General features: G+C 51.4%; 58 protein-coding genes, 2 tRNA genes and 2 pseudogenes (1 of these 62 only partly in view). 32 read left to right on the top strand and 30 right to left on the bottom strand.

All coding sequences use genetic code 11. From position 1 onward, the window contains the following. The 5 genes from ACTHTA_RS05530 to ACTHTA_RS05510 form a co-directional block, all read right to left on the bottom strand. A protein-coding gene (locus ACTHTA_RS05530; protein WP_308888314.1) for an iron-containing alcohol dehydrogenase crosses the window boundary here: on the bottom strand, positions 1-550 show its 5' portion. 680 nt of this gene lie to the left of the window's left edge; only the first 550 of its 1,230 coding nucleotides appear in the window; its start codon is at positions 548-550; its stop codon lies off the left edge, out of view. A 32-nt stretch (positions 551-582) separates the two neighbouring features. Next, positions 583-1,209: a hypothetical protein gene (locus tag ACTHTA_RS05525; RefSeq protein WP_308888313.1), complete on the bottom strand. Its 627-nt coding sequence runs from the start codon at positions 1,207-1,209 to the stop codon at positions 583-585. Then, the gene (locus ACTHTA_RS05520) at positions 1,136-1,393 is read right to left on the bottom strand and encodes a hypothetical protein (RefSeq protein ID WP_308888312.1); all 258 of its coding nucleotides are present in this window, start codon (positions 1,391-1,393) and stop codon (positions 1,136-1,138) included. The genes ACTHTA_RS05525 and ACTHTA_RS05520 overlap by 74 nt, the downstream gene beginning before the upstream one ends. Next, positions 1,372-1,959, bottom strand: coding sequence for a hypothetical protein (locus tag ACTHTA_RS05515; RefSeq protein WP_440364055.1), 588 nt, complete (start codon positions 1,957-1,959; stop codon positions 1,372-1,374). The genes ACTHTA_RS05520 and ACTHTA_RS05515 overlap by 22 nt, the downstream gene beginning before the upstream one ends. A gap of 317 nt (positions 1,960-2,276) precedes the next feature. Further along, complete coding sequence (locus tag ACTHTA_RS05510; protein ID WP_440364054.1) at positions 2,277-3,596, bottom strand: MFS transporter; 1,320 nt, start codon at positions 3,594-3,596, stop codon at positions 2,277-2,279. Between the two features lie 363 nt (positions 3,597-3,959). On the opposite strand from ACTHTA_RS05510, the gene ACTHTA_RS05505 reads away from it, so the two are divergent. Both ACTHTA_RS05505 and ACTHTA_RS05500 read left to right on the top strand, forming a co-directional pair. Next, complete coding sequence (locus ACTHTA_RS05505) at positions 3,960-5,333, top strand: Na+/H+ antiporter family protein (protein ID WP_313970985.1); 1,374 nt, start codon at positions 3,960-3,962, stop codon at positions 5,331-5,333. Between the two features lies 1 nt (position 5,334). Further along, positions 5,335-5,562 carry a SlyX family protein gene (locus tag ACTHTA_RS05500; protein WP_313970984.1) on the top strand — a complete coding sequence of 76 codons (228 nt, stop codon included), beginning with the start codon at positions 5,335-5,337 and terminating at the stop codon, positions 5,560-5,562. A 101-nt stretch (positions 5,563-5,663) separates the two neighbouring features. Here ACTHTA_RS05500 and lysA read toward each other — a convergent pair whose 3' ends face one another. Further along, positions 5,664-6,884 carry a diaminopimelate decarboxylase gene (gene lysA / locus ACTHTA_RS05495; protein WP_313970983.1) on the bottom strand — a complete coding sequence of 407 codons (1,221 nt, stop codon included), beginning with the start codon at positions 6,882-6,884 and terminating at the stop codon, positions 5,664-5,666. A 16-nt stretch (positions 6,885-6,900) separates the two neighbouring features. Beyond that, positions 6,901-7,092, bottom strand: coding sequence for an LPS translocon maturation chaperone LptM (gene lptM, locus ACTHTA_RS05490; RefSeq protein WP_430225491.1), 192 nt, complete (start codon positions 7,090-7,092; stop codon positions 6,901-6,903). A gap of 50 nt (positions 7,093-7,142) precedes the next feature. On the opposite strand from lptM, the gene cyaY reads away from it, so the two are divergent. The 3 genes from cyaY to ACTHTA_RS05475 all read left to right on the top strand — a co-directional run bounded on the left by cyaY (position 7,143) and on the right by ACTHTA_RS05475 (position 9,608). Further along, positions 7,143-7,466 carry an iron donor protein CyaY gene (gene cyaY / locus ACTHTA_RS05485; protein WP_036472792.1) on the top strand — a complete coding sequence of 108 codons (324 nt, stop codon included), beginning with the start codon at positions 7,143-7,145 and terminating at the stop codon, positions 7,464-7,466. A gap of 54 nt (positions 7,467-7,520) precedes the next feature. After that, on the top strand, positions 7,521-8,027 hold the full coding sequence (gene luxS, locus ACTHTA_RS05480) for an S-ribosylhomocysteine lyase (protein WP_308888306.1): 507 nt from the start codon (positions 7,521-7,523) through the stop codon (positions 8,025-8,027). 183 nt (positions 8,028-8,210) lie between these two features. Continuing rightward, positions 8,211-9,608 carry a hypothetical protein gene (locus tag ACTHTA_RS05475; protein ID WP_313970981.1) on the top strand — a complete coding sequence of 466 codons (1,398 nt, stop codon included), beginning with the start codon at positions 8,211-8,213 and terminating at the stop codon, positions 9,606-9,608. A 99-nt stretch (positions 9,609-9,707) separates the two neighbouring features. Here ACTHTA_RS05475 and ACTHTA_RS05470 read toward each other — a convergent pair whose 3' ends face one another. From ACTHTA_RS05470 to ACTHTA_RS05455, 4 genes are all read right to left on the bottom strand, one after another. Next, positions 9,708-10,397, bottom strand: a complete 690-nt coding sequence (locus ACTHTA_RS05470) for a hypothetical protein (protein WP_308888304.1) — start codon at positions 10,395-10,397, stop codon at positions 9,708-9,710. Continuing rightward, the gene (locus ACTHTA_RS05465) at positions 10,379-11,437 is read right to left on the bottom strand and encodes a beta-ketoacyl synthase N-terminal-like domain-containing protein (protein WP_308888320.1); all 1,059 of its coding nucleotides are present in this window, start codon (positions 11,435-11,437) and stop codon (positions 10,379-10,381) included. Before ACTHTA_RS05465 ends, ACTHTA_RS05470 begins: the two co-directional genes overlap by 19 nt. After that, complete coding sequence (locus tag ACTHTA_RS05460) at positions 11,434-11,724, bottom strand: acyl carrier protein (protein ID WP_003748215.1); 291 nt, start codon at positions 11,722-11,724, stop codon at positions 11,434-11,436. Before ACTHTA_RS05460 ends, ACTHTA_RS05465 begins: the two co-directional genes overlap by 4 nt. Before the next feature lie 81 nt (positions 11,725-11,805). Beyond that, positions 11,806-12,531, bottom strand: a complete 726-nt coding sequence (locus ACTHTA_RS05455) for a 16S rRNA (uracil(1498)-N(3))-methyltransferase (protein WP_308888303.1) — start codon at positions 12,529-12,531, stop codon at positions 11,806-11,808. Positions 12,532-12,698: 167 nt separating this feature from the next. Between ACTHTA_RS05455 and ACTHTA_RS05450 the strand changes: the two genes are divergently transcribed. After that, positions 12,699-13,487: an inositol monophosphatase family protein gene (locus ACTHTA_RS05450; protein WP_003684681.1), complete on the top strand. Its 789-nt coding sequence runs from the start codon at positions 12,699-12,701 to the stop codon at positions 13,485-13,487. A gap of 266 nt (positions 13,488-13,753) precedes the next feature. Here the strand turns inward: ACTHTA_RS05450 and ACTHTA_RS05445 are convergent, their stop codons facing one another. After that, positions 13,754-14,221, bottom strand: a complete 468-nt coding sequence (locus tag ACTHTA_RS05445) for a YchJ family protein (protein ID WP_313970980.1) — start codon at positions 14,219-14,221, stop codon at positions 13,754-13,756. A 210-nt stretch (positions 14,222-14,431) separates the two neighbouring features. On the opposite strand from ACTHTA_RS05445, the gene ACTHTA_RS05440 reads away from it, so the two are divergent. From ACTHTA_RS05440 to ACTHTA_RS05420, 5 genes are all read left to right on the top strand, one after another. Beyond that, on the top strand, positions 14,432-15,280 hold the full coding sequence (locus tag ACTHTA_RS05440; RefSeq protein WP_440364069.1) for an RnfABCDGE type electron transport complex subunit B: 849 nt from the start codon (positions 14,432-14,434) through the stop codon (positions 15,278-15,280). A gap of 71 nt (positions 15,281-15,351) precedes the next feature. Then, positions 15,352-16,350, top strand: a complete 999-nt coding sequence (locus ACTHTA_RS05435; protein WP_308888100.1) for a BtrH N-terminal domain-containing protein — start codon at positions 15,352-15,354, stop codon at positions 16,348-16,350. 80 nt (positions 16,351-16,430) lie between these two features. After that, the gene (locus ACTHTA_RS05430) at positions 16,431-17,174 is read left to right on the top strand and encodes an SH3 domain-containing protein (RefSeq protein ID WP_003684618.1); all 744 of its coding nucleotides are present in this window, start codon (positions 16,431-16,433) and stop codon (positions 17,172-17,174) included. 28 nt (positions 17,175-17,202) lie between these two features. Beyond that, the gene (locus ACTHTA_RS05425) at positions 17,203-18,117 is read left to right on the top strand and encodes an ABC transporter ATP-binding protein (RefSeq protein WP_440364053.1); all 915 of its coding nucleotides are present in this window, start codon (positions 17,203-17,205) and stop codon (positions 18,115-18,117) included. Beyond that, entirely contained in the window at positions 18,114-19,367 is a 1,254-nt protein-coding gene (locus tag ACTHTA_RS05420; protein ID WP_308888103.1) for an ABC transporter permease, read from the top strand. The genes ACTHTA_RS05425 and ACTHTA_RS05420 overlap by 4 nt, the downstream gene beginning before the upstream one ends. 180 nt (positions 19,368-19,547) lie before the next feature. Here ACTHTA_RS05420 and ACTHTA_RS05415 read toward each other — a convergent pair. The 4 genes from ACTHTA_RS05415 to ACTHTA_RS05400 all read right to left on the bottom strand — a co-directional run bounded on the left by ACTHTA_RS05415 (position 19,548) and on the right by ACTHTA_RS05400 (position 24,250). Beyond that, positions 19,548-19,623, bottom strand: a tRNA-Lys gene (locus ACTHTA_RS05415). A 58-nt stretch (positions 19,624-19,681) separates the two neighbouring features. Beyond that, positions 19,682-20,761 carry an iron-sulfur cluster carrier protein ApbC gene (gene apbC, locus ACTHTA_RS05410; protein WP_283121341.1) on the bottom strand — a complete coding sequence of 360 codons (1,080 nt, stop codon included), beginning with the start codon at positions 20,759-20,761 and terminating at the stop codon, positions 19,682-19,684. 162 nt (positions 20,762-20,923) lie between these two features. Continuing rightward, positions 20,924-22,987, bottom strand: a complete 2,064-nt coding sequence (gene glyS, locus ACTHTA_RS05405; protein WP_308888104.1) for a glycine--tRNA ligase subunit beta — start codon at positions 22,985-22,987, stop codon at positions 20,924-20,926. Positions 22,988-23,155: 168 nt separating this feature from the next. Then, on the bottom strand, positions 23,156-24,250 hold the full coding sequence (locus ACTHTA_RS05400) for an FAD-dependent oxidoreductase (RefSeq protein ID WP_440364052.1): 1,095 nt from the start codon (positions 24,248-24,250) through the stop codon (positions 23,156-23,158). A 303-nt stretch (positions 24,251-24,553) separates the two neighbouring features. On the opposite strand from ACTHTA_RS05400, the gene ACTHTA_RS05395 reads away from it, so the two are divergent. Beyond that, positions 24,554-25,981, top strand: a complete 1,428-nt coding sequence (locus tag ACTHTA_RS05395) for a TIGR00341 family protein (RefSeq protein ID WP_049351622.1) — start codon at positions 24,554-24,556, stop codon at positions 25,979-25,981. 38 nt (positions 25,982-26,019) lie between these two features. On the opposite strand, the pseudogene ACTHTA_RS05390 reads toward ACTHTA_RS05395, so the two are convergent. After that, positions 26,020-26,184 (bottom strand): annotated as a pseudogene (locus ACTHTA_RS05390) (IS1595 family transposase); the annotation flags it as partial. Here ACTHTA_RS05390 and ACTHTA_RS05385 point away from each other — a divergent pair. After that, positions 26,149-26,310, top strand: a complete 162-nt coding sequence (locus tag ACTHTA_RS05385) for a hypothetical protein (protein ID WP_049351628.1) — start codon at positions 26,149-26,151, stop codon at positions 26,308-26,310. The pseudogene ACTHTA_RS05390 and the gene ACTHTA_RS05385 overlap by 36 nt on opposite strands. A 106-nt stretch (positions 26,311-26,416) precedes the next feature. Here ACTHTA_RS05385 and glnE read toward each other — a convergent pair whose 3' ends face one another. Then, the gene (gene glnE, locus ACTHTA_RS05380; RefSeq protein WP_440364051.1) at positions 26,417-29,101 is read right to left on the bottom strand and encodes a bifunctional [glutamate--ammonia ligase]-adenylyl-L-tyrosine phosphorylase/[glutamate--ammonia-ligase] adenylyltransferase; all 2,685 of its coding nucleotides are present in this window, start codon (positions 29,099-29,101) and stop codon (positions 26,417-26,419) included. A 129-nt stretch (positions 29,102-29,230) separates the two neighbouring features. On the opposite strand from glnE, the gene ACTHTA_RS05375 reads away from it, so the two are divergent. The 3 genes from ACTHTA_RS05375 (at position 29,231) to coaD (ending at position 30,976) form a co-directional block, all read left to right on the top strand. After that, positions 29,231-29,506: an oxidative damage protection protein gene (locus ACTHTA_RS05375; protein ID WP_003682648.1), complete on the top strand. Its 276-nt coding sequence runs from the start codon at positions 29,231-29,233 to the stop codon at positions 29,504-29,506. Between the two features lie 164 nt (positions 29,507-29,670). Next, positions 29,671-30,357, top strand: a complete 687-nt coding sequence (locus ACTHTA_RS05370; protein WP_308888110.1) for a Bax inhibitor-1 family protein — start codon at positions 29,671-29,673, stop codon at positions 30,355-30,357. 106 nt (positions 30,358-30,463) lie between these two features. Beyond that, the gene (gene coaD, locus ACTHTA_RS05365) at positions 30,464-30,976 is read left to right on the top strand and encodes a pantetheine-phosphate adenylyltransferase (protein ID WP_250578985.1); all 513 of its coding nucleotides are present in this window, start codon (positions 30,464-30,466) and stop codon (positions 30,974-30,976) included. 47 nt (positions 30,977-31,023) lie between these two features. Here the strand turns inward: coaD and ACTHTA_RS05360 are convergent, their stop codons facing one another. Continuing rightward, positions 31,024-31,584: a hypothetical protein gene (locus tag ACTHTA_RS05360; protein WP_049351626.1), complete on the bottom strand. Its 561-nt coding sequence runs from the start codon at positions 31,582-31,584 to the stop codon at positions 31,024-31,026. 204 nt (positions 31,585-31,788) lie between these two features. Here ACTHTA_RS05360 and ACTHTA_RS05355 point away from each other — a divergent pair. The 11 genes from ACTHTA_RS05355 to ACTHTA_RS05305 all read left to right on the top strand — a co-directional run bounded on the left by ACTHTA_RS05355 (position 31,789) and on the right by ACTHTA_RS05305 (position 38,196). Next, a tRNA-Phe gene (locus ACTHTA_RS05355) sits at positions 31,789-31,864 on the top strand. A gap of 9 nt (positions 31,865-31,873) precedes the next feature. Further along, positions 31,874-32,071 (top strand): hypothetical protein, encoded by a 198-nt coding sequence (locus tag ACTHTA_RS05350; protein WP_295861124.1) that lies wholly within the window; start codon positions 31,874-31,876, stop codon positions 32,069-32,071. A 102-nt stretch (positions 32,072-32,173) separates the two neighbouring features. Further along, the gene (locus ACTHTA_RS05345) at positions 32,174-33,082 is read left to right on the top strand and encodes a dialkylrecorsinol condensing enzyme (RefSeq protein ID WP_308888113.1); all 909 of its coding nucleotides are present in this window, start codon (positions 32,174-32,176) and stop codon (positions 33,080-33,082) included. A 37-nt stretch (positions 33,083-33,119) separates the two neighbouring features. Beyond that, a complete protein-coding gene (locus ACTHTA_RS05340) occupies positions 33,120-33,539 on the top strand; it encodes a nuclear transport factor 2 family protein (protein WP_049351226.1) in 420 nt (139 codons plus the stop codon). Between the two features lie 114 nt (positions 33,540-33,653). After that, entirely contained in the window at positions 33,654-33,899 is a 246-nt protein-coding gene (locus ACTHTA_RS05335; RefSeq protein WP_308888115.1) for a GNAT family N-acetyltransferase, read from the top strand. A gap of 19 nt (positions 33,900-33,918) precedes the next feature. Next, positions 33,919-35,085 carry a beta-ketoacyl-ACP synthase III gene (locus ACTHTA_RS05330; protein WP_070749770.1) on the top strand — a complete coding sequence of 389 codons (1,167 nt, stop codon included), beginning with the start codon at positions 33,919-33,921 and terminating at the stop codon, positions 35,083-35,085. Continuing rightward, on the top strand, positions 35,086-35,481 hold the full coding sequence (locus ACTHTA_RS05325) for a hypothetical protein (RefSeq protein WP_049332227.1): 396 nt from the start codon (positions 35,086-35,088) through the stop codon (positions 35,479-35,481). Positions 35,482-35,489: 8 nt separating this feature from the next. Beyond that, positions 35,490-36,164: a glutathione S-transferase family protein gene (locus ACTHTA_RS05320; protein WP_308888117.1), complete on the top strand. Its 675-nt coding sequence runs from the start codon at positions 35,490-35,492 to the stop codon at positions 36,162-36,164. A 162-nt stretch (positions 36,165-36,326) separates the two neighbouring features. Next, a complete protein-coding gene (gene tsaB / locus ACTHTA_RS05315) occupies positions 36,327-37,001 on the top strand; it encodes a tRNA (adenosine(37)-N6)-threonylcarbamoyltransferase complex dimerization subunit type 1 TsaB (RefSeq protein ID WP_440364516.1) in 675 nt (224 codons plus the stop codon). Further along, positions 36,998-37,441, top strand: a complete 444-nt coding sequence (gene rimI, locus ACTHTA_RS05310; protein ID WP_137041225.1) for a ribosomal protein S18-alanine N-acetyltransferase — start codon at positions 36,998-37,000, stop codon at positions 37,439-37,441. The genes tsaB and rimI overlap by 4 nt, the downstream gene beginning before the upstream one ends. Next, positions 37,435-38,196 carry a uracil-DNA glycosylase family protein gene (locus tag ACTHTA_RS05305; RefSeq protein WP_137041226.1) on the top strand — a complete coding sequence of 254 codons (762 nt, stop codon included), beginning with the start codon at positions 37,435-37,437 and terminating at the stop codon, positions 38,194-38,196. The genes rimI and ACTHTA_RS05305 overlap by 7 nt, the downstream gene beginning before the upstream one ends. Positions 38,197-38,266: 70 nt before the next feature. Here the strand turns inward: ACTHTA_RS05305 and ACTHTA_RS05300 are convergent, their stop codons facing one another. The 4 genes from ACTHTA_RS05300 to thiE are packed head-to-tail and all read right to left on the bottom strand — an operon-like array spanning position 38,267 to position 40,316. Next, the gene (locus ACTHTA_RS05300; protein WP_049332237.1) at positions 38,267-39,055 is read right to left on the bottom strand and encodes a thiazole synthase; all 789 of its coding nucleotides are present in this window, start codon (positions 39,053-39,055) and stop codon (positions 38,267-38,269) included. A 54-nt stretch (positions 39,056-39,109) separates the two neighbouring features. Further along, positions 39,110-39,403 carry a YciI family protein gene (locus ACTHTA_RS05295; protein ID WP_049332239.1) on the bottom strand — a complete coding sequence of 98 codons (294 nt, stop codon included), beginning with the start codon at positions 39,401-39,403 and terminating at the stop codon, positions 39,110-39,112. 58 nt (positions 39,404-39,461) lie between these two features. After that, positions 39,462-39,656: a sulfur carrier protein ThiS gene (gene thiS / locus ACTHTA_RS05290; protein ID WP_049351218.1), complete on the bottom strand. Its 195-nt coding sequence runs from the start codon at positions 39,654-39,656 to the stop codon at positions 39,462-39,464. Positions 39,657-39,698: 42 nt separating this feature from the next. After that, on the bottom strand, positions 39,699-40,316 hold the full coding sequence (gene thiE / locus ACTHTA_RS05285) for a thiamine phosphate synthase (protein ID WP_049329750.1): 618 nt from the start codon (positions 40,314-40,316) through the stop codon (positions 39,699-39,701). Positions 40,317-40,523: 207 nt separating this feature from the next. Here thiE and ACTHTA_RS05280 point away from each other — a divergent pair, with 207 nt between their 5' ends. Next, the gene (locus ACTHTA_RS05280; RefSeq protein ID WP_004518967.1) at positions 40,524-40,907 is read left to right on the top strand and encodes a hypothetical protein; all 384 of its coding nucleotides are present in this window, start codon (positions 40,524-40,526) and stop codon (positions 40,905-40,907) included. Positions 40,908-40,927: 20 nt separating this feature from the next. Here the strand turns inward: ACTHTA_RS05280 and ACTHTA_RS05275 are convergent. After that, positions 40,928-41,457, bottom strand: a pseudogene (locus ACTHTA_RS05275) (IS1595 family transposase); the annotation flags it as partial. Between the two features lie 218 nt (positions 41,458-41,675). Here ACTHTA_RS05275 and ACTHTA_RS05270 point away from each other — a divergent pair. Further along, positions 41,676-41,942 (top strand): SemiSWEET family transporter, encoded by a 267-nt coding sequence (locus tag ACTHTA_RS05270; protein WP_004518970.1) that lies wholly within the window; start codon positions 41,676-41,678, stop codon positions 41,940-41,942. A 149-nt stretch (positions 41,943-42,091) separates the two neighbouring features. On the opposite strand, the gene mgtE is transcribed toward ACTHTA_RS05270, so the two are convergent. The 3 genes from mgtE to ACTHTA_RS05255 all read right to left on the bottom strand — a co-directional run bounded on the left by mgtE (position 42,092) and on the right by ACTHTA_RS05255 (position 45,424). Beyond that, positions 42,092-43,564: a magnesium transporter gene (gene mgtE, locus ACTHTA_RS05265; protein WP_440375735.1), complete on the bottom strand. Its 1,473-nt coding sequence runs from the start codon at positions 43,562-43,564 to the stop codon at positions 42,092-42,094. Between the two features lie 232 nt (positions 43,565-43,796). Next, positions 43,797-43,889 (bottom strand): methionine/alanine import family NSS transporter small subunit, encoded by a 93-nt coding sequence (locus tag ACTHTA_RS05260; RefSeq protein ID WP_036472778.1) that lies wholly within the window; start codon positions 43,887-43,889, stop codon positions 43,797-43,799. Beyond that, entirely contained in the window at positions 43,889-45,424 is a 1,536-nt protein-coding gene (locus ACTHTA_RS05255) for a sodium-dependent transporter (protein ID WP_440364488.1), read from the bottom strand. The genes ACTHTA_RS05260 and ACTHTA_RS05255 overlap by 1 nt, the downstream gene beginning before the upstream one ends. Positions 45,425-46,199: 775 nt before the next feature. On the opposite strand from ACTHTA_RS05255, the gene gap reads away from it, so the two are divergent. Then, on the top strand, positions 46,200-47,228 hold the full coding sequence (gene gap, locus ACTHTA_RS05250; RefSeq protein ID WP_003682614.1) for a type I glyceraldehyde-3-phosphate dehydrogenase: 1,029 nt from the start codon (positions 46,200-46,202) through the stop codon (positions 47,226-47,228). A 100-nt stretch (positions 47,229-47,328) separates the two neighbouring features. Continuing rightward, positions 47,329-49,536: a DNA helicase II gene (uvrD, locus tag ACTHTA_RS05245; RefSeq protein ID WP_440364487.1), complete on the top strand. Its 2,208-nt coding sequence runs from the start codon at positions 47,329-47,331 to the stop codon at positions 49,534-49,536. A 226-nt stretch (positions 49,537-49,762) separates the two neighbouring features. Here the strand turns inward: uvrD and ACTHTA_RS05240 are convergent, their stop codons facing one another. Continuing rightward, a complete protein-coding gene (locus ACTHTA_RS05240; protein WP_308888130.1) occupies positions 49,763-51,274 on the bottom strand; it encodes a Fic family protein in 1,512 nt (503 codons plus the stop codon). Between the two features lie 978 nt (positions 51,275-52,252). Between ACTHTA_RS05240 and ACTHTA_RS05235 the strand changes: the two genes are divergently transcribed. Then, entirely contained in the window at positions 52,253-52,579 is a 327-nt protein-coding gene (locus ACTHTA_RS05235) for a hypothetical protein (RefSeq protein WP_308888131.1), read from the top strand. 463 nt (positions 52,580-53,042) lie between these two features. On the opposite strand, the gene ACTHTA_RS05230 is transcribed toward ACTHTA_RS05235, so the two are convergent. Both ACTHTA_RS05230 and uvrB read right to left on the bottom strand, forming a co-directional pair. After that, positions 53,043-53,738, bottom strand: coding sequence for a hypothetical protein (locus tag ACTHTA_RS05230; protein ID WP_440364486.1), 696 nt, complete (start codon positions 53,736-53,738; stop codon positions 53,043-53,045). Continuing rightward, complete coding sequence (uvrB, locus tag ACTHTA_RS05225; RefSeq protein WP_308888134.1) at positions 53,739-55,766, bottom strand: excinuclease ABC subunit UvrB; 2,028 nt, start codon at positions 55,764-55,766, stop codon at positions 53,739-53,741. Between the last annotated feature and the right edge of the window lie 286 nt (positions 55,767-56,052).

Raw genomic sequence — 56,052 nt, 5'->3', positions numbered from 1 at the left:
CGGGATCGACGACGGCGATGGTCGGGGTCAGCGAGTAGTCGGCGATGGGGTATTTTTTGTCGCCGTCGCTGATGACGGTAAACGGCGTGACTTCGGAGCCGGTGCCCGATGTGGTGGGGATGCCGATGAATTTGGCTTTGCGGCCCAATTCGGGGAAGCGGAAGGCGCGTTTGCGGATGTCCATGAATTTCTGGACGAGGTCTTCAAAGTCGACTTGGGACTGTTCGTAGAAGAGCCACATGGCTTTTGCCGCGTCCATCGGCGAGCCGCCGCCCAGCGCGATGATGGTGTCGGACTGGAAGCTGCGCATCAAATCGGTGCCTTTATAGATGGTTTGGACGCTCGGATCGGCCTCGATGTCGGTGAAAAGCTGGATAGTTACTTTGTTTTTACGTTGGTAGAGCTGGTGGGTCACTTTATCGACGAAGCCCAAATCGACCATCGAACGGTCGGTCACAATCATGACTTTTTCACAGTCTTTCATGTCTTGCAGATATTGGATGGAATCGCGCTCGAAATAGATTTTGGCGGGTACTTTGAACCATTGCATGTTGTTTCTCCGACGGCCTACTTTTTTGATGTTTAACAGGTTGACTGCGCTGACATTGCCCAGACGGAGTTTTTGCCGTAAGAGCCGCAGCCCAAGGTCAGGGAAGGCAGGAAGGCGTTGTACACGTCGCCGATGCCGCCGAAGGTGGAAGGCGAATTCCAAATCACGCGCAGCGCTTTGACGCGGGAGCCGAACGTTTTGACCAATTCTTCGTCGGCAGTATGGATGGCGGCGGAGTGTCCCAAACCGTCAAAGGCAACCATTTCTTCGGCGAACTGCAAACCTTGTTCGGTCGAATCTGCCTTAATCATGGCCAACACAGGCGAAAGTTTTTCGCGGGTCAGCGGCTCGTTGGGACCGACTTCTCGGCATTCGGCGATGATGATGTTGGTTTTTTCGGGAACTTTAAACCCAGCCTGTTCGGCAATCCACGCCGCCGGTTTGCCCACCACGGCAGCATTGAGTTTCGCGCCGCCGCAGTTGGCGCAGTTTGCTGTAACGCCGAAGATGAAGTCTTCGAGCATGGCTTTTTCTTTTTTGTTGGCAAAGTACACGCCGTAGGATTTGAACTCTTCGACCAGCTCTTTATAAATCTCTTTGTCGGCGATAACGGCTTGTTCGCTGGCGCAAATCATGCCGTTGTCGAACGCTTTGGACATCACGATGTCGTGTGCCGCCTGCTGGATGTTTGCCGTTTTTTTCAACATAGGCAGGCACGTTGCCCGCACCGACGCCGAGCGTGGGTTTGCCGCAGGAATAAGCGGCTTCCACCATCGCATTGCCGCTGGTCGCCAAAATCGTCGCCACGCCCGGATGCTTCATCAGCGCGGAAGTGCCTTCCATAGACGGTTTTTCAATCCACTGGATGCAGTTTTCCGGCGCGCCGGCGGCAATCGCGGCATCATGCACGATTTGGGCGGCGTGGGCGGAACACTGCTGGGCGGAAGGGTGGAACACTGCTGGGCGGAAGGGTGGAACGAGAAAATAATCGGATTGCGGGTTTTCAGCGCAATCAGGGATTTGAAAATGGTGGTGGAAGTCGGATTGGTGGTCGGCACGATACCGCAGACGACCCCGACCGGATCGGCGATTTCGGTAATGCCGGTTACATCGTCTTCGCTGATGACGCCCACGGTTTTCAAATCGCGCAGGCGGCGCACGACGTTTTCGCAGGCAAACAGGTTTTTGGTCGCCTTGTCTTCAAATACACCACGTCCCGTTTCTTCGACCGCGTGCATGGCGAGTACACCATGTTTGTTCAGCGCAGCAATGGAGGCTTTGGCAACGATATAATCAATCTGCTCCTGATTCAGCTTGCGAAACTCGTCCAACGAGCGCAAACCCTTTTCAACCAAACTGTTGACCTCGGCTACGGCGGGGCTGACGACATTGTCAGCTGATGCGTTCATGGTGTATCTCCTTGATATAAGGTGGCAATAAAGTCAATAAATTTTCACTACGATAACTATAAGTAATTTAGTTACATTCTACTTTGACCTACATCACAAACCATAATTGAACTTTTCAGACGACCTCTTTATCATTTATTCATTTTAATTTATTGAAGTATAATGACTTTATTTTCACGCAACCGAAGACGGTCATTCTTGGTCGCTTTCCCCGCATATTAAAATAAGAACAGAAAATCAATGTATCAAAATTACATACTCAAAATAAAAAAGGCCGTCTGAAAATATTTTTCAGACGGCCTTTTCATGTCTATCTTTTATTGACTGATGTCTTCCAGCGTACGGCCTTTGGTTTCTTCACCCAATACCAAGATTACCGCCACAATCAGCAGCATAACCAGCGCAAACATCATAAAGATATTGCCGAAGCCGCCGCTGTTGCCCACCATCTCCGCCACTACCATGGGCGCGAGTATGCCGCCGACGCGGCCGATGGCGCCTGCCCAGCCGGATGCGAAGGCACGGAAGCGCAAGGGGTAGAGTTCGGGGGTGTAGGTGTACAAAACGCCCCATGCGCCCAAGTTGAAGAAGGACATCATGCTGCCCCAAATCATGACTTCGGTCGCAGTTGTGCTTTGCCCGAAAAACCATGCGCACACGGCGCAAGCGGCCAGAAAGCCTGCCAGCGTTGCTTTGCGGCCGATTCTTTCCACCAAAGCCGCGGCGGCAATATAGCCGGGCAGTTGCGCAACAATCATCACCAGCACATATTCAAAGGTTTTGACCACGGTATTGCCCTGCTCGACCAGCAATTTTGGCAACCAAGTGAAAATGCCGTAATACGAAAACACAATGCCGAACCAAACCAGCCACAGCATCAGCGTGCGCCGTGCAAACGGATGTTGCCAAAGTTGGACGAAGCGGATGCGTTCGCGTGGGGCGGCCGGGGCGGCAACGGCTTCTGTCGGCGGCGTGATGCTCGATTGAGTTTCCAGCGCGGATACCAAACGGTGCGCTTCGTTGGTTTTGCCGCGGGAAAGCAAGTAAGGCACGGATTCGGGAACAAACTTCAACACCAACGGCACATAAAACAGGGGTAAGGCGCCGAATAAAAACGCGCTGTGCCAGCCGGTTTGCGGAATAAAGAAATAAGACACCAGCGCGGCCGAGAGCCAGCCCAAGCCCCAAAAGCTTTCCAACAACACAATAAAACGGCCGCGTACTTTCGGCGGCGCATATTCGCTGACCAGCGACACGGCGACGGGCAGTTGGCCACCCAAACCGACACCGACAAAAAAGCGGCACACCAGCAAAACCGCCAAGTCAGGCGCGAGTGCGCACAAGCCTGTGGCAATGCTGTACACCACCATCGTACCGGCAAAAACGGTTTTCCGTCCGAACCTGTCCGCCAGCCAGCCGCTGAATACTGCGCCCAAAGCCATGCCGACAAAGGCAATGCTGACAATCCAGCCCAACTGCGCCGGAGCCAGCGCCCAATCTTTGCCCAAAGCCGGCAATACAAACGACACCAAACCTGTATCCATGGCATCAAACAGCCAGCCTATGCCGACCAGCACTAAAAGTTTGTAATGAAAGCGGGTGGGAGGCAGATTGTGCAGCCGCGTCAGAATATCCATAGTTTCTTTCCTTTGTTTGTGTATTATTGAATTAGATTTTATAAATAACTGCTTAGTTTCAGCTACAAACCTAAGAATAGAGCATTATGTCGATTTTAACATTTATACAATATGCAAAGAATAGGAAGCGCGCGTTTTTTGGCTATTTTTGAATATCTTAATTTCGGTGATAAACCGCATACCATATTGAAACATAAAACAAGAAATTACTTCAGGCCGTCTGAAAGTTGATAATCTGGGTTTCAGACGGCCTGCCGTTTTTTGCAAAGGCTTCATGCTTGGGTTATGATGTTTATTTGTAATATGTAAACAGATGATTGCCTGTTTTTACATAACAGGCCGTCTGAAACAACGGAGAACGATATGAATGCGGTTGTAATTGCGGTCATTATCATGCTTGTGCTGTCTTTATCGCGCGTGCATGTGGTGCTCAGCTTGGCTGTCGGCGCGTTTGTCGGCGGTTTGGTGGCCGGTATGCCTTTGGAGAATGTAACCAACGCGGCCGGAGATGTGGTGCAGCAAGGGATTATTCCTGTTTTTAACGAAGGCCTGAAAGGCGGGGCACAAATCGCGCTGTCTTATGCCATGCTCGGTGCGTTTGCCATGGCCATCACGCATTCCGGCCTGCCGCAACAGCTCGCCGGCGTGATTATCCGCAAGCTCAACGGCGGCAAAGGCAATGCGAAAGGCGAAGGCGCGGTCAAATGGCTGCTGCTGGCGATTATTTTGTGCATGGGCGTGATGAGCCAAAACGTTGTGCCGATTCATATTGCGTTTATTCCGATGATTATTCCCCCGCTGCTGTTGGTGTTCAACCGTTTAAAACTCGACCGCCGCTTGGTGGCCTGCGTGATTACGTTTGGCTTGGTAACGACTTATATGTTCCTGCCTTACGGTTTCGGCTCCATCTTCTTGAACGACATCATGTTGGGCAATATCCGTTCGGCAGGCATGGACACCAGCGGCATCAATGTGATGCACGCAATGGCAATTCCGGCTTTGGGCATGGTATTCGGCTTACTGCTGGCCTTTTTGCACTACCGCAAACCACGCATTTATCAAAACAATACCACTGACACGGAAGACAACCGTGCGGCAGTGCAACAACAAGAGCCGTCAACCTATCGCAGCTTGGTGGCGGCCGTGGCGATTGCCGTGTGTTTTGCTATTCAGCTTTCGTATGATGGTTCGCTGGTATTGGGCGCTATGTTGGGCTTTGCCGTGTTTATGATGTTGGGCGTGATGAACCGCTCCGCCGCCAGCGATGTGTTCGGCGAAGGCATCAAAATGATGGCGATGGTCGGCTTTATTATGATTGCGGCACAAGGTTTCGCCGCCGTAATGAACGCAACCGGCGAGATTCAGCCTTTGGTCGAACACAGCATGGCTTTGTTCGGCGGCAATAAAGGCATGGCCGCATTGACCATGTTGTGCGTCGGCTTGCTGGTGACCATGGGCATCGGTTCGTCCTTCTCGACTTTGCCGATTATTACCGCGATTTATGTGCCTTTGTGCATGAGCTTGGGCTTCTCGCCTATGGCGACCGTCGCCATTATCGGTACTGCCGGTGCGCTGGGTGATGCAGGCTCCCCTGCTTCCGACTCGACACTCGGCCCAACCATGGGTTTGAACGCCGACGGCCAACATGACCACATCCGCGATTCGGTTATCCCGACTTTTATCCACTACAATATCCCGCTGATGGCTGCCGGCTGGATTGCCGCGATGGTGCTTTAATATGAGCGATACTCAGGAATTGGAACACCGCGTCACAGAGCTGGAAATTCAGACGGCCTTGCAGGAAGATTTAATCGGCAGTCTGAACGACACCATCGCCAAGATGCAGCAGGCTTTGGATTTGCAGCAAGGCCAGCTACGGCTTCTGTATCAACGGATGCAGGAAAAAGGCGCAAACGGCGAACGCGAACCGTACAGCCTGCGCGATGAGATTCCGCCGCATTATTGATAAACTAAAAAGGGCGTGTTGGATACATGCCCTTTTCTTTCATAACAAAGGCCGTCTGAAAGTCTATCAAGCTTTCAGACGGCCTTTTAAACAATCAAACCTTACAAACAAGCCAATTCGTTGGCCATTTGCTGCTCGATGGTTTCACGTTGGCGAATAAGTTTGCATTCGTTGCCGTCAACCAATACTTCCGCCGCACGGTTGCGCGTGTTGTAGTTGCTCGCCATGCTTGAGCCATACGCACCGGCGCTGCGGATAAGCAGCAAATCTCCCTCTTCGCAGGCGATGGTGCGGTCTTTGCCGAGGAAGTCGCCGGTTTCGCAAATCGGGCCGACGATATTGGCCGTCAGAGGCTCAATGTCTTTGGTTTCGACCGCTTCAATGTGATGATAAGCATCATAAAGTGCCGGGCGCATCAAATCGTTCATCGCCGCATCGACCATCACAAAGTTTCTCTCTTCGCCATATTTGACGAATTCAACTCGCGTCAACAACGCGCCTGCATTGCCGACCAAACTGCGGCCTGGCTCAAGAACCAGTTTCAGACGGCGTGTACCCATCAGTTTTTGAACGGCTTTGGCATACGCGCCCAAATCAGGCACATTTTCATTTTGGTAAACAATGCCGACACCGCCGCCCAAGTCCAAGTGTTCCAACACAATGCCTTCGGCTGCCAATTGGTCAACCAAGGCCAAGATACGTTCGCAGGCTTCGACAAGCGGGCTGAGGTCGGTCAGTTGTGAGCCGATATGGCAGTCAATACCGACAATTTTCAAATGGCTTTGTCGGGAAGCATGACGATAGGCCTCAAGCGCATCGGCATAGGCAATACCGAACTTGTTGGCTTTCAGGCCGGTGGAGATATAAGGGTGGGTTTTAGCATCGACATCGGGGTTGACGCGCAAGGAAACCGGAGCGACTTTACCCAAACGCGCGGCAACTTTCTGAATGCGGTCGATTTCGGGAATGCTCTCCATATTGAAGCATTTCACGCCTGCATTCAGTGCGAATTCAATTTCTGCTTCACTCTTGCCCACACCGGAAAAAATCGTTTTCGCCGCATCGCCGCCTGCCGCCAAAACACGCGCCAACTCGCCACCGGACACAATGTCAAAACCGCTCCCCAAAGAAGCAAAGTGCTTGATGATGCTCAGGTTGCCATTCGCTTTTACCGCATAGCAAACAAGCGGATTTAAAGCGGCAAATGCGGTTTGGTAGTTTTCAAACGCCTCGGTCAGCGCAGATTTGCTGTACACATAAAGCGGCGTACCAAACTCTTCGGCAAGGTGTGTATAAGGGAGTTGTTCGCAGAATAAGGTCATGTTTCTGAAATCTTTTTTAATCGTTGGTTTGAGTGGTCGGTTCTTTGGCCGTATCGAATTTCAAGCCGGTTTGAATCACGCCGAAGCGCGCCTTGTCGCCTTCTTTGGGCAGGTAAAGATCGCCTTTGTAGCCGCAGGCAGAAAGCAGCAGAGCCGTTACCGCTGCAAAAAATACGCCGTATTTCATCAGTAAAACTTTCTTCATCATTACGAATGTGGCAAGATTCGGTATCTTAAACAAAAACCACACAAAAAGCCATGATGACCGAAAGCGAATTCATCCGCATGAGCGAAGAGTTGTTCGAACACATCGAAGACCAAATCGACGAAAACGGCTGGGATTTCGACTGCCAGTTTGCCGGCAACGTACTGACCATCGAAGCCGAAAACGGCACGCAAATCATCGTCAACCGCCACACGCCCAACCAAGAATTGTGGATTGCCGCCAAAAGCGGCGGCTACCATTTCGCCGAGCAAAACGGCAAATGGCTGGCAACGCGCGACAGCCGCGATTTCTACGACGTTTTAAACGAAGCACTGAGCGAGGCTTCGGGCGAAGCAGTTGAGATTGCGGAATTGTGATTCAGTCTTCAAATCTCCCTAGCTAAAAATCTATTTACCTCAAAGGACACCCAAATGCCCCTACTAGACAGTTTCAAAGTCGATCACACCCGTATGCACGCCCCTGCCGTACGCGTGGCAAAAACCATGACCACGCCCAAAGGCGACACCATTACCGTGTTTGACCTGCGTTTCTGCATTCCCAACAAAGAAATCCTGCCTGAAAAAGGCATTCATACGCTGGAGCACCTGTTCGCAGGCTTTATGCGCGACCACTTAAACGGCAACGGCGTTGAAATCATCGATATTTCCCCGATGGGCTGCCGCACCGGTTTCTACATGAGCCTCATCGGCACGCCCGACGAGCAAAAAGTGGCCGACGCATGGCTCACTTCAATGCAGGATGTTTTGACCGTTCAAGACCAAAGCAAAATCCCCGAGCTGAACGAATACCAATGCGGTACTTATCTGATGCACTCGCTTGCCGAAGCACACGAAATCGCCCAAAACGTTTTGGCACGCAAAGTCGCCGTCAATAAAAACGAAGAGCTGACATTGGACGAAAACCTGTTGAACGCTTAATCCGCCATGACAGTAAAGGCCGTCTGAAACTTTATATGACAAGTTTCAGACGGCCTAAGATCTTTTGTTCCAATTTTCAACCTTTCAGCCATAGTTTTACACCGCCTAAAAATAAGTTGGCGGATGCTGACAGTGTACATAGTATAATTACACTTTAACAAACAACCTGATTCTATTGCCTTTATGAAACCGTTTTTCTGCAAAACCGCCATTGCCCTCGGCCTGACCCTCCCCGCCGCCGCCAACGCTGCCGAGTATGTCTGCAATGTTGAAGGCATCACCGTTTATGCTTCATACCAGATCAACAATACCTGCCGCGTAGTTGACACAAACACCACCACAGAGAGCGGCATTGTTGCAGAACCTAACGTATTCACTGAATCTGAACCAACTAATAAATCCGTTACAAATGGTTCTGCTATTCTCAACGATATGTCCGCTTTAAAAACGGTACAAACAACAGAATTTAAAGCATCTGCCGCTGACTACGTTCATGCTTCTCAAGCAACGCCTGCGGTACAAACCCCAGTCGTTGTTACTCGAAATGAATACGGTATTCCAGCACCTATTTCCATTCCTATTGCGCAAGCACGTCTAACTTCTCAAATTGACAAAAACGTTGCTGACGGCCTTGCCATTCTCAGCGATACAGCTGTTTTAGACACTGCCCCTACAATAAAGTCTGAAATTGACACTACCGACGTTCTCAACGTCATGTCTGCTACTACACAGCCTCAAACTATGGCTGATCAAACTCCAAACAATACTCCTGCCCCTATTACGCAAACCCTTCCAACAACATCTGCGATTCAACTCCCTCAAACAATTATTCAGAATCCTGTTGTTTCACCCCAAACACCTGATAGAACTACGGCCACACAAAATAACCAAACCGTAATTGCCTCAGATGAAGCAATTGACAAAACACCTATCAAAGTTGAAACCAAGCGTAAAGGTAAAACCTATACCAAAACCTCAACTCGACAGAATACAAAAAACACCAATACGGGTAAAACAACTGTCGCAAACACGGCTAACGAACAAACGATTAAAACCGTTGTTGCGCCAACAGTAGAATCAAATGTACCAAACAAACCTGCTGCAACGTTTTCCCCGGTAGATCAAAGCAAAACATCCGTACAAACGCCTTTCCCTAAGGCATATAAGCCGGCTGCCGATATTCCGTTCGATCCGAGCAATGTTTACAACGATATCAAAATTCTGCCCCATATTCCGATTACCAGCGTAACCAACACAGCCGAAGCCGCCAATCCACGTCTGAATATTATCTTGCGCAACCGTCCGGGCAAATCACGCGCTTCTTCATACAGCAAATACAAAGCCCCTGTGATCCGCACCGCCCCTGTGGTTACGCCGGCACCTAAGCCAAGTCCTAAGGAAACCCGCAAACAAATATTGCAGACCGAAGTACGCAACGAACAGGCCGCTATTACCCGCCTTCAAACCCAGCTGAATGCGGCCAAACAAAAAGGCGACCAAATTAAAATCCAACAGCTGACCCGCACCATCAACGCCCGTAAAGCGAATATCCGTGCGATTCAAGGCGAGATGTCTCGTTGATTGGTTTTTGATACAAAAAGGCCGTCTGAAAATATTTTCAGACGGCCTTTTTAATGGTGCAAACCTTATTTATTCAAAAGACAAATACTTTCTCTAAAATCACGCCAAAGTACATTTCTGCACAACCCTACCCTCGTGCGCCATTACTTCTTCTATCCAACCGGCGATATTTTGCCAATAATATTGCGGCTTTTCAGACGGCCTATCAGTCTGAGTACCTTCATCATTCAACACAACGGGAATCCCTTGCTCTGCACCGGCTTCAAGCACAATCCAGATACTGCCTTCATGGGTATCGGCACGGGCTACTTGATGTTCATATGCCCAGCCAACCGCAGCTTGTCCGCCATTTTGCAAAGATTGCATTGCCAGCAACAATGGCTGAAAGCAGGTATCCACATTATTATCGGCAGTAACGACCAAAGTTGCACCATGCGTGCCTAACGCTTGCGCGGCATGAAAAACGGGGGAGTTGTGCAGGTTGGCAATAAAGTCAAACGGCATCGCTGCGTGATGATTCAGCACATTGTCTGCCATTTTTTCAAATACGGATGGCGAAGAAAACGGCGTACCGAAAAAAACGGCGCAATCAGAACGAATTTCGCATTGCTCTTTCAGCTGCCCTGCACCAAGCGCGGCAATCAAACTCAAGCGGCTGAGGCGGCGGGTATCTATACCGCTTTGCTGCTTTAAGGTTTGTTTAAGGATTTTACCGCCGATACCGGCGTCAGTATCAAAACGCACGGCGGCGGTAATACGGATATTAGGATTTACGGTTGCCATTGCCATACCAAAGATGTGTTGCTGCCGCCAAAACCAAACTGATTGGCCAAACAGAAAAAGCTGCCTTTTTGTGAAGCCGCGCACTCGGAAAAACAAATTTCCCTCCCCTGATAATCACTGCTTCCGCCTTGTTTTAAAGCAGATAAAAGCAAAGCCGTTTCAAGGGCTGCCGTTGCGCCAAGCGTGTGTCCGATTTGCGGTTTGAACGCCATCAAAGGAGGCAGTGTACCGAATATGTTTTCCAGCGCGGCCAATTCGGCGGCATCGCTGTCAGCCGTGCCGATGCCGTGTGTTTTAACGGCTGCAATGCTTTCAGGAGCGATGCCTGCAACATCCAAAGCTCGACGCATCACTTGCTCCTGCGCTTGGCCATCGCTTTGAATCAGGTCATTGCCTGTATTGGCGGCGTGTCCGATAAGTTTCAGACGACCTGAAGAAGATTCGGGAGCGGCGGAAGATAAGGCAAGCGCGGCAACACCTTCGCCTAAAATCAAACCGTTTCCGCCAAAAGGCTGATACTGTTCGGCCAGCAAACCCAAGCTGTGAAAATGCAGCAAAGTCAGCCGGTTGAGGTTTTCAATACCAAGCACAAAGGCACGCTCTGCCCCGCCGCGCAAACAATTATCCGCCTGAATCAGCGCATGGGCGGATGAAGTGCAGGCAGTAGCGAAACTGAAAATTTGCCGATTGCCGCTGCGCCGGCGCAAATCTTCGGCGAGATAAAGCAAATTGTGTTCTTCTTCCGCCCTATTGCCCGCAAAATGGCGGTTTTCATATTCGGAGATGGAATAGGAACTGGAACCGATAAACACCGGCGCATCATGCCAACTTTCAGACGGCCAGCCTGCATTTTCGGCAGCTTGTCGCAAATGTTGTTCGGCAATATCCGCAAATTCCTTCCGCCCCAAACTGTCGCCGGAGAATGCACGAAAATAAGCAGCCTGCTGCAGTTGGTTTAAAAACGTATAAGACACCGCATCAGGCCGTCTGAAATCCGTTTGCGGATTCAAGGCAGAAGCGGCCGCCGTACCGCAAACCCAACTCACGCGCCATGCTCCGCACGGATAAACGCCGCCAAATCGCGTACGCACATCATATGTTTGCGCACCATACGGTCGCCCTGCAGACGCACTTGGAAATACTGTTGCAAGGCAACGCTGATTTGCAGTGCATCAAGCGAATCTAAACCGACCGGACTGTCATCGCCAAACAAAAGTGCATCGTCGGTGAAATCATCCATATCCACATCGTCGGCCTTATCAGCCTCTTGCACGATTAGCTTTTTCAATTCCGCTTCCAGCTCGTGCTCGGCCAGTGTAAAGGTGTAAGACATTTTTAAACTCCCATTTTTATATCATGAAGCAACAGCTTGTTTTAACGAAACTCGCTACACTCGTTTTCAGACGGCCTGAATTTATGCAAAATCGCCCCAAAGCGTCTGCATGGCGGCAATGGCCGCAAGTGAGGCGGTTTCGGTACGCAACACCCGTTTTCCAAGCGTAACGGATTGAAAACCGGCATCAAATGCCTGCTGCTCTTCCTTCTCCGTCCAGCCGCCTTCCGGACCGACCATAAACACGACTTTATCGGATTGCGGCCGAACATCGCTCAATTTTTGTGCGCGATTCAAGCTCATTAACAGTTTGGTCGTTTCCTGTGGCAACTGTTGCAATGCCTGCGCATAAGTCGTCAGCGGCAAAACCTTCGGCACAATATTGCGGCCGCTTTGTTCACACGCCGAAACGACGATTTCCTGCCAACGTGCCACCCGCTTTTCTGCACGTTCGCCGCTCAAGCGGACGACACAGCGTTCGCTGATGACAGGACGAATTTCTGCCACGCCCAATTCCACGCTTTTCTGTAAAGTGAAATCCATGCGCTCGGCGGCGGATACCGCCTGTACCAACGTAATGTTCAGCGGCGATTCGTTGTCCGTTGCCTCTTCACGCAAAATCCGCACGCTGGCGCGGCGTTTTTCTAAAACTTCGGGCAAAGCCGGATATGCCTTGCCATTGCCGTTGAACAACACGATTTCTTCCGTGTTTTTCACGCGCAATACATTCAAATGGCGCACCACATTATCGGGCAATTCGACCACGCTGTCGGGGCTTAAGGCAAAATCAACATAAAATCGGGGCATGGTTTCCTGCTTTATTCATGTATATAATTTGAACTTTCGTGAACGAAATTGAAACACGGCGACGACATACACTTGCCTGCCTGATTTTGATTTCATCCACTATAATTTGAAAACTTCCCGAATTTTAATCCACTGTCACGCAAAACTGCAAAAAACAAGGATACGCCGTGCTATACCGTTTACAGAAAGTCGTCCGCCACATCGCCCAAACCGAAGTCATGCCGCGTTTTCTGAACACGCCGTCACGACGCAAGGAAGACGGCTCGGTTTTGAGTGAAGCAGATTTGGCCGCACAAACCGCTTTTGCCGCCGCCCTGCCCTTATTGGAGGATTGTCCGATGTTGGGCGAGGAGATGAGCGTTCAGGAGCAAACCCGTTTGTGGAACGAACATTCAGACGGCCTGTGGATTGTCGATCCTATCGACGGCACAAACAACTTCGTCAACGGTTTGCCGCATTTTGCCGTATCCGTCGCACTGGTTAAAAACGGCCACGCCGAATTGGGCGTGATTTACAATCCGGTCAGCGGCGAATGTTTCTATGCCGAACGCGGCAAAGGCGCATTCCTCAACGGTACGCCGCTACCGCTGCGCTCCGAAAACAAAAAACTCAACGAATCCATTGCCGGCGTAGAAATCAAATACCTGCGTTCGGGCAAACTCGCCAGCCGCATGAATACCCTTGCCCCATTCGGCACAATCCGCAGCATGGGCAGCAGCACGCTCGACTGGTGCTATCTTGCCAGCGGCCGCTACGATATTTACATCCACGGCGGACAAAAGCTTTGGGACTACGCTGCCGGCGCATTGATTTTTGAAGAAGCCGGCGGCTGCCTGACTACTTTGGAAGGCGACGATTTTTGGAGCGGCGAACATGTATTCAAGCGTTCCGTCATCGCCGCATTGCAACCCGAACTGTTTCAGCAATGGGTGAAATGGATTCGAGAAAATCAGTAAAAATGCCGTTTATCTTCAAAAAATCACGATTATCTTGCAATTTATTGAAATTATTTCACTTCTTAACAGCATTTAATACTAAAAACGGTAGAATATTAATCGCTGACACAACACCGCTCTTTCATCCCTTTTGGGCGGTGCAGCAAGTAAGACGTTTTCCCGCAATGTATTGGCCATTCATACTTCTCCCTTAGTATGAATGGTTTTTTTTATCTGCAAAAACCGCTCAGGCCGTCTGAACGTTCAGACGGCCTCTGTTTACACTACTATTTGAAAAACTGTCCGCAACACGCCTTAAACTTTTTGCCCGAACCGCACAAACAAGGCTGTTTCATCGTCGGCAAAGCAACGGTCGGATCAATAAAGTACCAACGCCCGTCTATTTTCACAAACGCCGACAATTCATGATGGCACTCAGTTTGCCCGTTCTCTTTAAAATACGCCTCAAACTCGACCAAAGCATGCAGCTTGCCAAACGGCACATGACGGATAACCTTCAATCCCGACCACTGCGTCTGCTTACTCCATGCCGCCAAATCCTGCTTATCCAACAAATTCTGCTGCGCAGGGACAGTCGTGTCCACGATATAGTCGATTTCCTGTAAAACATACGCGCTGTAACGCGAACGCATCAACTCTTCCGCCGTCGAGGCCGCCGCCTCATACGCATGAAACGGTGCGCAACATTCCGTATAAACACGCCCCGACTGACAAGGGCAAAGTGTAGCCGTCATTCCTAATTACCCGAATAAATCCATTTCAAAATTATAACGTAAACCCGACTCAGGCCGTCTGAAAATGAGTGTAGCGAGTTTCGCCAAAACGATTGTAACGAGTTTACCAAAACGAGCGTGGAGAGTTTCGCTAAAATAAGCAAAGCGGGTTTCTCCAAAACAAACGCAACAATCTGATATAATGCGCCTTTTCGATTTTGACTATCCATGATGACCATTCCCATCCAAAGCATCAGCCGCCTATTGCCGCAAACCCAATGCCGTGAGTGCGGTTATGAAGGCTGCTTACCCTATGCGCGCGCGCTGTCAGCAGGAGAAGCGCCGGTAAACCTGTGCGCGCCGGGTGGGGAAACCGTCATGAAAGACATTGCCGACCTATTGGGCAAGCCCTACCTCGCCCCGGCAAAAACACAAATCAAAGCCGTAGCCCTGATTGACGAAGCCGTCTGCATCGGCTGTACCGCCTGTATCCGCGCCTGTCCTGTCGATGCGATTATGGGCGCATCCAAACTGATGCACACCATCATCAGCGATGAATGCACCGGCTGCGGCTTGTGCGTTACTCCCTGTCCCGTCGACTGCATCGACATGGTTCCCGTATCGCAGCCCTTCCTGCCGTCCGCACGCCGTTTCAGCACCTCTGCCGAACCGCGCTTTGCCGCCGCCGAACACGCACAAAGCCGTTTTGAACGCCATACCGCGCGCAAACAGCGCGACGATGCCGAACGCAAAGCCCTGCTGGCGCAACGCGAAGCCGCCGTCAAAGCCAAACAGGCCGCACAGGCACAAACCCAAACAGCCGCACCAAGCGCCGCATTCAACCCCATGGATTTGATTGCCAAAGCCATGGCCAAAGCGCAATCGCAGCAGGACAAACTCGTCTCCTCCGGCAACCGCGAAGACTTCAAAGCGCGCCAAATCGAAGAAGCCAAAGAACGCGCCGAACTGCGCCGCGCCCAACGTGATGCCAAATACGGCAACGAAGCCGAAAAAGCCGCTGCCATCGAGTTTCTGCGCCGCTACAAAGCCGAGCAGGAAGCGGCCAAAGAAGCCCGCTGATTTCCAAAATAACAAACCCATTCCGACCGCATCAGGCCGTCTGAAAACATTGCACGAAAACCAATAACTTTATGATCACACAAGAATTTCCACACCAGCATACCGCCCATTGCGAAAGCGGTGTGATGTCCACCCTGCTCAAATACCATGGCCACAATTTAGACGAAGCCATGATTTTCGGCATTGCCCATGCGCTGACATTTGTCTGGATGCCGTTGATCAAATTAAATGGCATGCCGCTGGTTTCCTACCGTACCGTGCCGCGCAGCATCATCAAAAACACCTGCAAAGCATTGGGGCTGAAATTATCCGTCCGCAAATTTTCCGACGCACAAAGCGGACAAGCCGCATTGGATGCCGCGCTGTCCTCAGGCAAACTGGCCGGTTTGCAAACCTCCGTCTTCTGGCTGCCCTACTTCCCGCCGCAAATGCGCTTCCATTTCAACGCACACAATCTTTTAGTGTACGGCAAAGACGGCAACGACTACCTCATCAGCGACCCCGTATTTGAAACCGTACAACGCTGCGCCGCCGAAGATTTGCAACGTGCGCGCTTTGCCAAAGGCGTATTGGCGGCAAAAGGCATGATGTACACCTTGGAAGACAACAGGCCGTCTGAAAAAATCATGGCAGACTTGCCCGCCATTATCCGCAAAGCCATACGCAAAAACGCCAAACATATGCTCGCACCGGTCTTTTTCATCGGCGTAAAAGGCATCCGCACGCTGGCCAAAAAAATCGAATCCCTGCCCGCCAAACAAAATGAGAAATACCAAAAACTGTTTCTCGGCCATTTGGTGCGGATGCAGGAAGAAATCGGTACCGGCGGCGCAGGTTTCCGCTACATCTACGCCTACTTCCTCGAACAGGCCGCCCATATCTGCAACGAACCTGCATTTCAGACGGCCTCAGAACAAATGACCGCCATCGGCGACCAATGGCGTCAATTCGCAGCAATATGCGTGAAACAGTGCAAAAAACCATCCGAAAACGGCTGCCGCAACATTGCCGAATTTCTGCGCAAAATTGCGGATAATGAAGAAGCATTGTGGCGCGGATTATTGAAATAATCAGGATTTATTCGATCCCGATTAATCTACCGTGGATTATTTTGACATTCAGGCCGTCTGAAAACTAAAAGAAATTAAAAATGCGTTACCTAGCTACTGTCTTATTCTTGTGTTCCGCCTTAACTCATGCCGCGCCGCCGGACGGCTTTGCCTTGGTTCATGATGCCGACGGACATACCAACTTACGCGAAAGCCCCGATTTGAATGCCAGAGTCTTGGCAAAAATCCCCAACGGCACACCGTTGAAATGTTTGGGTGATGGTGGCGAAGGCAGTTTGAGTTTCTGTACTGCCCAACTGCAACAACCTGCCGCAGAAGACTACGGTTTCATCCATTACAGCCGTCTGATATTTCCCGCCTCCGATAAAAGCTTCGCCCGACTGCGCGAACAATCCGGTCATGACGATACGCTGACTTTGTCCGGTAGCGGACAAAAGGTACACATCGTTGCCCGCCGCATCCATCCAAAACTCAGCGACTTCTCGGGCATCAACAAAGACAAATACACCGCGCGGCTCTATCGAGGCAAACCTTTCTATGGTACAGACTATGACATTCCCAAAAGCGTGTTCGCGCTTGAACGTATCACGCTAAACGGTCAAGCGGTTCCCGCTGCCGAACTGCAAGGACTCTTCTCGCCCGATTTTGCCTCCACCGCACGCGGCAGCAATGTATATCAAGGCTGGGAAGCTTATTACCGCCGCAGCGATAAGACGCTTTATCTGTTTGGCAGACAAGGTTCGGACGGCGCTCCTTTCGATGTCTGCTTTATATTTAAGGACGGTAAATTCCAGCGCCGTTATTTATGGAGTGGTGTGATATAAATATCGCTCGAAAAGGTCGTCTGAAACCATGATTCAAATCCAATCCCTCTCCCACCGTTATCCCAAAACCGAAACCGCCGCGCTGGACAATGTGTCGTTCGATATTGCCGACGGCGAATGTTTGGGGCTGCTCGGCCACAACGGTGCGGGGAAAACAACGCTGATGTCGCTTTTGGCAGGCTTGCAGGAAGTACGGCAGGGCGAAATTTTATTTGACGGCAAACCGTTGCGCCTGCTGAGCCGCAGCGAGCGGCAGAAAATCGGTTTGGTGCCGCAGGATTTTGCGTTTTATCCGCAGCTTTCTGTGTGGGACAACTTGCTGTTTTTCGCTTCGCTTTACAAAGTGCGCGGCAAAGGCCGTCTGAACGCGCTGTTGGAACAGACCGACTTGACCGCCCACAAAAACAAGACGGCGAAGCATCTTTCGGGCGGGCTTAAACGTCGTCTGAATTTTGCCATCGGCCTGATTAACACGCCGCAACTGGTGTTCCTCGACGAAATCACGGTCGGCATCGACCCGCAGTCGCGCCGCTTTATCCTCGACAGCGTGGCGGATTTGACGCGGCAGGGGGTAACGGTGGTTTACACCTCGCACTATCTGTCGGAAATCGAGCAGCTTTGCGGCAAAATAGCGCTGCTGCAACACGGCAAACTGGTGTATCACGGCGGTTTGGACGAGCTTTTAAGCACGCAAACCGGTGTCGTGCGTTTTACCGTCGAACCGCCGCTGCCGCCTCAAACGCTGGCCGCTTTGGGTGCTAAGCGAGTGGACAGCCGCGGCATGATGGAAACCACATACGATGCCGCCGCCGTTTACGCCGCCCTGAAACAAAGCGGCGCAAAAATCCGCTACTTCCAGCAGGGACACGGTTCGCTGGAAACGTTTTACCTTGATTTCCTGCGCAAAGACGAACCGGTAACAGATAAGCAAAATCCACAATGACGACTTCCTCCCTCCTCAAAGAACTCAAACTGCTCTGCCGCGACCTGCACGGTTTGGCCGTGTTGTTTGTGATGCCCATCGCCTTCATGCTGATTATGTCGTTGGCGCTGAGCCGCGACCAAGACCCGCACACCGACAGCCGCATCGCGCTGGTCGGCACGGCAGACGACAGTGTCAATACCGCGCTGGCAGCCGCGTTGGAAAAAGAACAGATTCATGTCACGCTGATGCCGTCTGAAAAACTGACCGACGCGCAAAGCGGCCTGCACAACAAGCGTTTCCAACTGGTGCTGCACAACCCGAACACCGCTTCCGGCAAAATCGCCGACAACAAAGCCTTGCAAATCTATGTACCGCCCGATACCGAGCCTTCGTGGCTGGCGGCGGTCAAAGGCGTTTTGCAGCAGCACTACACCGAAACACGCTTGGACGCTTATTTCGACAACAACGACGGCATCAAAATCAACAATAAAAAACTGCCCCGCTCTATCCGCAAAGACATCCAGAAAAAAGTGGATGAAAAAAACGACGAACAATTCGCCGCCGTGCGCAGCTTTTTAGATAAAAAAATGCTGGAAGAGCATTACCTGAGCGCAGGCAGCGGCAAGGTTGAAAAACCCAACGCCGTACAGCACAGCGTTCCCGCATGGCTGATTTTCGGTATGTTTTTCATCATGATACCGCTGTCGAACGTCATGGCGCTGGAACGCCAGACCAACACCATCACCCGCCTGCGTCTCGCCCGCGCCTCCGCGTCCGGCCTGATTGCCGCCAAACTCGTCCCCTATTTCCTGATTAACCAGCTCCAATTTGTCGGAATGTTGCTGCTCGGCCGCTACCTGCTGCCCGAAATCGGCGTGCCCGCCCTCATACTCAACGGCAGCCTTGTTCCCTACGCGCTGCTGTCCGCCGCCGTCAGCGCCGCCGCACTCGGTTACGCGCTGTTAATCAGCGTCTGCGCCAAATCTACCGAACACGCCGTCGTACTCGGCGGCGGCGGCATTATCCTGATGGCGGCAATCGGCGGCATTATGGTGCCCGCACACGTCATGCCCGAAACCATGCAGCAACTCACTTGGATTTCCCCGATGGCTTGGGGCTTGAAGGCTTTTCAAGAATTGCTGCTCAACCGCAGCGGACTGGACGGAATCGGCCGTTATCTGCTTTTATTGTCTGCATTCTCTTTTGCCACACTGAGTGCTGCCGTACTGGTTTATCGTAGGCAGTTGCAGACGCAGGTAAGGTTTTAAACAGTTTGTCTGCACTAAGTAGAAAACTTATTTCTCAAAACCATTCCTATAAAACTTCAGGCCGTCTGAAAATATCTTTCAGACGGCCTGATGCCTGATGTGCTATGAATTGTTTCAATAACAAAATACTAAAATCCAAACGTAAAAAAACCTGCTTTTTTCAAAGCAGGTTTTCATATTTGGTGGGTCGTGAGCGATTCGAACGCTCGACCAACGGATTAAAAGTCCGCTGCTCTACCGACTGAGCTAACGACCCGATAAGCTGTGCATTATAGAGATGGGGCACACAGCTGTCAACACTTTTTTAAACTTTTTTATTCGACGACGATTTTCGGGAAGCGGCTGCTGAAGTCTTTGCCTTTATCGGCAATGGCCAGCGCGATTTGGAATGCGGCTTCGGTGTAGATGTCGGCGATGGTTTGGTTGTTTTCAAACAAGGCCGAAGATGTGCCGCTGTCCATGGCTTCGCGTACAGGCAGGCTCAACGGAAGCTGGCCGAGCAACGGTACGTTCAAACGCTCTGCCAGGTTTTTACCGCCTTCTGCGCCAAAAATTGCTTCGGCATGGCCGCAGTTGGAGCAAATATGGACAGACATGTTTTCCAAAACGCCCAAAATCGGGATATTGACTTTGTTGAACATATCCACGGCTTTGCGTGCATCAATCAGGGCGATGTCTTGCGGCGTGGTGACGACAACGGAGCCGGTCACGGGGATTTTTTGCGACAGGGTCAATTGGATATCGCCGGTACCGGGCGGCAGATCGATGAAGAGATAATCGACATTATCCCATTCGCTTTGGAACATAAGCTGTTGCAAGGCTTGGCTGACCATCGGGCCGCGCCAAACGACGGCTTGGTCGGTATCGACTAGGAAACCGATAGACATCACTTGAATGCCGCTTTCGGCTTCAACGGGAATAAGTTTTTTGTTTTGTTGGTCGGGTTTGCGGTCTTGTACACCGAGCATGGTAGGCTGGCTTGGGCCGTACAGGTCGGCATCGAGTACGCCGACGCGCGCGCCCATTCTGGCCATTGCGGTGGCAAGGTTGGCAGTGGTCGTTGATTTGCCGACACCTCCTTTACCGGATGCAACAGCAATAATGTTTTTCACGCCTTTGATGGTCGCCACGCCGGGTTGGACTTTGTGCGTACCGATTTCGGTATCGATACTTAAGTGGATATGCGTGTCGCCGGTATGAGTCATGACGGCTTCTTGGAGGGCGTTGGCAATGTCTGCAGCGATATGGGCAACTGGGAACGCGAATTTCAGGCCGATATGCAGGCCGTCTGAACGCTCTTCAAGGAGTGTAACGGCTTTTTCGCTGCCTAAGGTGCGCATTGTGTGGGGAATCAATACAGCATCGAGTGCGGTTCGGATGGCTGGGATATTCATAATCTGCCTCTTGAATGTGGGAAATTGTTTATGTGCGCGATTTGTCGTGCGACAAATCTGCCGAATTATACCCTTGAACGCCATACAAGGGATACGCCCAAAAAACTTCAGGCTGCCTGAAACACCGGGCAGCCTGAAAAGAGAGTCAACTAAAACGCGGTCTTATTCGCTCAAGAGCGCAATGTCGGCAACTGCGTTCATTTGTTCTGCCAAGCGGTTCAGCAGGTTCAAACGGTTTTGTTTCACGGCTGCATCTTCGGCCATTACCATCACGCCGTCGAAGAATGCGTCGACTTGCGGCTTGACGGAAGCCAGCTCGGACAAAGCAGTTTGGAAATTGCCTTCGGCAACGGCGGCGGAGATTTTCGGCTGCAAATCTTGCGCGGCGGCGTACAGGGCTTTTTCTTCGTCCTGTTGCAGCAGGCTTTCGTTAACCGCGCCCAACTCGGCATCGGCTTTTTTCAGCAGGTTTTGCACGCGTTTGTTGGCTGCGGCCAATGCGGCGGCTTCAGGCAGCTGTTTGAACGCGGCAACGGCCTGCAGTTTGGCCACTACGTCGTCCAAACAGCGCGGCTGTTTCGCCAATACGGCGGCAACGATGTCTTGCGGATAATCATTTTGCAGCAACACGGCCAAACGCGCCTGCATGAAGTCGGCGGTTTCAGACGGCGTTTTCTCGTTGAGCAAACCTTGCGGGAAGCTGTTGAAGGCCGTCTGAATCAGTTCGTTTACGTCCAAACCGTACTGCATCAGCATACGCAAAATACCCAATGCGGAGCGACGCAGGGCGTATGGGTCTTTGTCGCCGGTCGGAATCAGGCCGATACCCCAAATGCCGACCAAGGTTTCCAGTTTGTCGGCCAAAGCAACGGCGGTTGCCACTTTGCCGTTCGGCAGGTTGTCGCCGGCAAAACGTGGTTGGTAGTGTTGCTCGATGGCTTCGGCGATTTCTTCGGTTTCGCCGTCCAAACGGGCGTAGTATTTGCCCATGGTGCCTTGCAATTCGGGGAACTCGCCGACCATTTCAGTCACCAAGTCGGCTTTGGCCAAACGTGCGGCACGCTCGGCTGCGGCGGCATCCGCGCCCAATGCTTTGGCGATGTGGGCGGCAATGCTTTGCAGACGCTCGATGCGCTCGGCTTGCGAACCGATTTTGTTGTGGTAAACCACGCTGGACAATTTCGGCAGGCGGCTTTCCAAAGTCGCTTTTTGGTCTTGTTTGTAGAAGAACTCGGCATCAGACAAACGCGCGCGCAAAACGCGTTCGTTGCCTTGGATGATGTGCGACGGGTCTTCGGTTTGCAGGTTGGACACCAGCAGGAAGCGGTTCATCAGCTTGCCGTTTTGATCGAGCAGCGGGAAGTATTTTTGGTTTTGCTGCATGGTCAGAATCAGGCATTCCTGCGGCACGGCGAGGAAATGTTCTTCAAAACCGGCTTCCAATACCACAGGCCATTCGACCAATGCGGTAACTTCGTCCAACAGGGCTTCATCGGCGGCAACGGTCGCTTTCAGACGACCTGCCTGCTCGTTCAAGGCCGTCTGAATGGCGGCTTTGCGCTCGGCAAACGAAGCGACGACTTTGCCTTGCTCACGCATTTGCAAGGCGTAGCTGTCGGCGTTTTCAATGGTGATTTCGCCGTTGGACAGGAAGCGGTGACCCAATGTTTTGTTGCCGCTTTGCAGACCCAAAACGCTGACGTTTACGATGTCGCCACCGTGCAGCACGATCAGGCGGTGTACGGGACGAACGAAGGTAAATGTGCTGCTGCCCCAACGCATTACTTTTGGAATCGGCAGTTTTTTCACTGCGGCATTGATGATGTCTTCCAAAAGCTCGCCCAGCGGTTTGCCGGTTTGGACGTACTCGTAGGCGTACACGTCTTGTTTGCCGTCATTGATGATGGTCAGGTCTTCGATTTTCGCACCTGCACCGCGCGCAAAACCTTCCAAAGCCTTAGTCGGCGCACCGTCTTTCATAGCATTCGCTACGGTCGGGCCTTTTTTCACGATTTTTTGATCGGCTTGAACGGCTTTCACGTTTTTGACTTGAACGGCCAAACGGCGCGGAGAAGCGTAAGCAGTGTATTCGGCTACGCCGTCAATCAGTTGCGCTTTTTCCAAGCCTTCGGCAACAGAAGCGGCAAAATGGTTGCCCAGATTATTGAGGGCTTTTGGCGGGAGTTCTTCAGTGAGAAGTTCGATTAAAAGGGTTTGGGTTGTCATGTGCTTATCGTTAAATAGGAAATTGGTTTGGCGTCTGAATACGGCATCATGCGGTTTTCAGACGCAAGGTTAATTGAATTGACGGCGATTTTATCATTTTCATACGGCCTGTGGCTGTCTTTCACAAACAATTTGCCCGATTTTCAAGCAACTTCGTCCGCAACGGCTTCAATTTGCGGCACGGATATACGGCAAACCGCTGGTTTCGTCGTATTCGGGAATGTCGCTTCCGACAAACAGCGCACCGGCCAAACGCACGGCCGCGCCGGTAACGGCCGGGGAAATCATAAAGCCGTGGCGGAACAGGCCGTTGACTTCAATCAGGCGGCGTTCACGGTTGAAACGGATTTCGGGGTTGTGGTGGTTTAAAGTCGGGCGCAAGCCGGTGGCCAGTTCCAAAAGGTTTGCCTCGCCAAATGCCGGATGCACGGCATACAGCGCGGACAAAAGTTCCAAACCGGAACGCACGCTTGCCGACGCTTGGCTTTCGCTTTCGATTTGGGTCGCACCAATCACAAAAATATGGTTTTCCTTCGGCGCGATGTATAAAGGATAGCGCGGATGCAGCAGGCGCACGGGGCGGGACAGCTCAATTTCAGGGGCGTAAACGCGCGCCACTTCGCCGCGAACGCCGCGCAAAACGCTTTCAGACAGCCTGTTCCACGCGCTCTTTGCACCATAACCGCGGCAGTCGATGACCCAATCGTATTGCGCCGCCAAATCTTCGACTTCACGTTCGCACGACCAATGGCACGCTACATTCATCGATTCCAAAGCATCGGCAAGCGCATTCAATACCTGCCGTCCATCCAGCTGCCCTTCCGTCGGCAGATACAGGCCGTCTGAAAACCGCCCGGCCAGTTGCGGCTCGTTTGCCGCAATTTCATCCGCATTCCAACGTATGGTTTCATGTTCCGCCACGCCGCCGCGCTTCAAATGACGGGCAAACTCGGCAGAAAGCGGCTTGTCCTGCGTGTACCAAACAATCAGGCTGCCATTTTCCTGCATCATCACCGGCGTATTCAGACGGCCGACAATCGCGCGCCAAAGCGCAATACTTTGTTTGCCCAAACGGATGACTTCGGGCGTTGCCTCCACCGCTTCGGCAGACGGCGCCAACATGGCCGCGGCAACATAAGCGGCGGCTTGTTCGCCGTTGCGTTCACCTTTCTCAAACAACTCGACCGAAATATCCTGTTCTGCCAATTGGAACGCCATCAGACGGCCAGAAAGACCGCCACCGAGTACCGCAACCTTAGACATCAGTTTCTCCTTGTTTTTAATATGAAAATGAACTGCATATTTTAGAACTTGTTTTGCTGTATCACAATATCGACAGAAAATGAGAACAGTTTTTGCAGATCATGCTTAAGCTAAATCAGTACTACGTAAACAAAAAATCTTCCTTACATAAAACCTACTATAATGTCATCTTTTGACATATTCACATTCACTCAGCTTCATTGCACCTGTTGATTGGTTTTGATGCACCCATTTGATTTTATAAGGAATAATGATGAAAAGCTTGGGCAGTACTTTATTTATCCTCGGCATAAAGGTAAGAACATGCAAGAACTAGAACAAGAAAATAGTAAAAAACAGGAAGTAGCAGACAACGTTGCCATGACCAAGTTGCAAGATGTGTTCAATCTTGCACATGACCAAGCTCATCCTGACAAAATCGATTCCGTCATTCGTGCCAATACTCGGGTGTCCGGAACCAATATGTGGGTATTGATATTTGCCATTGCTGTGGCGAGTATCGGTCTGAATGTCAACAGCACGGCGGTAGTGATCGGCGCAATGTTGATTTCGCCGTTGATGGGGCCGATAGTCGGTATGGGTTATGGTTTGGCGGTCGGCGATACTACGCTGATCCGCCAAGCGGCACGCAATATTATTATATTTGTCGTCATCAGCTTGATTACCGCTACGTTGTATTTCCTGTTAACCCCGCTTAAAGAGGCGCAAAGTGAGCTTTTGGCGCGTACTCAGCCGACTCTTTGGGATGTGTTGATTGCCTTCTTCGGCGGTAGTGCGGGCATTGTGGCGCAGACCCGAAAAGAAGGAGGCAATGCCATACCGGGTGTGGCGATTGCGACCGCATTGATGCCACCACTGTGTACCGCGGGCTACGGACTGGCTCATGGCAACTGGCAATATTTTTTCGGCGCTTTTTATCTGTTTGCCATCAACTGCGTGTTCATCGCTTTTTCGACCTTGTTGTTTTCCAAGCTGCTCAAGCTGCCGCGCAGGGGGTTGGTAACGGAATCCAAACGCCGGTTGCAAAGTATCATTATTACCGCCGTCGTACTGGCTGTGATGATTCCGAGCGGCTATATGGCATCAGGACTGGTGCGTCAGGAGATCTTCAACACCAAAGCCAATTCCGCCATTGCCACCGCACAGCAACAGGAAGGTTTTTTCGTGCTGCGTAAGATTTTGAACCACAGAGAAAATATGGTCGGTCTGATTGTCAACGGAACGGGCAATGCTGAGAAAATTTCTGCCTTATTGGTGAAGAGCCTTGAAGTGTCAGGTGTGAAAGCGCCGAAGGTCAACGTGGTCTATGCGGGAGGGGACGATGCTAAAATCGAAGAATTGCTGGCAAGCCGAAACAACTCGGCGCAGCAGCAAAATGAGTTGAAAGAGCAACAAGCCTACATAGATACCGTGCTTGCAGGTAAAACTGCCGGTGCTGACGATGCTGCGGTACTCAAGGAATTAAAAGCCCAATATCCGGAAGCGGAAAAAATCGTTGTCGGACGCGGCTTGGTTTGGGAGAAAGCGCAAACGGCACCCACTACACAGGAGCAGCCTGAAAGCAGTCAAAACAAACAGGCAGACATAAGTAACGATATTGTCGTGGTCTCGCTCGAATTTAAGGAGCCTCTGCCTGCCAAAGATCACGAACGCTTACAGGCGTGGTTGAACCAGCGTTATGAAGGTACAGCGGTGCGCTTGTTAGTCAATGCTAAAGTTTTGGACAAATAGCCATTCTCCAAAATATTTGGGGCTAACGTAGATTAGCTCTAAATTCGACACCAATCCCGCAGGATTTTAAACCGTTGAGACGGTATGCCGAAGTTAAACCGAAATTCGCATTCTTTCAAGAACAGCGGAAAAGATTTGCGATCGATTTGGCATTCGGTTTGAATTATATGAACGCGGTACCAAAAGTTTTGGTCTGGATTTACGAATGGGTCGAAGATACCGCCCTATGGATTAAAGCAGGCATTACGGGTAGTGGCGCTTTACTGTGGTTGGCAGGCAACTTCCTTGAAAAACCTGCAGAGGCAGAACAGGAAGAGGAAGAAGAATAAATACCATAAAAGGCCGTCTGAAAAGTTTCAGACGGCCTTTTTATTAGGTTCACCAAACAACGTTTTTTTATGCCCGAAAGTATGCCTTAATCGGATAAATGGCTACTTATCCGAACTTTACTTCTGCCCCGAATACTTCCTGCCATAGTTTTCGCACATTGCCGTAATGGGTCAGCAATTCGTCCGTCACTTCGGTTTTTTTGGCATCGCGCAGTTTGGTGTTGTGTTGCTGCTGGCGGTAGAAGCGGTAGGCGGTGCGGCTTTGTTCGGCGAGGGTTTTGTCGATGAGGCCGCAGTCGGCGGCAATGTTCAAGAGGGCGATGTTGCCGTAGTTGTCCAAGAGTTGCGGATATCGGCGGGCATGGGCAAGAATAAGATATTGGACGATAAATTCAACATCGACCACGCCGCCGCGTGCGTATTTGACGTTGTTGTCGGCAGGCGGATGGGTGGGGAACATTTTTTCGCGCATTTCGATGATTTCGCCTGCTAAAACGGTTTGGTCGCGTTCGGCGGTGAGGATTTCGGTGCGGATGCGGTCGAAGGCCGTCTGAATTTCAGTCGTGCCGCAGATGAAGCGGGCGCGGGTAAGGGATTGGTGTTCCCACGTCCATGCGTTTTCGCGCTGGTATTTTTCAAAGGCGGCGATGCTGTGGGCGAGGAAACCTGCGTCGCCGTTGGGGCGCAGGCGCAGGTCGGTTTCGTAGAGGCTGCCTGCACCGGTGGCGGCGGAAAGCCAGTTGGTCAGGCGGCGGGCAAGACGGCTGTACACGTCGCCTGCATCGGGATGCGGGTCGTCGTAAAGATAAACCAAGTCGAGATCGGAGGAATAGCTGAGCTCTTTACCGCCCAGTTTGCCGTAGCCGATGATGGCAAATTGCGGCGTATCGCGGTGTTTTTTGGGCATATCCGCCCACGCGCACGGCAGGGCGGCGGCGAGTATGGTATCGGCAAGGGCGGAGAGCTGGTCGGAAAGTGATTCTACCGTCCACAATCCGGCGAGGTCTTGAACGGCGAGGCGGAAGACTTGGGTGTGTTGGAAATGGCGCAGTGTGTCCATTTGCGCTTCGGTGTCGCCGCCGCAGGCTTTGAGGTCGTTTGAAAGCGAGGTGGCGAGTGCCGGCCAGTCAAACGCGGTATCCAAAAGCTGGGCGCTGATGAGTTCGTCCAGCAACATCGGATATTTGCTCAGATATGCCGCCACCCATGAGCTTTGGCTCATGATTTGTGCCAGATGCGCCAAAGTTTGCGGATGTTCGTTGAGGAAAGCGAGATAGGCGGAGCGGCGGCTGATGTTTTCGAGGAAGTCAAACAGCCGCATCAGCGTATCGGTCGGGTTGGGTTGCTCGGCCGCCGCCTGTACCAACAACGGCACAATCGCGTCAAAACGCGGCTGGGCGTGTGCGGAAAGGTGGCGGTATTTATGCCCGTTGCGGATTTGGTCGAGCCGCGTGGCGATGGTTTCGGCATCAAACCCATATTCTTTCAGACGGCCTAGTCGTTCTTCTTCGTCGGGTTTTTCCTGCCATACCCATTGCCATTCGCTGTTGTCTTGCGTTTGCTCTTCGGGTTCGCTCAAGATTTCGTTAAACAACTGATTGACTTTGTTCCGATGAACATTCAGGCCGTCTGAAAAAGCGGCATAACTGTCGAAACCCATGCTTTCGGCAAGCAGTTGTTGCTGTTCGGGCGAGGTCGGCAGGGTTTGGGTTTGCTGGTCGTCCCAGTATTGCAGGCGGTGTTCGACGTCGCGCAGGAATCGGTAGGCGGCCAGCAGGGTTTCGACGTTTTCAGACGGCATGATGCCCAGCTCGGCAAGTTTCTTCAGCGTTTCTTGCGTGCCTTTCAGTTGCAGCGCGCGCATTTGGCCGCCGCGTATCATTTGGAAAATCTGGGCAATAAATTCAACTTCGCGGATGCCGCCTGCGCCGAGTTTGATGTTGTCCGCCATGCCTTTTTTGCTGACTTCGCTGCGGATTTGGCGGTGCAGGTTGCGCATTGCCTCATATGCGCTGTAATCCAGATATTTGCGGAACACAAAGGGGCGCACCAGCGATTTGATGTCGTTCGGATACGGCGTGACCACGCGGCCTTTGCACCACGCATAGCGTTCCCATTCTCGCCCCTGCGTAATCAGGTATTGCTCCAGCGCGGTTTCGCTCAACACCAGCGCGCCCGAATCGCCGTCCGGCCGCAGCCGCATATCAACGCGGAACACCTGCCCGTCGGCGGTAATGTCATTCAACAATGCAATCAGTTTCTGCCCGACTTTGGTGAAAAACTCCTGATTGCCGCGTTCGCGCCTGCCGTCGGTGTCGCCCGATTCGGGATAGACGAAAATCAAATCGATGTCGGAAGACACGTTCAACTCATAGCCGCCCGCCTTACCCATCGCCACCACGCTCAAATGCTGCGGCGATTTGGTATAACGCCCGATCGGCGTACCGTACATGTCCCGATAATAGGCGTAGGCGAAATCAAGCGCGGTATTGACGGCAAAATCGGCAAACAGCGTAATCGTACGGGTTACTTCGTTCAAATCGCTGATGCGGTTTATATCGCGAACGATAATCTGCGACACTACATAGCGGCGCAACTGGCGCAACTGCCGCGCCAATTCTTCCTCGTTTTCTTCCGCGCGGATTTTGCCCCAATCGGCAAAAGCTTGAAAATCAGATTCAGTCAACACCTTGTCCAGCATGGGCAGGAAAATTTCGGGCTTGAGTTTGCCGTTGTCGAGCTGGCGGGCAAGGAACAGGGAATGGCGGCGGGCAGTATCGAGGCGGTTCATAATCTTTGCCTGAATAAACAGAAAAGACCATCATAGCAAGGTTTCAGGCCGTCTGAAACCCACGCTTTCCCCTATCCGTGCAATCGGCTAAAATACCAACCTTTACAACCCCCACATAAGGAAACCGCCATGACCCGTATGGTTCACTGCGTCAAACTCGGCAAAGAAGCCGAAGGCATGAAATTTCCGCCGCTGCCCAACGAATTGGGCAAACGCATTTTTGAAAACGTTTCCCAAGAAGCATGGATGGCTTGGACCCGTCACCAAACCATGCTCATCAACGAAAACCGCTTAAGCCTTGCCGATCCGCGCGCACGCGAATACCTCGCTCAGCAGATGGAACAATACTTCTTCGGCGACGGCGCAGATGCCGTACAAGGCTATGTTCCGCAAGAGCCTAAATAAGCATTAAAAAGCCAAGGCCGTCTGAAACCCGATTTTCAGACGGCCTTTAAAATTCCCGATTTCCCCGCATATTAGGCAAATAGAACAGATAAATCATACAAACCCATGATTCTCTGTTAAAATCCAAATTTCATTCATTTCCAATCCACACTGGAGCAAACGCCATGCAAAACGACGTTTACGACTATACCTCGCAAGGCTCGGTTGCCAAAAATACCGTCCTGCAAAAAACCTACCGCCTGCTCGGCCTGTCTTTCATTCCTGCCATTGCCGGCGCGTTCTTTTCCGCCAAAACAGGCTTTAACATTTTCTCCATGTTCGGTTCATACTATGTTGCCCTGGCCGCCTTCTTCGGCTTCTTCTACGGCATGACCTTCCTGATCGAGAAAAACCGTTACAGCAACGTCGGCGTAGCCCTGTTGATGATCTTCACTTTCGGCATGGGCCTTGCCATCAGCCCTATGTTGCAATACGCCTTAGCGATTAACAACGGCGCGCAAATCGTCGGTACGGCCGCCGCCATGACCGCCGGTGTATTCTTCACCATGTCCGCCATGGCACGCCGCACCACAATGAACATGAACAAACTCGGCAGCTTCCTCGGTGCCGGTGCGATCGTACTTATGATTGCCGTTGTGGCCAACATCTTCCTCAACATCCCTGCCCTGAGCCTGACCATCGCTGCCGGCTTCGTTGTCTTCAGTTCCCTGATGATTATGTGGCAGGTGCGTACCGTTATCGACGGCGGTGAAGACAGCCACATCAGCGCGGCGCTGACCATCTTCATCTCCATCTACAACATTTTCAGCAGCCTCTTGAGAATCCTCATCTCTATTAGTGGTGACGACTGATAAAGCCGCAAAGGCCGTCTGAAATTTCAGACGGCCTTTTTGATTTTTGACATCACCGGCAAACTCCCCTATCCTGAACGTACACAAACCCCATTCCCAACCCAAAATGACCACGACCACTCCGCGCCGTGCCGTGTACGCAGGCAGCTTCGACCCTCCCACTCTCGGCCACCTGTGGATGATACAGGAAGCCCAATCCCTCTTTGACGAACTCATCGTCGCCATCGGTACCAATCCAGAAAAGCGCAACACCTACACCATAGAAGAACGCCGCGCCATGCTCGATGCCATTACCCACCCGTTCCCCAACGTCCGCATCAGCGTGTTTGAAAACCGCTTTTTGGTCGATTACGCCCGCGAAGCCAACGCCAATTTCATCGTCCGCGGCATCCGTTCCGCCGCCGACTACGAATACGAACGCTCGATGCGCTACATCAACAGCGACATCGCCCCCGAAATTTCCACCGTCTTCCTGATGCCGCCGCGCGAAATAGCCGAAGTATCCTCCACCATGGTCAAAGGCTTGGTCGGTCCACAAGGCTGGCGCGACATGATAGGCCGCTACCTCCCCGACCCCGTCTATCAAAAAATCCTGCAAGACCACGAAACAAACACATAAAACAAAGGCCGTCTGAACATTTCAGACGGCCTTCCAATTTTCATTGATTATTTACGGGCAGACATCAACGCCTGCAGGTTTTGATTCAACGTTTCCATGTCCAACCAACCGGCGGCAATAAACAGCATCAAAATCACCGTACCCACACACAGCACGCCGATACCATACAACAGATAGCCCACCAAAACACGGCCTACCGTCGCATTCCCCATCCACATCAAACCGCGCACCTGCACCACAAAAACCCAAGCTTGCCACAACAGCGCAAACGCAGCCAACGCCGGCACATACAACACCAGCAACAGCGGCAGCAGCAAAGCCTCAGACACCAAAATAAAGCCCCACAAAGGCAGTCGGGGCGCACCGTAATAATGCAGCACCTTGCGCATCGAGCGGCTCAACACCAACCATTTCACAATCACCAAAATCACCGACAGGCACACCGCCGCCGCGCCACTGCCAAACAAAGGCGACATGCTGGCCGCGTTCACCACACCCAACAGCAGCAACACCGCCGCCATTACCAAAGGCGAATACAAATACGTCTCCGGCGAACGATAGCGCAAACGCAAAACATCCCACATATCACGAACAAACACATACAGCATGGCATAAATCCAAAGCAAAAAAGCTGATTGTATCTTAGGCCGTCTGAAAATCAAACCGGCAAACCTAAAAACCGCCGATTAAAACGAAAAATAATTCAATACAAAACAAAATCTTAATTTACCACCTCAAAAATAAAGCCTACAAACGCTTGCACAAGGCAACGAAATTTGGTTTAATTCACATCTCGCAACGAAACATGCGAAGGCCAGATAGCTCAGTTGGTAGAGCAACGGATTGAAAATCCGTGTGTCGGCGGTTCGATTCCGCCTCTGGCCACCACCAACCGCCTTGAAGCGGTTATTTTTTTATCTATACGATTTGAACGTATGCTTTAAGCGCAAATCCCGTTCCAGACCATGCGTCCCGATTTCCACACAAGGCCGTCTGAAAAATTTCAGACGGCCGTTGTTCATGTTGGCATGGCATAAAAATCCGCTTCACCGCCCCATTCCGACAGAATACGGCGCTTCCATCCAAACCGGCTGAAACCTTCGCAAACATACTGAATATGAATAAAGTTCAAGGCAGGTCGGTTTACTATATAATACCGTCCAAACCAACCATAACTTACTCATTGCAGGGAAGATAATGAAAAAAGTGCTGATTGTGCATTACTCGCAAACGGGGCAGCTCTCCAGCCTGGCGCAGAATTTTGCCGCGCCGTTGCAAACAGCCGGCGTACAGGTCGATTGCGTCAATATCTTACCGGAGCAGGCATTTCCGTTTCCATGGCCGTTTTGGCGTTTTTTCGATACCTTTCCGGAAACCGTCCATTTAAAACCTGCCCCGATTCTGCCGCCGCAAATTCCATCCGAAGATTACGATGTGGTGGTCATTGCCTACACCGTTTGGTTCCTCTCTCCTTCGCAACCGATGACTGCCTTTTTGCAACGCGAAGAAACGCGCCGGCTGCTGGACGGCAAACCAGTGATCACGCTTATCGGCTGCCGCAATATGTGGCTAGGCGCACAGGAAAAAATGAAATCTTTGCTGAAACAAAACGGCGCCAAACTCATCGGCAACATCGTAAAAATCGATGCCTGCAACAGCGCGGCAAGTTTCATTACCACGCCCGCATGGATGCTGACCGGCGACAAGCGCTATTTCCGCTCCCTGCCCTCCGCCGGCATTGCTGAAGAAGAATTGGCGGATGCGGCGCGGTTTGGTACGAAATTGCGCGATACACTATTGAACCAACAACCTTTGGACGAAACCCTGTTTCAAAACATGGGCGCAGTGACAGTCAATGAAAAACTGATTTTCAGCGAACGCGCCGCCGGTCGCAGCTTCTTCGTCTGGGGCAAGCTTTTGATGGCGGCAGGCCGTATTTCTCCGCTCTTGCGCCGTGCCTTGTTGTGCTTTTACATCGTATTTTTATTGGCGATGATTTTGGTGGTTTTACCTGTCAGCGTGATTTTGAAAAAACTGCTGCATCCGCTGCTCAAAGGCCGTCTGAAAAAACTGGCGGATTATTACGGCCAACCTTCCGGCGGATGAATCGGATTGCGGGCGGCAACCTGTAAGGAGACTGTATATGGACGATTTTGAACGCATTTACCGCGACTGGCACGAATATGCCAAAAACCGCGACACCGACGCGCTGATTGCGCTGTATGCCGACGACGCCGTATTTGAAAGCCCGCTGGTGCCCGCAATTATGAATACCGACAGCGGCATCCTGTGCGGCAAGGCCGAAATCCTGCGTTTTTTACAGGAAGGTACGCGCCGCCGTCCCAACGATTTGGTGCGCTGGTATCGGGACGGCCGCTATTTCGTTGCGGGCGATACGCTGGTGTGGGAATACCCGCGCCAGACGCCCGACGGCGATCAGGTGGATATTTTGGAAGTGATGCGACTGGAAGGCGGCAAAATCAAGCACCACCGCATTTATTGGGGCTGGTTCGGCACGCAGATGCTGACAGCTTCGGCACTCGCCAAAGCGGTTAAGGCTTGACGCCGGAAGCCGCACAGACGTTGGCAGAGGCCGTCTGAAAACGACCAAAATGTTTTGAGCAACGGCCGACGACAGTCTTGCTTTTCAGACGGCCTCAAATACAGAAAGCACTCCATGCCCGAAGTTATCCACTACCCCGAACGCCGTCGCTTTCAAATCGATATTGACGGTTTGGAAGCAGGCTACATCAGCTATACCGAACACAACGGCGGCTGGGACATAAACCATACCGAGGTCTCGCCCAACTTCCGTCATTGCGGCATTGCCAAACTGCTGGTGGACGCACTGATGGAATACGCCGAAACACACCACATCCCGTTGACTGCAAGCTGCGACTACGCGGCACGGTTTATCGGTTGATTATTTTGACAACCACATCATGACATCGAATAACACACTCAAAGACGTTTATCTCAACCGCGTTTCTGCCTTCTTGCCCAATGCCCCCGTCGGCAATGACGAAATGGAAGCCGTCCTCGGCATGGCAGGCGATGTACCATCACGCGTGCGCCGTATGATTTTGCGTTCCAACGGCATTTTGTCGCGCCATTACGCCATCGACCCCGAAAGCCGCCGCACGACGCATACCAATGCCGAGTTGGCTGCCGAAGCGGTCAATGGCTTATTTGCCCAAGGCGTTCCCGCAGAAGCCATCGGCAGCCTAGCGTGCGCCACTTCCTATCCCGACCAAACCATGCCCGGACACGGCGTGATGGTGCATGGTTTGCTGGATATGCCGCCTTGCGAAGTGTTCAGCATGGCAGGCGTATGCGCGGCAGGTATGGCGGCGATGAAACACGCCTACAACGCTGTGCGCACCGGCGAACACGCACATGCAGTTTCCGTTGCTTCCGAAAACGCCTCGGCGGTCATGCGCGGCGAAGTGTTCCAAAGCGAAACCGACCATAAAAAACTGGAAAACGCGTCCCCCGAAATCGGGTTTGAAAAAGACTTTTTGCGCTGGATGCTGTCTGACGGCGCAGGCGCGGTGTATCTGTCCGACCGCCCCAATTCAGACGGCCTCAGCCTGAAAATCCATTGGATAGACCTGCTTTCCTACGCCAACGAAATGCCGCCCTGCATGTATGCCGGCGCAGAATTCCGCGACGGCGTATTTGAAGGCTGGAAACACGCCGATGCCGATTACGGCCGCCGCCACAGCCTGATGGCGGTCAAACAAGACGTCAAACTGCTGAACGAAAATATCGTCCGCTATACAGTGGAAAAACCCCTCTCCCAAATCGCCGCCAAACACGGCATCCGCGCCGAAGAAATCGATTGGTTCCTGCCACACTACTCTTCCGGCTTTTTCCGCGACCGCCTTTCAGACGGCCTGAAAAATATCGGCTTCGACATTCCGCAGGAAAAATGGTTTACCAATCTGCACAGCAAGGGCAACACGGGTTCGGCCTCGATTTACATCATCCTTGAAGAATTTTTGCGCACTTTCCCCATCGAACACGGCCAAAAAATCCTGTGTTACGTTCCGGAAAGCGGCCGTTTTTCAACATGTTTCATGCTTTTGGAAGCAGTAAAGGCCGTCTGAATGAAGATTGACGACATCCCTCAAGACAACAGCGCCAGCTACCACGGCCACCGTAAAGTCATCTACGGCACCCGCGACGGCCACTACGAAGCGGCCACCAGCAACGGTTGGCAGGACGAAGCCTACGCCACCGAAATGGCGGTGTGCGAACTCGATGCCCAAACGCAGGCCGCGCGCGAAGCCGTCGAAAAAGGCGAATATTCGCCGCTGTACTACCATATGTTCCGCTGCCGTTATGATGAAACTGGCTTGGCCATGGCGGCAGGCGTATGGAAATGGCAGCTGCGCCGGCATTTCCGTCCCGAAGTGTTCGCCAAACTACCGGCCAAAACCCTGCAAAAATACGCCGATGCCTGCCAAATCAGCATAGACGGCCTCAAACAAACCGATATCTAAAGCACCTCATGATTACCCTGCATTCGCTCGACCAATCCCGCGCCCTGCGCATTGTTTGGCTGCTTGAAATCCTCGGTACGCCTTACCGCCTGCAAACCTACTGCCGTCATCCCGACACTTTGCTCGCCCCTGACGAACTCAAAGCCATCCATCCCTTGGGTAAATCGCCTTTATTGGATGATGACGGCTTTATCTTGGCGGAAAGCGGCGCGATTACCGACTATCTGATTCAAACCTACGGCAACGGCCGTCTGATGCCCGAACGCGGCAGCCGCGAATACTGGCAATATCAACGCTGGCTGCATTATGCCGAAGGTTCGCTGATGCCGTTATTACTACTCGGATTGGTGTTCCGCCGGATTGAAAGCGCGCCCATGCCGTTTTTCGTCAAACCGATTGCCCGCAAAATCAGCGGCAGCGTCAAAAGCAGCTTTATTCATCCGCAAGCCGCGCTGCATCTTGCCCACATTGACAGCGAGTTGGAAAACCGCGAATGGTTGGTCGGCAACAGCCTCAGCGGTGCCGACATCATGATGAGCTATCCGCTACAAGCCGCGGCCGACCGCTTCGACTTTGCCGACTACCCCAATATCCGCGCCTATTTGCAGCGCATCGAAGCGCATGAAGCCTACCGCCGCGCCGTTGAAAAAGCAGGTTCGCCTTTATTGAAACTCGACAAATAAAACAAGGCCGTCTGAAACGTTTTCAGACGGCCTGAAACCTTGGTTCACTTATCGAATAGCTTTGCAGCAAACGGCGTTTTTACCCAAGTGCCGCCCGAGTGCTTTGTTCCCCCTCGCCGTTCCACTATAATGGCAACCCATATCCTTCTAAAAAATAACACCATGCCAACCGATAACCGCCCGACTCTTGCCATCGACACCAGCACATCCTTTCTGTCCATCGCATTGGAACATCAAGGCGAAGTCCGCCTGTTTCACGAAAACGTCGGCACCAAGCAATCCGAACAAATCCTGCCGCAAATCGAACGCCTCTTTAAAGAAGCGGGCATCACTGCCGCCGATTTGGGCTACATCGTCTATGCACAAGGCCCCGGCGCATTTACCGGCCTGCGTATCGGCGCGGCGGTTGCACAAGGTTTGGCCACGCCGTTTGACACGCCCATGATCGGCATTCCCTGCCTCGATGCCGCCGCTTCGCTGCTGCCGCCATCCAGTTGCGTACTGGCGGCCACCGATGCGCGCATGGGCGAAGTGTTCTACGCATGGTTTGATACGCAAAACCACGTCCGCTTGAGCGATTACACGGTTGGCAAAGCCGCCGCCATTACCGCGCCCGAAGGCAAAACGCCTAGCGGCGGCATCGGTAACGCCTTTGCCCTCGCCGACAAACCGCCTTTTGACGGTCAAGCCGATATGCCGACCGCCACCGACTATCTTAAACTTGCCCGCAGCGGCCGCTATGTTGCTACTGACGCGGCACACGCCGAGCTGCTCTACGTCCGCAATAAAATTGCCCTGACCGCGCAAGAGCAAGCCCAACAAAAGGCCAAACCGTGAACCTGCGTCCAGCCGTACTTGCCGACTGCCCCACCCTTGCCGCCATCGACGCCCAAGGCAATCCTTCGCCGTGGACGGCGCAGCAGTTTGAATCAGCCGTTCAACACCATCCTGACAGCGTTTGGCTCAGCCAGGCAGACCACCAAATTACCGGCTTTATCGTGTGGCAAACCGTGTTTGACGAATCCGAGCTGCACCTGATTGCCGTCGCGCCCGAATACCGCCGCCAAGGCATTGCGTCCGTCCTGTTGCAACACTGGCAAAACGCAGTGCAACAGCAAGGCGCAACCCGATTGCTGCTCGAAGTCCGCGCAAGCAATGAAACCGCGCAACAGCTCTACCGCAAACACGGCTTCCAAACCTGCGGCCGCCGCAAAAACTACTACGCCCTGCCCGACGGTGGCAGCGAAGACGCCGTATTGATGGAGAAATCATGTTAAGCAGCCGCTACCTGCACCTGCACGAAGCCTTGGGCTTGGGCCCGATGTGGCTGAACCAAAACGCCAAAATCATCCATGCCGCACCTCAAGCCGCAGCCGCACCCGTCCGCCCCAAAGCCATTGCTGCCGATACCGCGCAAGCCGTGCGTACTTTATCGGCTGGTGCACATCAAGCACGCACTGCCGCCATTGCCACTGCGCAAACGGCTAAACCTGCTGTCCGCGTTCCCGAAGCAGCACCCAAAGCCATTGCCGAAACAACGGCAAAAACAGAAAAAGCCGCGCATTCAGACAATCTGCCCCGTCTTGACGTAACCATCAGGTCGTCTGAAATTATGGTGGTCAGCATTTGCCCGTCCACCGAAGACAGCCTGCACGGTACGCTGTTTAGCGGCGACGTCGGCATGCTTCTCGATAATATCCTCGCCGCCATCGGCCTCAAGCCCGAGCAAGCGCATAAAACCGCATGGGTTAAAACCGCGCCTGTGTTTACCGCCCTGCCCGATGCCGAACACATCCGCTCCGAGCTTGCCGAAATGCAAAACGAGCTGACCGCTTCGCAAGCGCGCGCAGTCTTATTTCTCGGCAAAATCTTTGACAGCCCCGACATGATCGGGTTGATGAACGAATTGTGCGCAGAGCGGCCGCATTTCGTCATTCCCCATCCCGCCCGCCTGCTGATGCAGCCGCAACTCAAAGCGCAGGCATGGCAAATCTTAAAGCCATTGAGACAGCTTTTGGCCAAGGCCGTCTGAACATTCTGTTCAACCTGAAATCAAGTTTTCACCAACAAAAAAGGGCGTGTTCGACACGCCCTAATGTTTATCAATATTCTGCCGAATGCCAGAAAGGCTGACCCACCGTCGGCGTACTGGCGCGCGCTTTCTCACGCGCCTCCACAGGTTCCGCCTCATAAGCCAGACGGCCCGACTCGACCGCAAGCGCAAAAGCGCGTGCCATATTGACCGGATCGCCGCTGCGGGAAACGGCGGTATTCAGCAGCACACCGTCAAAGCCCCATTCCATCACTTGCGCCGCCTGCGAAGGCAAACCCAAACCCGCATCAATAATCAACGGCGTGTCGGGCAGGCGTTCGCGCAGGACTTTCAGCGCATAAGCATGAACCGCGCCCAGACCCGTGCCAATCGGTGCCGCCCACGGCATCAACGCCTGACAGCCTGCGTCAAGCAGTCGGCGGCAGGCAATCAAATCCTCGGTGCAATAAGGCAGCACTTTGAAGCCGTCTTTAATCAGGATTTCCGCCGCTTCGACCAGTTGGAATACATCGGGCTGCAACGTGTCATCATCGCCGATGAGCTCGAGCTTGATCCAATCAGTATCAAACACTTCACGCGCCATTTGCGCAGTGGTCACAGCTTCTTGCACGCTTTGACAGCCTGCGGTATTGGGCAACACAGGCACGCCCATTTCCTCCAACAACGACCAAAAACCCTGCCCGTGCGCTTCGCCGCCGCTGCCGGCACGACGCAATGAAACGGTAATCATCGCCGGTTGCGCGATTTGGACAGACTGCTTGAGGATTTCCGGCGTCGGATAAGCAGCCGTACCGAGCAGCAGCCGTGAAGGGAAAGTTTCTCCGTATAGGGTAAACATGATGGATTCCTTTGTAATATTATTTTTGGGGCAATAGCCTTCTGAAAAATCGGTTTAGATAGTTTCCAAATAATTTTCAAGTCCTTCGGCGACCTTGGTCGGAATAAACTCGGTAATCGTGTATTTCGCTACGCCTTCTCGGTGAAACGGGTCTTCTGCAATTAACTTTTCCACCTGTTCCCTGCCTGATGCTTTCATCAGGATAACGCCGCCTGTCCGCGGCTGTTTGCGTCCAGACATCACAAATACACCTGCTTGATAATACCGTTCGAGATACGCGATATGCTCGGCCAGGTAGGTTTCAACCGCAGCCAATTCTTTCATATATTCCAACGATACGATAAACATCTCTTTTCCTTTTCTCAGCATTAAACCAATAGCGCAGCTATACGCGCAGTAAAACCGCTTATCCGCCGACTACCGGGCGCACAATGTCCACTTTATCGTTTTCGTTCAAAACCGTTTCCGCATACGTGCCTTTGGCGACAAACTGGGTATTGACGGCAACGGCAAACGGTTTTGGCGGCGAAGTTTGGGCGATAAGGTCGGCAACGGTTGTGCCGTTTAATGTGATGGTTTCATTGTTCAATATAATCTTCATGATGTTTGCTCCTCTTGTCAGACTTCTTATTTTCAGACGGCCTTATTCATCCCACAAAGCCTGAAACGCTTTAACCACCGCTTCGGGATTTTCCGCTTCGGTCACGGCGCGGACGACGGCAAGTGAGGAAACGCCGGTGGCAAGCACATCTTCGGCGTTGTTCAAATCGATGCCGCCGATGGCGACGACGGGCGTGCCGCGTGCCTGTCTGACGTATTCGCGCAGTTTGTCCAAACCTTGCGGGGCGGTCGGCATTTGCTTGGTCGTGGTCGGGAAAATCGCACCGCTGGCGACGTAGCTAGGTTGTACGGACAAGGCGCGATCGAGTTCGGCAACAGAGTGCGTACTCAAGCCCAAGCGCAAACCGGCAGCTTCAATCGCGGCTAGGTCGGCAGTGTCCATGTCTTCCTGCCCGAGATGCACGCCGTATGCACCTGCGGCAATCGCTTCGCGCCAGTGGTCGTTGATGAAAAGCTGGGTTGCACTGTTTTGACAGGCTACGACGCAACGTTCGATTTCGCGTTTCAACTCGTCGCCATGCAGGATTTTACAGCGCAGTTGCACCGTGTCGGCACCTGCTTTGACCATGCGCTCGACCCAGTCAGCAGTAGGAACAACGGCGTAAAATTTCAGGGGAGATTTGAGTGGCGGGAAGGTCATAACGGCTCCGAAAGGAATAATTCGTTGTTATATTATCAGAAAAGGCCGTCTGAATAATATTTGTTTTCAGACGGCCTGATTGAAAAAATGAATATTGCCCTATTCGGCTTTGGCTTTATAAAAATATGAACATACTGATGGGTTATCAAAATGAGTGCCATATTGGCGCCCCACATTCGGAGACCCAACCCATGAAAAAAATTTCTCTTGTTAGCCGCCCTTCCCTTACTGTTTACCACTTATTCAAATGCCGCCACGCCTAAAGCGGAAGCTTCAAAACCAGCTTCGGCACACAAACAAACCAAGCAGCGTTTTTCCGGCAAAATCACCGGCTATCAAACCGCCGAGCATTTGTTCTCCGTACGCAAGGGCGACCGCCTGCGCATCAGTAAAACCGGCAGCCCTAACGCCTATTTCAACGTATGGGCACCCAAAGACGATGAAGCCGTATTTAACGGTTCGGCACAAGGCGATAAATTTGACGGTATCGCTACCCAATCGGGCAAATATAAAGTGCAGGTCTATATGATGCGCGCCCAAGCCCGCCGTAACACTACTGCCCATTACGCCGTAAACGTCATCAAAAACTAAGGGGCTGACGTAGATTAGCCCTAAATTCCACACCAATCTCGCAGGATTTTAAGCTGTTGAGACGGTGTGCCGAAGTTAAATCGAAATTCGCATTCTTTCAAGAACAGCGGGAAAGATTTGCGATCGATTCCGTTGTATTTTCGCAAGAAACGTTTTGCCTGATTCCAAAAATTCTCAATGCCGTTAATGTGGTTCTGACGGTCGACAAATTCCTTGGAATGGTTGATGCGGTAATGGATAAAACCGCTCACGTCCAACTTATCATAGCTGCTCAGGCTATCCGTGTAAACAATGCTGTCCGGCATGATTTTCTTTTTGATGACAGGGAATAACGTTTCAGACTTGGCATTATCCACCACAACGGTATAGACCCGTCCGTTGCGTTTCAGAATGCCGAAGACAACCACTTTTCCTGCCGCACCTCGACCACGTCTGCCTTTACGCTGTCCGCCGAAATAGCTTTCGTCCAGCTCGACAGAGCCCTCGAAAACCTCATCGGCAGCCAAGGCCAAATGATGGATGATGACATACATATTTTGCGGTAGAATAGAGTTATTTATCCTGCGACTAGGTAGAAGGCGCGGAAAGTCCGGCAGAACTGGTCAGCCTGATTGAAAGCGGCGACTACGAAGCCCTGCTTGCCGAAGATTCGGACGAACATGGCCAAGGCCACGAACATCATTGCGGCTGCGGCTGTTCCCTCGGCTGAGTCAGCCTGCCCATATTATCTACCGCCTCGATTTTCATATTAAAAGGAGACTTACCAGCATGATAAGCAAAGCAAAATTCAATACCGTTGTCGGCAGCATAGGAGCGGCAATAGGTATTTTCGTATTTGTCGCCTATATCCCCCAAATTATCGCCAATATGCAAGGGGCAAAGGCGCAGCCGTGGCAACCCCTGTTTGCAGCAGTATCCTGTCTGATTTGGGTTTTGTACGGTTGGAGCAAAGAACCCCGGAAAGACTGGATTCTGATTATACCCAACGCAGTCGGCGTGATATTGGGATTTCTGACTTTTCTGACTTCGCTTTAAACAAGGGGCTAATCTACGTCAGCCCCAAAACTAAACGCCCTCATGATGTAAAGCTTTAAAAAACAGCAAAGGCCGTCTGAAAATTGAAATTTCAGACGGCCTTTTAAACGGTTTGAAAAGGACGTATCGAACACGTCTTTTTTTTCCTATTACAACAGGAACATGGTTGCTAATCCCAAGAAAATCAGGAAGCCGCCGGAGTCGGTAACCGCGGTAATCAGCACCGAGCTGCCCAATGCCGGGTCGCGTCCGGCTTTGTCCATCATGACGGGAATGAGGACGCCGACGGTCGCGGCCAGCAAAAGGTTCAAGGTCATCGCGGCCACCATGACCAAACCGATGCCGATGTTGCCGTAGAGCAGCCATGAAATCACGCCCATTACCGTGCCCCAAATAATGCCGTTGACGAGGGCGACGCCGACTTCTTTTTTCAGCAGGCGGCCTGCCTGCGTACTGGTCATTTGTCCCATTGCCATGGCGCGGACGATCATGGTGATGGTTTGGTTGCCGGAGTTGCCGCCGATGCCGGCGACGATGGGCATCAGCGCAGCCAGTGCGACGATTTTCTCGATACTGCCTTCAAATGCGCCAATTACGCGGCTGGCGATAAAGGCGGTACACAGGTTGATGGCAAGCCACATCCAGCGGTTTTTCACCGAGTCCCAAATCGGGGCGAACAAGTCCTCTTCTTCTTGCAAACCGGCCATGTTAAACATGTCGGCTTCGGATTCTTCACGGATCACGTCCACCATTTCGTCAATGGTGATCCTGCCGATCAGCTTTTTGTTTTCATCGACAACCGGCGCGGTCACCAAGTCATAACGTTCAAACGCCTGCGCCGCTTCTTCTACGTCGTCTTCCGGACGGAAGCGCACGACTTCGGTCGCCATCACGTCTGCCACCAAGTCTTCGGGATCGGCAACCAAAAGTTTGCGGATGGGCAGCACGCCTTGCAACACGTCGTTTTCATCAACCACGAAAATCTTGTCGGTATGGTCGGGCAGGCTGTCGAAACGGCGTAAGTAGCGCAATACGACTTCACACGCCACATCGGCGCGGATGCTGACCAATTCAAAGTCCATAATCGCGCCGACTTGGTTGTCTGCGTAAGACATCGCCGCTTTGACCTGCTCGCGTTCTTCTTCATCACGCGTTTGCAGCGCTTCGTACACCACTTGGTGCGGCAGGTCGTCTGCCAGTTCTGCCAATTCGTCTGCGTCCAAATCATCGACGGCGGCCAACAACTCGTCTTTGTCCATGGACTCGATCAGCATTTCGCGCACGGAGTCGGATACTTCCAGCAAGACTTCGCCGTCGTCTTCAGGGGCGACCAAAAGCCAAACGATGTTACGCTCGCGCGGCGGCAGGGATTCCAAGACGGCGGCCACGTCGGCAGGGTGCAATTCGGCCAAGAGGACGGTCAGCTCGGTAAACTTGTCGCGCAGGCTTTCGTCTTCAATCGGCACTCCGGCTTCGATTTGTTCAAAGGCCGGCTCGAGGACTTCGCATAAGGCGTGGATGCGGTCGATATCGTCAGAGATGCGATCGTCAGAAATGCGGTCTTCTACCACATCATTGTCGGGGGTATTGTCGAGATTCGGAGGGGTTTGTTCGATGCTCATAAATGCTCCGCCCGCCGGACGCGGGAAGGCATTTCGGCGGGATGATTATTGTTGTTGTGTATCAGATGGGAAGTTCAAAGGCGAACTGGGAAGGTCCATAATTCAAGCCTACTGAGAGGCACAGAGTTGTAAACGGTGCATATTCTACTCTTTTTTAGGCCGTTTTACCATTTTTAACAGGAAAGGCCGTCTGAAATTTAAGTTTCAGACGGCCTTTTCATTTGCTCAAACCTTATTCTTTAGGCAGGCGCAGGACAGAGACGATGAATCCGCCCCAAATGACGATCAATGCGACAAGCATCATAATAATGGCTGAAGTACTCATTATTCGTCTCCTTCACGTTCGTGTTCATGTTCGTCTTTGACGTTGAAGTTCTGACCATGTTTCCACGGCAAGAACGACAGCAGGACAGACAATACCAAGAGAGCGCCCACCATACCCCAACCGAAGATATTGAGGAAGCTGTCAGGATAGCCGCTGTAATTCTCTTTTAAGAGGCCGGCGGTATCTTGATAAAGCATATAGCCGAGCATAGCGACGGTAACCACCACGCTGGCAGTCCACACTTTGCCGACACGGATGGAAGACAGTGCGTTCAAGTGGTTGCGCAGTTCCGGCAGCTTGTGCAACAGGACAATCGCCAAAACATAAACAAAACCGGAAGCCACAATGCCGTAAGTATTGATGAATTTGTCCAATACGTCCAACACAGGCAGGCCGGTGGTCGTACCGAACAGCAAGGTAGAAATAATCGCCATTGGCACGCCTGCAATCAGAGTCGCGCTGACACGGCCGATGTTCATTTTGTCTTGAATCGCGGCCACAATCACTTCAACGATGGAAATCATGGAAGTTACACCGGCAAACACCAGCGAGCCAAAGAACAACACGCCGATCAACGCGCCCATAGGGGCTTGGTTGATGATGGTCGGGAACGCGATAAACGCCAAGCCGATACCGCTGGATGCCACTTCGCTGACTTCCTTGCCTGCCGCGTGCGCCATAAAGCCCAATGCTGCGAATACGCCGATACCGGCGAGCAACTCAAAGCTGCTGTTGGCAAAGCCGACAACCAAGCCTGTGCCGCCCAAGTCGGTTTTTTTCTTCAGGTAAGAAGAATAAGTAATCATAATGCCGAAGCAGATGGAGAGCGAGAAGAAAATCTGGCCATATGCGGCTACCCAGACTTTCGGATCTGCCAAACGGCTCCAGTCAGGCGTAAACAAAGCGTCCAAACCTTTTGCCGCACCCGGCAGAGTCAGGGCAATGCCCACCATGATGACAAACATCACCACCAACAAAGGCATGAAGAATGTGGATGCACCGGCCACACCTTTTTGTACGCCCAAAGCCATAATCACCAGCGTAAACACCCAGACGGCAATCAGCGGGCCGGCAACTTTGCCGACAAAATCCAAACCCAAGTCTTTGGCATCGGCCATTTGCAGGAAGTCTTTGAAGAAGAAGGTCTGCGGATCCGCACCCCATGCCGAAGTCAACGAATAATAGGCATAGCTTGCCGCCCAGCCGACAATCACGGCGTAGTAGATACAGATGATGACGTTGGTCAGGAAGTTCCACCAACCCATCGGCTCAAACAAACGGCCGAGGCGGCGGAAAGCCAAAGGTGGCGAGCCGCGGTAACGGTGGCCGATGGCATAGTCGAGCAGCAACAGTGGAATACCTGCCGTCAACAGCGCAACCAAGTAAGGGAGGATGAAAGCACCGCCGCCGTTGTCGAAAGCGATGTAAGGGAATCGCCAAATGTTGCCTAAGCCCACGGCCGAGCCGATGGCAGCAAACATAAAGGCGCGGCGACTGCTAAACGTCGCGCGTTCGCTGGATTGAGAATTTGACACGATGAACCTCTTAAAAGTCGAGTGTCGCCAAGGCCGTTCAGCCTTGCGCGTATATATTTAGGAATCAGGCCGGACAAGCCGGTCGGTTAAAGTAGATATTCGGACAAGGATAATATCCGATATAGAGAATGCACCGCTTATGACCATGCAAACATAATCTGACCTTATCGTAAAAAAATTTAACACTGTTGGCAAGTCAGTATTGAATTTAAATCACAGCAAAATCTTCATACACTACGACTAAAAACTTCATACACTTATTTATATAACACCCGAACACAGCCAAATCCCCCCATTTTCCCCTCCCTTGCTCCGACCATTTTCCCTTTGCTAAAAACCGCCTTCCCCTTATCCGGCAAGGAAAATCGGGAATCCAAGGCATTTAAATCCCACGTCATCAAAAATGTTCAGACGGCCTTTTACTTTTGCTCCATCAAACCCGGGCCGTCTGAAAATTACACTGTTGTATGTTGTAATCAAAAGCCACACTCAAATTCTGTTTAATATAAACAAAAACAATCCGCCTCTTCCCGTTTTCTTCATTACCATGATTTAAAACGAGCATAAAACACTAAAAACAGAATTAATAAAAAATAAAATTTCAAAAAATATACAATAACAATAAATTCAAACCCATATTCCTACTCTAATCATCTACAATCAAAAATAATCGAACCTAAAAATTTCAATAAAACATTAATTACACAACACTACAATTTTGCTATAATTGCCACCATTCGCTCCATAACCCAAACCCAAAAGAAGAGGAAAAGCCATGGGTATCAAAGTTGCCATCAACGGCTACGGCCGTATTGGCCGCCAAGTAGTGCGCGCTATTTTTGACTACAAACTGCAAGACCAACTCGACATCGTTGCCATCAATGCCAGCGGCAGCATCGAGACCAATGCTCACCTGACCAAATTCGACACTGTTCACGGCCGCTTCAACTCTGAAGTTTCCCACGATGAGAAACACCTCATCATCGACGGTAAAAAAATCCCTTACTTCTCTACCCGCAACCCAGCCGAATTGCCATGGGGCGAATTGGGCGTTGACCTGGTAATGGAATGTACCGGTGCGTTCACCAGCAAAGAGAAAGCCAAAATCCACTTGGAAAGCGGCGCGAAAAAAGTGCTGATTTCCGCTCCCGGCGGCGATGACGTTGACGCAACCATCGTTTACGGCGTAAACGACGACGTGATTACCGACGACATGACCGTTATCTCCAACGCGTCTTGTACCACCAACTGCCTGGCACCTGTTGCCAAAGTGTTGAACGAAAACATCGGTATCGTAAACGGCGTGATGACCACCATCCACGCGCTGACCAACGACCAAACCGTAACCGACGTACGCCACAAAGACCTGCGCCGTGCGCGTAGCGGCGTGGAAAACATGATTCCGACCAAAACCGGTGCTGCAAAAGCCGTCGGTTTGGTATTGCCGGACCTGAAAGGCAAACTCGACGGCCTCGCCATCCGCGTACCGACCGTCAACGTTTCCCTGGTTGACCTGAGCTTCCAAGCAGGCCGCGACACTTCTGCCGAAGAAATCAACGCGCTGATGAAAGCCGCTTCCGAAGAAGGCCGTCTGAAAGGCGTATTGGCCTACAATACCCTGCCACTGGTTTCCATGGACTTCAACCACACTACCCAAGCCAGCACATTTGACTCTACGCTGACCAAAGTCACCGCAGGCAAAATGGTTAAAGTGTTCGCATGGTACGACAACGAGTGGGGCTTCAGCTGCCAAATGCTGAACACCGCACGCCGTATGTTCGGTTTGGAAGTACGTCCGTTCTAATCGGCTTCCAACACAAAGGCCGTCTGAAACATCTTTTCAGACGGCCTTTTGTATTTCCTTTAAAATATTGCATTCCCATTTCTTTTCAGACGGCCTCTTCATGTTTCCCAACGAATCCGCCCCCAACCTCCTGCAAGGCTTAAACCCCGAACAACTCTCCGCCGTAACCTGGCCGCCGCAATCTGCCCTCGTCTTGGCAGGCGCGGGCAGCGGCAAAACGCGCGTACTGACCACGCGCATCGCCTGGCTGTTGCAAAGCGGACAAGCCAGCGTACACAGCATTATGGCGGTAACGTTTACCAACAAAGCCGCCAAAGAAATGCAGACACGTTTGGGCGCAATGATTCCCGTCAACGTCCGCGCCATGTGGCTCGGCACGTTCCACGGTCTCTGCCACCGTTTTCTACGGCTGCACCACCGCGATGCCGGCCTGCCGTCTTCCTTTCAAATCCTCGACAGCGGCGACCAGCTTTCCCTCATCAAACGCCTGCTCAAAAGCCTCAACATCTCTGAAGAAATCATCGCACCGCGTTCGCTGCAAGGCTTTATCAACGCGCAAAAAGAATCCGGTTTGCGCGCTTCCGTGTTGAGCGCGCCCGACCCGCACACAAGCCGCATGATTGAATGCTACGCCGAGTACGACAAAATCTGCCAACGCGAAGGCGTGGTCGATTTCGCCGAACTCATGCTCCGCAGCTACGAAATGCTGCAAAGCAACGAAATCCTGCGCCAGCACTACCAAAACCGCTTCAACCACATCCTAGTCGACGAGTTCCAAGACACCAACAAACTGCAATACGCCTGGCTCAAACTCATGGCGGGCGGCAACGCGGCGGTATTTGCCGTCGGCGACGACGACCAAAGCATCTACCGTTTCCGCGGCGCGCACGTCGGCAACATGACCGCGCTGATGGAAGAGTTCCACATCGACGCGCCCGTCAAACTCGAACAAAACTACCGCTCCGTCGGCAACATCCTCGCCGCCGCCAACGCCGTGATCGAAAACAACGACGAACGCCTCGGCAAAAACCTGCGCACCGATGCCGAAGCAGGCGACAAAATCCGCTACTACTCCGCCTTTACCGACCTCGAAGAAGCCCAGTTCATCGTTGACGAAACCAAAGCCCTCGAACGCGAAGGCTGGAATTTGGACGAAATCGCCGTCCTCTACCGCAGCAACGCCCAATCGCGCGTCATCGAACAAAGCCTGTTCCGCAGCGGCATTCCCTACAAAATCTACGGAGGCCTGCGCTTTTACGAACGCCAAGAAATCAAACACGCGCTCGCCTACCTGCGCCTTGCCGTCAATCCAGACGACGACAACGCCCTCTTGCGCGTGATTAACTTCCCGCCGCGCGGCATCGGCGCACGCACCATCGAAAACCTTCAGACGGCCTCAAACGAACAAGGCATCACCCTCTGGCAGGCTGCCTGCAATGCCGGCGCAAAAGCCACCAAAATCGCCGCCTTCGTCCGCCTGATTGAAGCCCTGCGCAACCAAGTCGGACAAATGCCCCTGTCCGAAATCATCGTCGGCATCCTCAAAGACAGCGGCCTGACCGAACACTACAAAACCCAAAAAGGCGACAACCAAGACCGCCTCGACAACCTCGACGAACTGGTCAACGCCGCCATCGAGTTCAAACCCGAAGACAGCAACTTCGAAATCCTGCCCGACAACATTTCAGACGACCCCGCCTTCCCCATCCTCGCCTTCCTAAGCAACGCCGCCCTCGAATCCGGCGAAAACCAAGCAGGCGCAGGCGAAAAAGCCGTCCAACTCATGACCGTCCATGCCGCCAAAGGCCTGGAATTCAACGCCGTCTTCCTCACCGGCATGGAAGAAGGCCGCTTCCCCAGCGAAATGAGCCTTGCCGAACGCGGCGGCCTCGAAGAAGAACGCCGCCTCATGTACGTCGCCATCACCCGCGCCCGCAAACGCCTCTACATCACCATGGCGCAGCAAAGAATGCTGCACGGACAAACCCAATTCGGCATCGTCTCCCGCTTCGTCGAAGAAATCCCACCCGAAGTATTGCATTACCTGTCCGTCAAAAAGACCGCCTACGACAGCTACGGCAGCCCGCGCCAAACCGCCGCGCCCAAAGACAAAATCATCGACGACTTCAAACAGCCGCAAACCTACGCAGGCTTCCGCATCGGCCAAAACGTCCGCCACGCCAAATTCGGCACCGGCGTCATCATCGATGCCGTGGACAAAGGCGAATCCGCCCGACTGACCATCAACTTCGGCAAACAGGGTGTAAAAGAGTTGGATACCAAGTTTGCGAAATTGGAAGAGATGTAGAAGGGAGATGGCAGAGGTCGTCTGAAACCCGTAGAATGGGCTTTGCCCAAGAATCAAAAACAAAATTTCAGACGACTTCTTTTAGCCGTCATTATTGTGGGCGAAACCCACGCTACGATGTACATCGACGGGGCAAATAGAGATGTAGGTCGTCTGAAAATTCATCTGCCGTCAGTTTGCGAGGTAGGTTGAACATTCGTGTACAACCTACCTGCTTACTCTTTATTTACCTCAATCTTTCCTTCAAATCACCCAATGCAACAAAATGAATGGCGTTTCCGTCTTTAAGACGCCCCAACAACTTCAGGGCCGCCAATCGGTTTAAATCTGTACGCGCAGTGTTTTCGGCAACATCGAATTGTGCGGCGGTGTCTTTGACCTTGAAAGTCCGTCCCTTGTCTTGGACGGCAGTTTGCAAGATTTCAATTTGGCGGCTGTTCAGTTGATGCCTTTCTGCAAATTGTGCAATTTCGGCGGTAAAGTTTTTCAGTTTGGCCGATTCCCGTTCCACATAAGCCTGCAAATCCAAAATGGCACGCTTGATAACATCCAGTTGGTAGTAAATAAAATATGTCATATCCAAATCATCATATTCAGTATAAAGATAAGATTTGGCATATTTGGACGGAGCTTGGTTCAACAATCGACTGATGGAAATATATTCAAACAAGCCGTAACCGTTTTTCAGCATAAACCAATAAAACAAGGCGCGTGCGGTACGGCCGTTCCCATCGCCGAACGGGTGGATATACCCCGTCAGGAAATGCAGCATAACGGCTTTAACAACCGGATGAATAAACAGAGAATTTTCAATACCATCATGGTTGGTATTGGCAAAACGGCACAATGTTTCCATCAGTTGCGGTACTTCGGAACATTTTGGAGGCTGATAAACAAGGTTTCTATCATAATCGGCGATATGAATATCGTCCGTCTGACGGAACGCTCCGGAAACGGCTTGGTTTTCGATGGCTTCCTCGGTTGCAATACGGTGCAGGGATAAAATCAGGTCGATACTTAACGGCTCGTTTTTCAACTCGACAACCTTTTGCATCAGCCTGTAGTTATTCACAATCATTTTTTCATGTTTGTCTTTTGGTTTTTGCCGCTTTGAATGCAATAAGGCTTTGGCAACTTTCCTAGTCGTGACTGCTCCTTCCAATTGCGCCGATGTAATCGATTCTTCCATCATCAAGGTTTTTTTATCAGCTTCAGGAAGCTTGAAGCCGTCTGAAAGCATCATATGGCTGCCGCAGGTCTTATCAATAAAATGCAATAGTGATTGCATAGTGTCGGGCACGCAGAAACTGAATTCGTGATTTTGAAAATCCGTAATCTTTTTCTTTCCTGCCAAACGGTTAATTTTAGTTGCTGCCCAAACCATTTCCGCCTGTTTGCCATATTTGTGTTTGATTTTATCCCAATACAGATAGCGGCCTTTTTCATCTGTAGTTTTATGGGTAGTTATCAGGTCATAACATTCTGTATATAACTTCTTAAGATCGTTCCATGTTTGTTTTTCCGGTATACGGAGTTCAATTTTTTTAGATTGTTCATTGGGAATAAGGGTTGATGTTTCTATTTCAATTTCAGAATTATCTGCACTAATATTCGTATCTTTCAATGGGAGAGATTGTTGTTTTGTATCTGGTAAAAACTGTTCTACAAAATTTAGGACCGTATCCCATGCATGTTCAATCAAAATCTCTTCTACTTTCGGCGGTTTGGTTACTTTCATTATCAACCCTCTCAAACTCACGCAATTTTCAACATTTTGCGTGAGTTTATCTCTTTTCAGGCGATCTGTCTTGTTTTAAGCTGTTTTTCCAATCTTAATAATCCCCACTTTCTTTCTCTCTACCGTCCCTAATGCTATTAATCTGTACACCTCTCGCTCTTTTAGAAAACTGTAATGTACCTTCATTGATATAGACGTCATGAGCTAACAATTTAGAGAAAAGGATTTCCGCCTGCTCAATAGCCAATACCTGTCTGACAATTCATCGGCAGACAAACAGTGGGACAATGATTCGGGAACGGAGAAGGTGCTTGATTTGTTAAATAAGATTGCCGATTTGTCCGGCAAGAAATCTATGGGGAATTAGCCAAGAAACAGTTGTTACCCGAAAGGTCGTCTGAAAACGTTTTAGCGAAACTGGCTGTCCGTTTTCAGACGACCTTTGCTTTGAAATAGTCCTTGTCCGTTCGGTTTTATAGCTATTTTTTGGTTCAAGGTTTTTCAAACGGCTTTCGTGGGCAAAGCCCACGCTACGGTGTGGCAGCGCGTCGATACTGTCTTGCCGATCGGGTTCGATTGTTTAATCTGCCGCCGTCATTCTCGCGCAGGCGGGAATCCGGACCTTGGCATTTCGGGAATATTTCAAGGCTGCTGCAATTTCTAACTTATGGATTTTTGCGTATTTTCCTTGCGTCGATAGGAATGGGAGTAACGGCAATGGGGGAGCAAGGCGGGCGTTTGAGGTGGTGTGGGTCAAGATTCAAAAAGCTGCTGAATAGTGGTTCAAGCAAATTATTCGAAAGGTCGTCTGAAAGCCTAAATCTGTTTTTCAGACGACCTTAATGGGTGTATTCGGCTTGTTCCCTTGTTGGCGCAATAAAGGCGAACATATGCTCCTTTGATGGACATTCTCTGCTAGGATTCGGGCAAGCCTTCAACGGTGAGATTTTTATTTATTCTTACAACGGAGATTCCCTAATGAAAATGAAACTATTGTTTTCAGCTTTAGCCTTGTCCGCATTTATGATGGATGCTCAGGCACACGTGACTATTCGCAATTACGCCAACGGTGTGGACAGTATTGCAGGAAAATCAGACCATTTCCGCCTGAATGTGCCTACCAATCGCGGCAAAGCGGTGACTAAAGTGAAAATGGTTGTTGCTGAAGGCGTTAAATTGTTGTTTGTTTATCCTATGCCGGGTTGGACTTATACGACTGAAAAAAATGCTGAGGGCAATATCGTCAGCATTACTTACAAAGGCCGCATGGAAGCGGGCGAATTTACGGCTTGCGCTCAATCCTAAAGGCGATGTTTCCGTTAAATACAAAGCATACGTCACCTACGAAGACGGCGTGGTCGTACCTTTCGACGGTTCGGAAGAAGCAAAAGGCTATCATCCACCTTCGCTAATAGGCTGCGTGTACCGGCCTGATTTTTACAAATTAAGCTAAACGCTGAATTTATCGGCAATCAGGCTAAAATGTATATCTGCCAAAATATAAGGCCGTCTGAAACTTAAATGGGTTTTCAGACGGCCTTTTTCTTTTGGGGATTAATGATTAGGCTTTAGGTTCACCATCATTCTCTGCCTTGGGCGGAACGGGGCAAACCAACCGACCAGAAGCAGTTTGGTAGCAACTGTATTTTTCACCCCGTCGGGTAAAAATACAGTTGCTACGCTTGCTTTTCATTTTATACGTGGGGATTTGATATAGAGTTGAAAAGATTCCGACAATGCGTGCGTGCCGTCCCCCTACACATGCAGGCTACCGCTTGCTGTTAATTTTCAGCTGACTGTTTAAATGTTCTATATTCATTTTCATGTCATTAAATAGTGCATTAAATGTTTTAATTAAATATCTAACAGAAATACTATAATGATTCTTTTCCCAATTTTGAATATCAAAATTTTTCAGATTATTTCTATCCAGTCGTAAAGCGTTTATAACAGGTTCATCATAACCTATCAAATTTAGATCAGAGTTAATGAAAGAATGTTTTTGTGCATTTGATATATGATTTAAATCATCAAGAAATTTCTCATAATCTAAAAGATAATTGGACAATATTTCTTTGTTATTTAAAGCAGAACCAATACAATCAATAGACAATTTCGTTGGGCACTGGCCAGATTTTACCCATTCGCCAAGAAGCCATAGGAGTGCAATTATTTCATCTGTGATCCGTCTTAATAGAAAAACAACCTCTTCAATACTTATTAAATATGAAAACTTAATAAAACTTCTGTTTGTACGAATATTAATATCTTCAAGAAAAATTAAAACTAATTTTTCATTTATATAAGACATAGTTTGAAGTATTTTCATATACTTTAAACACAAATTTCCAAAAGGTGTGCTTGATGGCAAATTCAACATATCAGCAGAATTCACAAAGCCTAAGTGACTTTGTTTACCTATGTATAATTGTGGAATACTTTGATTTTCTAAGAATTTATTCATTTATTCACTCCCAAAAAGCAGATTTTCCTTAATCCCCCGAATTCTATCCCGCAACACCGCTGCCTCTTCAAACTGCAAATCCCGAGCCGCCTGCTGCATGGCTTTTTCCAATTTGGCGATTTCTTTAATCGCATCTTCTTCGTTGTGAATCTCTCCGACTTTAACTTTGTTTTTGCCTTTCAGACGACCTTTGCCGCTATCTTCTTCGTGGTACACGCCGTCGATGATGTCTTTGACCTGTTTTTTAATCTGTTGCGGCACGATGCCGTGTTCTTCGTTGAATTTAATCTGTTTTTCGCGGCGGCGTTCGGTTTCGTCGATGGCGGCTTTCATGGAGTCGGTGATTTTGTCGGCGTACAGGATGGCGACGCCGTTCACGTTGCGCGCGGCGCGGCCTATGGTTTGAATCAGGCTGCGGTGGGAGCGCAGGAAGCCTTCTTTGTCGGCGTCGAGGATGGCGACGAGGGAGACTTCGGGGATGTCCAAACCTTCGCGCAACAGGTTGATGCCGACGAGTACGTCAAACAGTCCGAGCCGCAAATCTCTAATGATTTCAACGCGCTCGACAGTGTCAATGTCGCTGTGCAGGTAGCGTACTTTGATGCCGAGTTCGCTGTAATAGTCGGTGAGTTGCTCCGCCATGCGTTTGGTGAGGGTGGTAACGAGTACGCGCTCGCCTTTTTGGATGCGGTCGTTGATTTCGCTCATTAAATCGTCGACTTGGGTGGTGACGGGGCGGATGATGATTTGGGGATCGACCAGCCCTGTGGGGCGGACGACTTGTTCGACCACTTGTCCGGCGTGTTCTTCTTCGTATTTGGCGGGGGTGGCGGAAACGAAGATGGTTTGCGGCATGACTTTTTCAAATTCGTGGAATTTGAGCGGGCGGTTGTCGCGGGCGGAAGGCAGGCGGAATCCGTAGTCGACGAGGTTTTGCTTGCGCGATGCGTCGCCTTTGTACATGCCGCCGATTTGGGTAACGGTAACGTGGCTTTCGTCGATGAACATGATGGCGTTGTCGGGCAGGTAGTCCATCAGCGTGGGCGGCGGTTCGCCTTCTTTTTTGCCGGAGAAGTGGCGGGAGTAGTTTTCGATGCCTTTGCAGAAGCCCATTTCGTAGAGCATTTCGAGGTCGAAACGGGTGCGCTGTTCGATGCGTTGCTGTTCGACGGGGCGTTGTTCGCGGGCGAAAAATTCGACGCGTTCGCGCAATTCTTCTTTGATGGACTCGCAGGCGCGCAATACGGTGTCGCGCGGGGTAACGTAGTGGCTGGACGGGAAGACGGTGTAGCGGCCGACGCGTTGGTGCAGGCTGCCTGAAAGCGGGTCGAACATATCGAGGCGGTCGATTTCGTCGTCAAACAAGCTGATGCGCAAGGCGTTTTCGGAGCTTTCGGCGGGGTACACGTCAATCACGTCGCCGCGCACGCGGAAGCTGCCGCGTTTGAAGTCCAAATCGCCGCGTTCGTACTGCATGGAAACGAGCGTGGCGATGATGTCGCGCTGCTCGATGGTGTCGCCTTCTTTGACGGACAACACCATTTGTTGGTATTCGGTCGGGTCGCCGATACCGTAAATGGCGGACACGGTGGCGACGATAATCACGTCGTCGCGCGTCATCAGGTTTTTGGTGGCGGAAAGGCGCATCTGCTCGATGTGTTCGTTGATTGCGCTGTCTTTTTCGATGAACAGGTCGCGGCTGGGCACATAGGCTTCGGGCTGGTAATAGTCGTAGTAGGAGACGAAATATTCCACCGCGTTTTCAGGGAAAAACTCGCGCATTTCGGCGTAGAGCTGGGCGGCAAGGGTTTTGTTGTGCGCCATGATGATAGCAGGGCGGCCGCTTTGGGCGATGACGTTTGCCATGGTGTAGGTTTTGCCCGAACCGGTTACGCCGAGCAGGGTTTGATAGGCAAGGCCGTCTGAAAGCCCTTCGAGCAGGCCGGCAATGGCGGTGGGTTGGTCGCCTGCGGGCGGGAAGGGTTGGTGGAGTTTGAAGGGAGAATTGGGATATTGTATGACTTCCATAAGACGGCCTGTTTTATGTTCAGGTAAAGAGAAGATTATAACAAAGGGCCGTCTGAAAATTGATAGTGTGCCAATCTGACGAGACTAAATATTTCATCTCCTTCCTTAGCTAACTGAGATTGGTTGTGTTAGCAGGAACAATACTTGGATGCTGGGCTGGGTCAGCTGGAGCGAATAATCCATCTTCATTCACCAAAGGACGTGCCTGTGCACGTCCTTTTTCTTTATCCGCTTCCTCCCTTTCGATCAGATTTCTACCCCGTAAAAGGCTTACACTCCGCATCAT

The organism is Neisseria sp. P0013.S005, assembly GCF_051958425.1.
Taxonomy (GTDB): domain Bacteria; phylum Pseudomonadota; class Gammaproteobacteria; order Burkholderiales; family Neisseriaceae; genus Neisseria; species Neisseria subflava.
The sequence above is the reverse complement of the archived record's forward strand: the minus strand, read 5'-3'. Positions and strand labels throughout refer to the sequence as shown.

Bases quoted from the DNA above. Each gene is read 5' to 3' on its own strand.
- thiE (WP_049329750.1), bottom strand. From the start codon at position 40,316: ATGACCTTCCCGCCACTCAAATCTCCCCTGAAATTTTACGCCGTTGTT.
- gap (WP_003682614.1), top strand. From the start codon at position 46,200: ATGGGTATCAAAGTTGCCATCAACGGCTACGGCCGTATTGGCCGCCAA.
- ACTHTA_RS05230 (WP_440364486.1), bottom strand. From the start codon at position 53,738: ATGAATAAATTCTTAGAAAATCAAAGTATTCCACAATTATACATAGGT.
- ACTHTA_RS05340 (WP_049351226.1), top strand. From the start codon at position 33,120: ATGGACGATTTTGAACGCATTTACCGCGACTGGCACGAATATGCCAAA.
- ACTHTA_RS05260 (WP_036472778.1), bottom strand. From the start codon at position 43,889: ATGAGTACTTCAGCCATTATTATGATGCTTGTCGCATTGATCGTCATT.
- thiS (WP_049351218.1), bottom strand. From the start codon at position 39,656: ATGAAGATTATATTGAACAATGAAACCATCACATTAAACGGCACAACC.
- ACTHTA_RS05375 (WP_003682648.1), top strand. From the start codon at position 29,231: ATGACCCGTATGGTTCACTGCGTCAAACTCGGCAAAGAAGCCGAAGGC.
- ACTHTA_RS05370 (WP_308888110.1), top strand. From the start codon at position 29,671: ATGCAAAACGACGTTTACGACTATACCTCGCAAGGCTCGGTTGCCAAA.
- lysA (WP_313970983.1), bottom strand. From the start codon at position 6,884: ATGACCTTATTCTGCGAACAACTCCCTTATACACACCTTGCCGAAGAG.
- ACTHTA_RS05445 (WP_313970980.1), bottom strand. From the start codon at position 14,221: ATGACGGCTACACTTTGCCCTTGTCAGTCGGGGCGTGTTTATACGGAA.
- apbC (WP_283121341.1), bottom strand. From the start codon at position 20,761: ATGAATATCCCAGCCATCCGAACCGCACTCGATGCTGTATTGATTCCC.
- ACTHTA_RS05270 (WP_004518970.1), top strand. From the start codon at position 41,676: ATGATAAGCAAAGCAAAATTCAATACCGTTGTCGGCAGCATAGGAGCG.
- ACTHTA_RS05295 (WP_049332239.1), bottom strand. From the start codon at position 39,403: ATGTTTATCGTATCGTTGGAATATATGAAAGAATTGGCTGCGGTTGAA.
- ACTHTA_RS05500 (WP_313970984.1), top strand. From the start codon at position 5,335: ATGAGCGATACTCAGGAATTGGAACACCGCGTCACAGAGCTGGAAATT.
- uvrD (WP_440364487.1), top strand. From the start codon at position 47,329: ATGTTTCCCAACGAATCCGCCCCCAACCTCCTGCAAGGCTTAAACCCC.
- mgtE (WP_440375735.1), bottom strand. From the start codon at position 43,564: ATGAGCATCGAACAAACCCCTCCGAATCTCGACAATACCCCCGACAAT.
- ACTHTA_RS05345 (WP_308888113.1), top strand. From the start codon at position 32,174: ATGAAAAAAGTGCTGATTGTGCATTACTCGCAAACGGGGCAGCTCTCC.
- ACTHTA_RS05420 (WP_308888103.1), top strand. From the start codon at position 18,114: ATGACGACTTCCTCCCTCCTCAAAGAACTCAAACTGCTCTGCCGCGAC.
- ACTHTA_RS05235 (WP_308888131.1), top strand. From the start codon at position 52,253: ATGAAAATGAAACTATTGTTTTCAGCTTTAGCCTTGTCCGCATTTATG.
- ACTHTA_RS05455 (WP_308888303.1), bottom strand. From the start codon at position 12,531: ATGCCCCGATTTTATGTTGATTTTGCCTTAAGCCCCGACAGCGTGGTC.
- ACTHTA_RS05320 (WP_308888117.1), top strand. From the start codon at position 35,490: ATGATTACCCTGCATTCGCTCGACCAATCCCGCGCCCTGCGCATTGTT.
- glyS (WP_308888104.1), bottom strand. From the start codon at position 22,987: ATGACAACCCAAACCCTTTTAATCGAACTTCTCACTGAAGAACTCCCG.
- ACTHTA_RS05515 (WP_440364055.1), bottom strand. From the start codon at position 1,959: ATGAACGCATCAGCTGACAATGTCGTCAGCCCCGCCGTAGCCGAGGTC.
- ACTHTA_RS05525 (WP_308888313.1), bottom strand. From the start codon at position 1,209: ATGTCCAAAGCGTTCGACAACGGCATGATTTGCGCCAGCGAACAAGCC.
- ACTHTA_RS05360 (WP_049351626.1), bottom strand. From the start codon at position 31,584: ATGCTGTATGTGTTTGTTCGTGATATGTGGGATGTTTTGCGTTTGCGC.
- luxS (WP_308888306.1), top strand. From the start codon at position 7,521: ATGCCCCTACTAGACAGTTTCAAAGTCGATCACACCCGTATGCACGCC.
- ACTHTA_RS05400 (WP_440364052.1), bottom strand. From the start codon at position 24,250: ATGTCTAAGGTTGCGGTACTCGGTGGCGGTCTTTCTGGCCGTCTGATG.
- ACTHTA_RS05240 (WP_308888130.1), bottom strand. From the start codon at position 51,274: ATGAAAGTAACCAAACCGCCGAAAGTAGAAGAGATTTTGATTGAACAT.
- ACTHTA_RS05510 (WP_440364054.1), bottom strand. From the start codon at position 3,596: ATGGATATTCTGACGCGGCTGCACAATCTGCCTCCCACCCGCTTTCAT.
- ACTHTA_RS05335 (WP_308888115.1), top strand. From the start codon at position 33,654: ATGCCCGAAGTTATCCACTACCCCGAACGCCGTCGCTTTCAAATCGAT.
- uvrB (WP_308888134.1), bottom strand. From the start codon at position 55,766: ATGGAAGTCATACAATATCCCAATTCTCCCTTCAAACTCCACCAACCC.
- ACTHTA_RS05425 (WP_440364053.1), top strand. From the start codon at position 17,203: ATGATTCAAATCCAATCCCTCTCCCACCGTTATCCCAAAACCGAAACC.
- tsaB (WP_440364516.1), top strand. From the start codon at position 36,327: ATGCCAACCGATAACCGCCCGACTCTTGCCATCGACACCAGCACATCC.
- ACTHTA_RS05440 (WP_440364069.1), top strand. From the start codon at position 14,432: ATGACCATTCCCATCCAAAGCATCAGCCGCCTATTGCCGCAAACCCAA.
- ACTHTA_RS05325 (WP_049332227.1), top strand. From the start codon at position 35,086: ATGAAGATTGACGACATCCCTCAAGACAACAGCGCCAGCTACCACGGC.
- ACTHTA_RS05330 (WP_070749770.1), top strand. From the start codon at position 33,919: ATGACATCGAATAACACACTCAAAGACGTTTATCTCAACCGCGTTTCT.
- cyaY (WP_036472792.1), top strand. From the start codon at position 7,143: ATGATGACCGAAAGCGAATTCATCCGCATGAGCGAAGAGTTGTTCGAA.
- ACTHTA_RS05460 (WP_003748215.1), bottom strand. From the start codon at position 11,724: ATGTCTTACACCTTTACACTGGCCGAGCACGAGCTGGAAGCGGAATTG.
- ACTHTA_RS05305 (WP_137041226.1), top strand. From the start codon at position 37,435: ATGTTAAGCAGCCGCTACCTGCACCTGCACGAAGCCTTGGGCTTGGGC.
- glnE (WP_440364051.1), bottom strand. From the start codon at position 29,101: ATGAACCGCCTCGATACTGCCCGCCGCCATTCCCTGTTCCTTGCCCGC.
- ACTHTA_RS05520 (WP_308888312.1), bottom strand. From the start codon at position 1,393: ATGGAAGGCACTTCCGCGCTGATGAAGCATCCGGGCGTGGCGACGATT.
- ACTHTA_RS05395 (WP_049351622.1), top strand. From the start codon at position 24,554: ATGCAAGAACTAGAACAAGAAAATAGTAAAAAACAGGAAGTAGCAGAC.
- ACTHTA_RS05475 (WP_313970981.1), top strand. From the start codon at position 8,211: ATGAAACCGTTTTTCTGCAAAACCGCCATTGCCCTCGGCCTGACCCTC.
- ACTHTA_RS05435 (WP_308888100.1), top strand. From the start codon at position 15,352: ATGATCACACAAGAATTTCCACACCAGCATACCGCCCATTGCGAAAGC.
- ACTHTA_RS05385 (WP_049351628.1), top strand. From the start codon at position 26,149: ATGAACGCGGTACCAAAAGTTTTGGTCTGGATTTACGAATGGGTCGAA.
- ACTHTA_RS05300 (WP_049332237.1), bottom strand. From the start codon at position 39,055: ATGTTTACCCTATACGGAGAAACTTTCCCTTCACGGCTGCTGCTCGGT.
- ACTHTA_RS05470 (WP_308888304.1), bottom strand. From the start codon at position 10,397: ATGGCAATGGCAACCGTAAATCCTAATATCCGTATTACCGCCGCCGTG.
- lptM (WP_430225491.1), bottom strand. From the start codon at position 7,092: ATGATGAAGAAAGTTTTACTGATGAAATACGGCGTATTTTTTGCAGCG.
- ACTHTA_RS05505 (WP_313970985.1), top strand. From the start codon at position 3,960: ATGAATGCGGTTGTAATTGCGGTCATTATCATGCTTGTGCTGTCTTTA.
- ACTHTA_RS05430 (WP_003684618.1), top strand. From the start codon at position 16,431: ATGCGTTACCTAGCTACTGTCTTATTCTTGTGTTCCGCCTTAACTCAT.
- coaD (WP_250578985.1), top strand. From the start codon at position 30,464: ATGACCACGACCACTCCGCGCCGTGCCGTGTACGCAGGCAGCTTCGAC.